At 70.7% G+C, this 56,428-nt stretch carries 54 protein-coding genes (2 of these 54 running past the window's edge); 37 read left to right on the forward strand and 17 right to left on the reverse strand.

What is annotated here, in order from left to right; genetic code table 11:
- Positions 1-117, forward strand: partial view of a serine protease gene (locus ACIQU3_RS02650; protein WP_403725026.1) — the 3' end only. It extends 810 nt beyond the left edge of the window; the window shows 117 of its 927 coding nt (coding positions 811-927); its start codon lies off the left edge, out of view; the stop codon is at positions 115-117.
- A 25-nt stretch (positions 118-142) separates the two neighbouring features.
- Here the strand turns inward: ACIQU3_RS02650 and ACIQU3_RS02655 are convergent, their stop codons facing one another.
- Positions 143-1,756 carry an amidohydrolase family protein gene (locus tag ACIQU3_RS02655; protein ID WP_403923103.1) on the reverse strand — a complete coding sequence of 538 codons (1,614 nt, stop codon included), beginning with the start codon at positions 1,754-1,756 and terminating at the stop codon, positions 143-145.
- Positions 1,757-1,767: 11 nt separating this feature from the next.
- Complete coding sequence (locus ACIQU3_RS02660; RefSeq protein ID WP_403923105.1) at positions 1,768-3,048, reverse strand: amino acid deaminase; 1,281 nt, start codon at positions 3,046-3,048, stop codon at positions 1,768-1,770.
- A gap of 134 nt (positions 3,049-3,182) precedes the next feature.
- Here ACIQU3_RS02660 and ACIQU3_RS02665 point away from each other — a divergent pair, with 134 nt between their 5' ends.
- From ACIQU3_RS02665 to ACIQU3_RS02685, 5 genes are all read left to right on the forward strand, one after another.
- Positions 3,183-4,217, forward strand: coding sequence for a sugar kinase (locus ACIQU3_RS02665; protein WP_403923107.1), 1,035 nt, complete (start codon positions 3,183-3,185; stop codon positions 4,215-4,217).
- The gene (locus tag ACIQU3_RS02670) at positions 4,214-4,975 is read left to right on the forward strand and encodes an IclR family transcriptional regulator (protein ID WP_403725038.1); all 762 of its coding nucleotides are present in this window, start codon (positions 4,214-4,216) and stop codon (positions 4,973-4,975) included. The genes ACIQU3_RS02665 and ACIQU3_RS02670 overlap by 4 nt, the downstream gene beginning before the upstream one ends.
- Positions 4,972-5,382: a RidA family protein gene (locus ACIQU3_RS02675; RefSeq protein WP_403923109.1), complete on the forward strand. Its 411-nt coding sequence runs from the start codon at positions 4,972-4,974 to the stop codon at positions 5,380-5,382. The genes ACIQU3_RS02670 and ACIQU3_RS02675 overlap by 4 nt, the downstream gene beginning before the upstream one ends.
- A gap of 102 nt (positions 5,383-5,484) precedes the next feature.
- Positions 5,485-6,963: a GntP family permease gene (locus ACIQU3_RS02680; protein WP_403923111.1), complete on the forward strand. Its 1,479-nt coding sequence runs from the start codon at positions 5,485-5,487 to the stop codon at positions 6,961-6,963.
- Positions 6,964-7,028: 65 nt separating this feature from the next.
- Positions 7,029-7,544 carry a hypothetical protein gene (locus ACIQU3_RS02685; protein ID WP_403725049.1) on the forward strand — a complete coding sequence of 172 codons (516 nt, stop codon included), beginning with the start codon at positions 7,029-7,031 and terminating at the stop codon, positions 7,542-7,544.
- A 46-nt stretch (positions 7,545-7,590) separates the two neighbouring features.
- On the opposite strand, the gene ACIQU3_RS02690 is transcribed toward ACIQU3_RS02685, so the two are convergent.
- Positions 7,591-8,943 (reverse strand): M14 family metallopeptidase, encoded by a 1,353-nt coding sequence (locus ACIQU3_RS02690; protein ID WP_403725053.1) that lies wholly within the window; start codon positions 8,941-8,943, stop codon positions 7,591-7,593.
- Between the two features lie 275 nt (positions 8,944-9,218).
- Here ACIQU3_RS02690 and ACIQU3_RS02695 point away from each other — a divergent pair, with 275 nt between their 5' ends.
- The 5 genes from ACIQU3_RS02695 (at position 9,219) to ACIQU3_RS02715 (ending at position 15,350) form a co-directional block, all read left to right on the forward strand.
- Entirely contained in the window at positions 9,219-11,954 is a 2,736-nt protein-coding gene (locus ACIQU3_RS02695) for a LuxR C-terminal-related transcriptional regulator (protein ID WP_403923112.1), read from the forward strand.
- On the forward strand, positions 11,951-12,850 hold the full coding sequence (locus ACIQU3_RS02700; RefSeq protein WP_403725060.1) for an anti-sigma factor RsbA family regulatory protein: 900 nt from the start codon (positions 11,951-11,953) through the stop codon (positions 12,848-12,850). Before ACIQU3_RS02695 ends, ACIQU3_RS02700 begins: the two co-directional genes overlap by 4 nt.
- 81 nt (positions 12,851-12,931) lie before the next feature.
- Positions 12,932-13,414, forward strand: a complete 483-nt coding sequence (locus ACIQU3_RS02705; protein WP_403725064.1) for an ATP-binding protein — start codon at positions 12,932-12,934, stop codon at positions 13,412-13,414.
- Between the two features lie 188 nt (positions 13,415-13,602).
- Positions 13,603-14,907 (forward strand): Nramp family divalent metal transporter, encoded by a 1,305-nt coding sequence (locus ACIQU3_RS02710; protein ID WP_403725067.1) that lies wholly within the window; start codon positions 13,603-13,605, stop codon positions 14,905-14,907.
- Positions 14,908-14,924: 17 nt separating this feature from the next.
- Positions 14,925-15,350 carry a hypothetical protein gene (locus ACIQU3_RS02715; RefSeq protein ID WP_403725071.1) on the forward strand — a complete coding sequence of 142 codons (426 nt, stop codon included), beginning with the start codon at positions 14,925-14,927 and terminating at the stop codon, positions 15,348-15,350.
- Positions 15,351-15,386: 36 nt separating this feature from the next.
- On the opposite strand, the gene ACIQU3_RS02720 is transcribed toward ACIQU3_RS02715, so the two are convergent.
- Genes ACIQU3_RS02720 through ACIQU3_RS02740 form a run of 5 tightly spaced genes read right to left on the reverse strand, consistent with a single transcriptional unit; the run spans position 15,387 to position 20,067 of the window.
- Positions 15,387-17,075 (reverse strand): chitinase, encoded by a 1,689-nt coding sequence (locus tag ACIQU3_RS02720; protein WP_403725076.1) that lies wholly within the window; start codon positions 17,073-17,075, stop codon positions 15,387-15,389.
- Positions 17,076-17,106: 31 nt separating this feature from the next.
- Positions 17,107-17,496 (reverse strand): hypothetical protein, encoded by a 390-nt coding sequence (locus ACIQU3_RS02725; RefSeq protein ID WP_403725079.1) that lies wholly within the window; start codon positions 17,494-17,496, stop codon positions 17,107-17,109.
- Entirely contained in the window at positions 17,496-17,927 is a 432-nt protein-coding gene (locus ACIQU3_RS02730) for a DUF3592 domain-containing protein (RefSeq protein WP_403923114.1), read from the reverse strand. Before ACIQU3_RS02730 ends, ACIQU3_RS02725 begins: the two co-directional genes overlap by 1 nt.
- Positions 17,928-17,929: 2 nt before the next feature.
- Positions 17,930-18,490 carry a hypothetical protein gene (locus tag ACIQU3_RS02735; protein ID WP_403725086.1) on the reverse strand — a complete coding sequence of 187 codons (561 nt, stop codon included), beginning with the start codon at positions 18,488-18,490 and terminating at the stop codon, positions 17,930-17,932.
- Positions 18,491-18,510: 20 nt separating this feature from the next.
- Entirely contained in the window at positions 18,511-20,067 is a 1,557-nt protein-coding gene (locus ACIQU3_RS02740) for a hypothetical protein (RefSeq protein ID WP_403923116.1), read from the reverse strand.
- A gap of 460 nt (positions 20,068-20,527) precedes the next feature.
- Here ACIQU3_RS02740 and ACIQU3_RS02745 point away from each other — a divergent pair, with 460 nt between their 5' ends.
- From ACIQU3_RS02745 to ACIQU3_RS02820, 16 genes are all read left to right on the forward strand, one after another.
- Positions 20,528-21,361, forward strand: a complete 834-nt coding sequence (locus tag ACIQU3_RS02745; protein ID WP_403725624.1) for a hypothetical protein — start codon at positions 20,528-20,530, stop codon at positions 21,359-21,361.
- A gap of 68 nt (positions 21,362-21,429) precedes the next feature.
- Positions 21,430-22,137 carry a Flp pilus assembly protein CpaB gene (gene cpaB, locus ACIQU3_RS02750; RefSeq protein WP_403725091.1) on the forward strand — a complete coding sequence of 236 codons (708 nt, stop codon included), beginning with the start codon at positions 21,430-21,432 and terminating at the stop codon, positions 22,135-22,137.
- Between the two features lie 9 nt (positions 22,138-22,146).
- Positions 22,147-23,379: a CpaE family protein gene (locus tag ACIQU3_RS02755; RefSeq protein ID WP_403725098.1), complete on the forward strand. Its 1,233-nt coding sequence runs from the start codon at positions 22,147-22,149 to the stop codon at positions 23,377-23,379.
- Positions 23,380-23,432: 53 nt separating this feature from the next.
- Positions 23,433-23,759, forward strand: a complete 327-nt coding sequence (locus ACIQU3_RS02760; protein WP_403725628.1) for a pilus assembly protein — start codon at positions 23,433-23,435, stop codon at positions 23,757-23,759.
- 1 nt (position 23,760) lies between these two features.
- Positions 23,761-24,117 carry a TadE/TadG family type IV pilus assembly protein gene (locus tag ACIQU3_RS02765; protein ID WP_403725102.1) on the forward strand — a complete coding sequence of 119 codons (357 nt, stop codon included), beginning with the start codon at positions 23,761-23,763 and terminating at the stop codon, positions 24,115-24,117.
- A 25-nt stretch (positions 24,118-24,142) separates the two neighbouring features.
- Positions 24,143-25,480, forward strand: coding sequence for a CpaF family protein (locus tag ACIQU3_RS02770; RefSeq protein WP_403725105.1), 1,338 nt, complete (start codon positions 24,143-24,145; stop codon positions 25,478-25,480).
- A 9-nt stretch (positions 25,481-25,489) separates the two neighbouring features.
- On the forward strand, positions 25,490-26,434 hold the full coding sequence (locus ACIQU3_RS02775; RefSeq protein ID WP_403923118.1) for a type II secretion system F family protein: 945 nt from the start codon (positions 25,490-25,492) through the stop codon (positions 26,432-26,434).
- Between the two features lie 16 nt (positions 26,435-26,450).
- Positions 26,451-27,338: a DUF5936 domain-containing protein gene (locus tag ACIQU3_RS02780; RefSeq protein WP_403923120.1), complete on the forward strand. Its 888-nt coding sequence runs from the start codon at positions 26,451-26,453 to the stop codon at positions 27,336-27,338.
- A 651-nt stretch (positions 27,339-27,989) separates the two neighbouring features.
- Positions 27,990-29,183, forward strand: a complete 1,194-nt coding sequence (locus ACIQU3_RS02785) for a sensor histidine kinase (RefSeq protein WP_403923222.1) — start codon at positions 27,990-27,992, stop codon at positions 29,181-29,183.
- Between the two features lie 26 nt (positions 29,184-29,209).
- Positions 29,210-30,184: a response regulator gene (locus ACIQU3_RS02790; protein WP_403923122.1), complete on the forward strand. Its 975-nt coding sequence runs from the start codon at positions 29,210-29,212 to the stop codon at positions 30,182-30,184.
- 145 nt (positions 30,185-30,329) lie between these two features.
- Complete coding sequence (locus ACIQU3_RS02795) at positions 30,330-30,563, forward strand: Flp family type IVb pilin (protein WP_403923123.1); 234 nt, start codon at positions 30,330-30,332, stop codon at positions 30,561-30,563.
- Positions 30,560-31,162: a pilus assembly protein TadG-related protein gene (locus ACIQU3_RS02800; protein ID WP_403923125.1), complete on the forward strand. Its 603-nt coding sequence runs from the start codon at positions 30,560-30,562 to the stop codon at positions 31,160-31,162. The genes ACIQU3_RS02795 and ACIQU3_RS02800 overlap by 4 nt, the downstream gene beginning before the upstream one ends.
- A 34-nt stretch (positions 31,163-31,196) precedes the next feature.
- Positions 31,197-31,778, forward strand: coding sequence for a hypothetical protein (locus ACIQU3_RS02805; RefSeq protein WP_403923127.1), 582 nt, complete (start codon positions 31,197-31,199; stop codon positions 31,776-31,778).
- Between the two features lie 8 nt (positions 31,779-31,786).
- On the forward strand, positions 31,787-32,437 hold the full coding sequence (locus tag ACIQU3_RS02810) for an OmpA family protein (protein WP_403923129.1): 651 nt from the start codon (positions 31,787-31,789) through the stop codon (positions 32,435-32,437).
- 201 nt (positions 32,438-32,638) lie between these two features.
- Positions 32,639-35,173 (forward strand): hypothetical protein, encoded by a 2,535-nt coding sequence (locus tag ACIQU3_RS02815; protein ID WP_403923131.1) that lies wholly within the window; start codon positions 32,639-32,641, stop codon positions 35,171-35,173.
- 46 nt (positions 35,174-35,219) lie between these two features.
- The gene (locus ACIQU3_RS02820; protein WP_403923133.1) at positions 35,220-36,539 is read left to right on the forward strand and encodes a hypothetical protein; all 1,320 of its coding nucleotides are present in this window, start codon (positions 35,220-35,222) and stop codon (positions 36,537-36,539) included.
- A 32-nt stretch (positions 36,540-36,571) separates the two neighbouring features.
- Here the strand turns inward: ACIQU3_RS02820 and ACIQU3_RS02825 are convergent, their stop codons facing one another.
- A complete protein-coding gene (locus ACIQU3_RS02825; protein WP_403923135.1) occupies positions 36,572-36,970 on the reverse strand; it encodes a DUF192 domain-containing protein in 399 nt (132 codons plus the stop codon).
- Positions 36,971-37,291: 321 nt separating this feature from the next.
- Between ACIQU3_RS02825 and ACIQU3_RS02830 the strand changes: the two genes are divergently transcribed.
- From ACIQU3_RS02830 to ACIQU3_RS02845, 4 genes are all read left to right on the forward strand, one after another.
- Positions 37,292-37,951, forward strand: a complete 660-nt coding sequence (locus ACIQU3_RS02830) for a hypothetical protein (RefSeq protein ID WP_403725139.1) — start codon at positions 37,292-37,294, stop codon at positions 37,949-37,951.
- A gap of 71 nt (positions 37,952-38,022) precedes the next feature.
- Complete coding sequence (locus ACIQU3_RS02835; protein WP_403725633.1) at positions 38,023-38,976, forward strand: hypothetical protein; 954 nt, start codon at positions 38,023-38,025, stop codon at positions 38,974-38,976.
- A gap of 160 nt (positions 38,977-39,136) precedes the next feature.
- Positions 39,137-40,051, forward strand: coding sequence for an LLM class flavin-dependent oxidoreductase (locus tag ACIQU3_RS02840; RefSeq protein WP_403923137.1), 915 nt, complete (start codon positions 39,137-39,139; stop codon positions 40,049-40,051).
- 255 nt (positions 40,052-40,306) lie between these two features.
- A complete protein-coding gene (locus ACIQU3_RS02845; protein WP_403725142.1) occupies positions 40,307-41,179 on the forward strand; it encodes a methyltransferase domain-containing protein in 873 nt (290 codons plus the stop codon).
- Between the two features lie 29 nt (positions 41,180-41,208).
- Here ACIQU3_RS02845 and ACIQU3_RS02850 read toward each other — a convergent pair whose 3' ends face one another.
- The gene (locus ACIQU3_RS02850) at positions 41,209-42,381 is read right to left on the reverse strand and encodes a winged helix DNA-binding domain-containing protein (protein ID WP_403725147.1); all 1,173 of its coding nucleotides are present in this window, start codon (positions 42,379-42,381) and stop codon (positions 41,209-41,211) included.
- Positions 42,382-43,235: 854 nt separating this feature from the next.
- On the opposite strand from ACIQU3_RS02850, the gene ACIQU3_RS02855 reads away from it, so the two are divergent.
- The 4 genes from ACIQU3_RS02855 (at position 43,236) to ACIQU3_RS02870 (ending at position 48,256) form a co-directional block, all read left to right on the forward strand.
- The gene (locus tag ACIQU3_RS02855; protein WP_403725149.1) at positions 43,236-44,009 is read left to right on the forward strand and encodes an isoprenyl transferase; all 774 of its coding nucleotides are present in this window, start codon (positions 43,236-43,238) and stop codon (positions 44,007-44,009) included.
- Positions 44,010-44,364: 355 nt separating this feature from the next.
- On the forward strand, positions 44,365-45,690 hold the full coding sequence (locus ACIQU3_RS02860) for a PhoH family protein (protein ID WP_403725151.1): 1,326 nt from the start codon (positions 44,365-44,367) through the stop codon (positions 45,688-45,690).
- Between the two features lie 402 nt (positions 45,691-46,092).
- Complete coding sequence (locus ACIQU3_RS02865) at positions 46,093-46,812, forward strand: transglycosylase SLT domain-containing protein (protein WP_403725156.1); 720 nt, start codon at positions 46,093-46,095, stop codon at positions 46,810-46,812.
- Between the two features lie 136 nt (positions 46,813-46,948).
- On the forward strand, positions 46,949-48,256 hold the full coding sequence (locus ACIQU3_RS02870) for an AI-2E family transporter (protein WP_403725160.1): 1,308 nt from the start codon (positions 46,949-46,951) through the stop codon (positions 48,254-48,256).
- A gap of 79 nt (positions 48,257-48,335) precedes the next feature.
- Here the strand turns inward: ACIQU3_RS02870 and ACIQU3_RS02875 are convergent, their stop codons facing one another.
- Both ACIQU3_RS02875 and ACIQU3_RS02880 read right to left on the reverse strand, forming a co-directional pair.
- The gene (locus tag ACIQU3_RS02875) at positions 48,336-48,869 is read right to left on the reverse strand and encodes an alkyl hydroperoxide reductase (protein WP_234846701.1); all 534 of its coding nucleotides are present in this window, start codon (positions 48,867-48,869) and stop codon (positions 48,336-48,338) included.
- Between the two features lie 6 nt (positions 48,870-48,875).
- Positions 48,876-49,430 carry a peroxiredoxin gene (locus tag ACIQU3_RS02880; RefSeq protein WP_366712092.1) on the reverse strand — a complete coding sequence of 185 codons (555 nt, stop codon included), beginning with the start codon at positions 49,428-49,430 and terminating at the stop codon, positions 48,876-48,878.
- A gap of 134 nt (positions 49,431-49,564) precedes the next feature.
- On the opposite strand from ACIQU3_RS02880, the gene ACIQU3_RS02885 reads away from it, so the two are divergent.
- Positions 49,565-50,515, forward strand: coding sequence for a LysR substrate-binding domain-containing protein (locus tag ACIQU3_RS02885; RefSeq protein WP_403725166.1), 951 nt, complete (start codon positions 49,565-49,567; stop codon positions 50,513-50,515).
- Between the two features lie 144 nt (positions 50,516-50,659).
- Here the strand turns inward: ACIQU3_RS02885 and ACIQU3_RS02890 are convergent, their stop codons facing one another.
- From ACIQU3_RS02890 to ACIQU3_RS02910, 5 genes are all read right to left on the reverse strand, one after another.
- Positions 50,660-52,996 carry an ABC transporter permease gene (locus ACIQU3_RS02890; RefSeq protein WP_403923139.1) on the reverse strand — a complete coding sequence of 779 codons (2,337 nt, stop codon included), beginning with the start codon at positions 52,994-52,996 and terminating at the stop codon, positions 50,660-50,662.
- Positions 52,993-53,682: an ABC transporter ATP-binding protein gene (locus ACIQU3_RS02895; RefSeq protein WP_403923141.1), complete on the reverse strand. Its 690-nt coding sequence runs from the start codon at positions 53,680-53,682 to the stop codon at positions 52,993-52,995. The genes ACIQU3_RS02890 and ACIQU3_RS02895 overlap by 4 nt, the downstream gene beginning before the upstream one ends.
- Positions 53,679-54,203, reverse strand: a complete 525-nt coding sequence (locus ACIQU3_RS02900) for a PadR family transcriptional regulator (protein ID WP_142160021.1) — start codon at positions 54,201-54,203, stop codon at positions 53,679-53,681. Before ACIQU3_RS02900 ends, ACIQU3_RS02895 begins: the two co-directional genes overlap by 4 nt.
- Positions 54,204-54,355: 152 nt before the next feature.
- Positions 54,356-54,634: a hypothetical protein gene (locus ACIQU3_RS02905; RefSeq protein WP_403923144.1), complete on the reverse strand. Its 279-nt coding sequence runs from the start codon at positions 54,632-54,634 to the stop codon at positions 54,356-54,358.
- A complete protein-coding gene (locus ACIQU3_RS02910) occupies positions 54,631-55,566 on the reverse strand; it encodes an SPFH domain-containing protein (protein ID WP_403923146.1) in 936 nt (311 codons plus the stop codon). Before ACIQU3_RS02910 ends, ACIQU3_RS02905 begins: the two co-directional genes overlap by 4 nt.
- A 262-nt stretch (positions 55,567-55,828) precedes the next feature.
- On the opposite strand from ACIQU3_RS02910, the gene ACIQU3_RS02915 reads away from it, so the two are divergent.
- Positions 55,829-56,428: the beginning of a transglycosylase domain-containing protein gene (locus tag ACIQU3_RS02915; protein ID WP_403725638.1), read on the forward strand. The gene runs 1,689 nt beyond the window's last position; the window shows 600 of its 2,289 coding nt (coding positions 1-600); the start codon lies at positions 55,829-55,831; its stop codon lies off the right edge, out of view.

A 56,428-nucleotide genomic window follows, 5' to 3' on the forward strand; every position in this document is an offset into this window, starting at 1 on the left:
GTGACCGTCCGCAAGGGCATCAACTACGCCCAGGAGACCTACGGGATTCCGGCCTGCTTCGGGATCGACAACAAGCTCGACCTCAGCGCGAGCGGCTGCACCCTGCCCAAGCCGTAAGGCGGACAGGGTGCCGGCCGGGCGGTCACGCGGGAGGAGTTCCGCGGACCGCCCGGCCCGCCAGCACGTCCGTGCGCCGACCGTCCTCGATCACGAACCGGCCGTCGACCAGGACGTACGGGATGCCCGTCGGGAGCGTGCGCGGCTCGGCGAACGTGGAGCCCGCCGCCACCGTCACCGGGTCGAACAGCACCAGGTCGGCCTTGTAGCCCTCGCGGACCAGACCCCGGTCGGGCAGCCGGAGCCGCGCCGCCGGGCGCGAGGTGAGGTGCGCGACGCACTCCTCCAGCGACAGCACCCCCAACTCCCTCACGTAGTGCCCGAGATAGTGCGGGAACGTGCCGTAGGCGCGCGGGTGCGGCTTGGCGCCCTGGAGGATGCCGTCCGAGCCGCCCGTGTGCACCCGATGGCGCATGATCGCCCGGACGTTCTCCTCGTGCCCGACGTGCTGGAGGATCGTCGGGGCCAGCCGGTCGGCCAGCAGCAGCCCGCGTGCGGTCACCCAGGGCGCCTCGCGCCGCCGGTCCGCCGACTCCCGGATCGTCCGGCCGACGAAATCGGCCAGGGCCGGATCGCCCACGCCCGAGATCTCGATCGTGTCCCACTCGACGGGCACGCCGTGGCAGCCGTCCGAGCCGGTGACCTCCAGGTGGTGCCGGATGCGCTGCGCCGTCTCCTCGTCCGCCAGCCGCCTCAGCGTCGCCTCCGGGCCGCCTTCGCTCGCCCAGCTCGGCAGCACCGCCGCCAGCGTCGTACAGCCCGGGGTGTACGGGTAGGTGTCGAGGCTGATGTCGGATCCGGCCGCGAGCGCCTCGTCCAGCAGGTCCAGCAGCTCCGGGGCCCGGCCCTTGTTCACGCCGAAGTTCATGGTGGCGTGGGCGAGGTGCAGGGAGCAGCCCGCCTCCCGGGTCAGCGCCACCATCTCCGCGTAGGCCTGGAGGGCCCCGGCCCCGTAGGAGCGGTGGTGCGGGCAGTAGTAGCCGCCGTAGGAGGCCACCACCCGGCACAGCTCGGTCAGTTCGGCGTCGGGCGCGTACATGCCCGGCGTGTAGGTCAGCCCCGAGGACATGCCGACCGCGCCCTGCTCCATGCCCTCGGCGACCAGTCCGCGCATCCGGTCCAGCTCGTCCGGGGTCGCCTCGCGGTCCTCCCAGCCGACCGCGAGCGCCCGGACCGTGCCCTGCGGGATCAGATACGCCGCGTTCACGGCGATCCCGCGGTCCAGCCGGTCGAGGTACTCGCCGACCGTGCGCCAGTCGAAGTCGATGTCGTCACCCGGGCCGTTCCACCCGGCGATCGCCCGCCGCACCTCGCCCAGCGTGCGGTCGTCGACCGGCGCGTACGACAGCCCGTCCTGACCGATGACCTCCAGGGTGACGCCCTGCGCGGCCTTGGCGCTGTGGTCGGGGTCGCGCAGCAGCGCCAGGTCGCTGTGCGCGTGCATGTCGACGAAGCCGGGGGACAGGACCAGGCCCTCGGCGTCCAGCTCCCGGCGGGCCTTCGGCCGCTGGCAGCCGGCCGCCGCGGCCTCCTTGACGATGCCGACGATCCGGCCGCCGTCGACCACGACATCGGCCCGGTAGGCGTCCGCGCCGGAGCCGTCGACGACGTCGGCGTCCCGGATGACGAGTTCCTCCATCGCCCGGCCTCCTAGAAGAAGGTGCGGACGTAGTCGACGACCGTGCCGTCCGCCTCCGCGACCGGGATCAGCTGCCACTTGTCGAACGACGTGCACGGGTGGGACAGCCCGAGCCCGACCCAGTCGCCGACCTCCAGATCGGCCTCCGAAGTGGTGGCGAGCCAGGCGTGCTGGTCGGACAGGGCCGTCACCGACACGCCCGTGGCCGGGCGCTCGGCGCCGTCCCGTCGGATCACCTGGGCGAAGGGCAGGTCCAGGTCGTGGGCCGCGTCCCGCTTGCCCGCGTTGACGAAGGCCTGCTCGGCCGACGGCCGCGACACCACCTGCGTCCACAGGCGGAACGCGGGCTCCAGGGCGCCCTCCTCGGGGACCCGGTTGAACGGGGTGAGCTTGCGGTAGTGGCCGTCGTCGTGCGAGACATAGGCGCCCGAGCGCAGCAACTTCAGCACGGGACGCGAGAGTTCGGGGATGTCCGCGAAGACCTCGGCGACCGCGTCGAACCAGGCGCTGCCGCCCGCGCTGACCACGATCTCGTCCAGCCCGGCGAACCGCCCGGCCTTGTCGAAGTCGGCGGCCAGCGCGACCAGCCGCCGCAGCCACGCGGTCACCCGCTCGGTGTCGGCCTTCGGCACCTCGCCCTCGTAGCCCGCGACACCGACGAGCCGCAGCGTCCGCGTGCCCGCCACCGCGTCGGCGACCGCCGCGCACTCGGTCTCCGTCCGGACGCCGGTACGGGCGCCCTCCCCGGCGGCGAGCTCGACGACGACGTCCACGGGGCGGGTGGCGGCGGCGTCCCGCAGCGCGGCGTCCATCAGCTCGACGCCGCGCACGGAGTCGACGTAACAGACCAGTTCGAAGTCCGGGTCGGCGTCCAGCTCGGCCGCGATCCAGCGCAGGGCCGCCGCGTCGACCAGCTCGTTCGCCAGGAACACGCGCCGGGTCCCGAACGCCCGCGCCACCCGCACCTGGTGCGGGACGGCCAGCGTGATGCCCCACGCCCCGTGCTCGATCTGACGCCGGAACAGCTGCGGCGCCATGGAGGTCTTGCCGTGCGGCGCGAAAGCCAGGCCGTGGCGTGCCGCGTAGGTCTCCATGAGCTTCAGGTTGTGCTCCAGGCGCTCGGCGGACAGTGCGAGCACGGGCGTGGCGAAGCCGCCGGTGAACAGGTTGCGGCGCTGGCCGGCCAGCTCGGCGACGGTCAGCCCGTCGGCGTCCGGCGGGAGGCCCTTGAAGCGGTGGTCGACGCGCTCGGCGGCGAGCCGGGCGAGGGACTGGGCTGTGTCGGCCGTCATGGAGCCTCCTGATCTGCGGCGTTGCAGTATCTGCAACCTTCATTGCGTATGTCGCTGAACGCTGTCTAACATCTCGGCCACCCCCGGTCAATGAAACCGCCGCCCACCGACCTCGCAGAGGAGCTACGAACATCGTGACCCCCACCGGACCCTGTGACGCCCCCGACGTCGTGGACGTCGTCGCGCTCGGCGAGTCCATGGTCACGTTCCTGCCCTCCCGGCCGGGACGCCTCGCCGACGTGCCGTCCTTCGAGCGGGGAATCGGCGGGGCGGAGTCGAACGTGGCCTGCGTGCTGGCCGCCGCCGGGCACTCCGCGCGGTGGATCAGCAGGGTGGGGGACGACGCCTTCGGCGATCACCTGGTCGAGACGGTCGGCGCCTACGGGGTCGACGTGGCCCACGTCCGGCGCGACCCGGGCCGCCCCACCGGCATCTACTTCCGCACCGCCGGGGACCGGGCCGGCGACGCCCACGAGGTGGCCTACTACCGGGCCGGTTCGGCGGCCTCCGCGATGAGCGCGACCGACCCCGACCCGGCCGCGGTACGCGCCGGGCGCGTGCTGCACCTGTCCGGCATCACCGCCGCGCTGTCCGGGACCTGCCGGGACCTGATGCGCGACCTGACCGCCCGCCGCCCCGGCCGCCCCCTGGTCTCCTTCGACGTCAACCACCGCCCCGGCCTGTGGCGCGACACGGACGCCCCGACGGTCCTGCGCGACCTGGCCCGGGGCGCGGACCTCGTCTTCGTCGGACAGGACGAGGCCTGGGGGCTGCGCAGCGCCGAAGCCGTCCGCGCTGCCCTCCCCGAACCCGAGGTGCTGGTCGTCAAGCAGGGCGCCGCCGGAGCCACCGTCTTCGACCGGAGGGACGTCACCTTCGTGCCCGCACCCCGGGTCGACGTCGTCGCCGCCGTCGGTGCCGGAGACGCCTTCGCCGCCGGGTTCCTCTCCGCCACCCTGCGCGGACTGCCCGCGCGGGACCGGCTGCGGCACGGGCACCTGATGGCCGCCGCCGCGCTCACCGTGCCCGGCGACCTCGCCACACCACCCGCACGGGAGCACGCCGACCGGCTCGCCGCCCTGGACGACGCGGCATGGGGGAGACTGCGACTCGGCCCGGGCTGGACCGAGGAGCCCCAGCGGGCCGACGAGGAGGTACGAACGCCATGAGCCAGACCGTCGACCGCGCGCTGAGCATCCTGCCGCTGCTCGCCGAGGGCCCCGCCGACCTGGGGCAGGTCGCCGACCGCCTCGGCGTCCACAAGTCCACGGCCCTGCGGCTGCTGCGCACCCTGCACGAGCACGGGCTGGTCTACCGCCAGTCCGACCAGCGCTACCGCCTCGGCGCCCGGCTCTTCGCCCTCGCCCAGGAGGCGATGGAGAACCTCGACGTCCGCGAGATCGCCCACCCCCACCTGGTCCGCCTCAACGAGAGCTGCGGACACACCGTGCACCTCGCCGTGTACGAGGAGAACGAGGTCCTCTACATCGACAAGGTCGAGAGCCGCTACCCGGTGCGCATGTACTCCCGCATCGGCAAGCCCGTCGCCCTCACCGTCGCCGCGGTCGCCAAGCTGCTGCTGGCCGACCTGCCCGAACAGGAGCGGCGGGCGGTCGCGGAGAAGCTCGAGTACCCCGGTTACACGTCCCGTTCGACCCCCAACGCCACCGCGTTCCTGCGCGAGCTGGAGAAGGTGCGCGAACAGGGCTGGGCCACCGACCTCGGCGGCCACGAGGAGTCCATCAACTGCGTCGCGGCGCCCATCCGCGGCGCCGACGGCCGGGTCGTCGCCGCGATGTCGGTCTCCGCGCCGAACGTCGTCGTCACCGCCGACGAACTCCTCACCCTCCTGCCGCTGGTGCGCCGTACGGCGGACGCCATCAGCGGGGAGTACTCCGGCAGAACACCAGTGAAGGGCACCGTATGACGGACAAGATCGCACTCACCCCCCAGACCCACACCACCCCGCCGGCGAAGTTCTCCCACGGCGTGAAGAAGGGCAACATCCTCCAGGTCGCCGGGCAGGTCGGCTTCCTGCCCGCCGAGGAGGGCAAGGCGCCCACGCCCGCCGGGCCGACCCTGCGCGAGCAGACGCTCCAGACCGTGGCCAACGTCAAGGCGATCCTGGAGGAGGGCGGCGCCTCCTGGGACGACGTGATGATGATCCGCGTCTACCTGACGGACGTCGACCACTTCGCCGAGATGAACGCGATCTACAACGCGTACTTCGAGGAGCAGGGCCTGACCCAGCCGCCCGCCGCGCGCACGACGGTCTACGTCGGTCTGCCCGCGGGTCTCCTCGTCGAGATCGACGCCCTGGCCGTCCTCGGCTGACCCCACCCCCACCCCGCCTCACCGAGGCGCGGCGCCACCGATGCGCCGCGCCGCGCTCCCCCCTACCCAGAAGCCGCATGCCTTTACGCAGAGGACCCCCGAATGTCCCTTCCGCTCGCCGCGTCCGCCCCTGCCGAGACCCCACCCCACACGGGAGGACTGCTCCTCCTCGTCGACGGCACGGCCGGACTCCTGCTCACCGCAGCGCTCGGCATCGCCCTGCTGCTGTTCCTCATCATCAAGATGAGACTCCAGCCGTTCGTCGCCCTGCTGGCGGTCTCCATAGCCGTCGGCCTCGCCGCCGGTCTGTCGGTCACCGAACTCTTCGGCACGGTCCAGAAGTCGGACGCCGTCTCCACGATCGAGTCCGGCATGGGCGGCATCCTCGGCCATGTCGCCATCATCATCGGCCTGGGCACCATGCTCGGCGCGATCCTCGAAGTCAGCGGCGGCGCCGAGGTGCTGGCGAGCCGTCTGCTCGGACTGTTCGGCGAGAAGCGCGCCCCGCTCGCCATGGGCCTCACGGGCCTGATCTTCGGCATCCCGGTCTTCTTCGACGTCGGCATCTTCGTCCTGGCCCCGATCGTCTACGCCGCCGCCAAGCGATCCGGCAAGTCGATCCTGCTCTACTGTCTGCCGCTGCTCGCGGGCCTGTCGGTCACCCACGCGTTCCTGCCGCCGCACCCCGGCCCGGTCGCCGCCGCCGGTCTCCTGCACGTCGACCTCGGCTGGGTCATCCTCATGGGCATCGTCTGCGGGCTGCCCGCCGTGGTCGCCGCCTGGGGCTACTCGGCGTGGGTCGGCCGCCGCATCTTCGTCCCCGTGCCGCAGGACATGGTCGAGGCGGCCGAGGAGGCCAAGCAATCCGTCGTCGACGAGCAGCGCGCCGCCGGGGTCGCGCCCAGCGAGCAGCCGGTCTCCCTGGGCACGGTCCTGGGCATCATCGGCACCCCGCTGGTCCTCATCCTCGCGGCGACCTTCTCCTCCATCGCCCTGGAGCCCTCGACCCTCCGCTCGGTGATCGAGTTCTTCGGCAACCCGTTCGTGGCGCTGACGATCGCCCTGTTCCTCGCCTACTACCTGCTCGGCATCCGCCGCGGCTGGTCCCGCAAGTCCCTGGAGACGGTGTCGACGGCGTCCCTCAAGCCGGTCGGCAACATCCTGCTGGTGGTCGGCGCGGGCGGCATCTTCGGCGCCGTCCTCAAGGCCAGCGGCGTCGCCCAGGCCCTCTCGGACACCTTCAACGACGTGGGCCTGCCGGTGCTCGTCCTGTCCTACCTGATCTCCGTGGTCCTGCGCGTGGCCCAGGGCTCGGCGACGGTGGCGATCGTGACGACGGCGGGCATCGTGGCCCCGCTCCTGTCCGAGGGCGACCACTCCCAGGCGTTCGTCGCCCTGGTCATCATGGCCATCTCGGCCGGATCCATCTTCGCCTCCCATGTGAACGACGGCGGCTTCTGGATGGTGGCGAAGTACTTCGGCATCAGCGAGCGGGACACCCTCAAGACCTGGACGGTGCTGGAGAGCGTGCTGTCGGTGGCGGGGTTCGCGGTGGCGGCGGTATTGAGCCTGTTCGTGTAGGCGTCTGATAACGAAGTCGGGGCCGACTGTGTGCCGCACAGGTTTCTCGACCATACTTCTGCGCTGTGGAGCAGCGCATAGGTTCGAGCAGCCAGCCCCTGGAAGGCGCCGGATTCGACCCGGCCTTCATCCCCGGGCTCACCTCACCCGCGTCCGAACGGGCAAAGGAGGGCGGGCCGGAGAAGGAACCCGAGGTCGCCGAGGCCGAGGTCGCCGAGGAGGCCGCCCCCGAGCAGGAGGTGTCCTCCTCCGGCCCGGAGGAGGACACCGAGCCGGAGGAGAGCGCCCCGGCCGACGGCCCCGTCTTCGAGGCGTCCGACCGCCGCGCCCGGCTGGTCGCCGACCACAGAGGCGTACGCATGTCCCTGGACGACCAGGAGTGTGAGTTCCGCTGGGACGAGATCGGCGCGGTGGAGACGGAGACGGCCCGCTTCGGCAAGCGGTACACCGTCACCGTCCACACCCCCGACCGGCGCTGGTACCCGATCGAGATCGAGGCGCCGGCCAGGAGCCGCTTCACCGAGTGGGACGAGCAGTTGGACGCCGTCCTCGACGCCTACTTCGAGGAGAGCGCGGAGTAAGGGGCACGAGGCTCTGCCGGAGTGCGGCTCCGCCGCGTGGCCGCACCTAACCGCAGTACTGCGCTTCCTTGCCGATCGACCGGTACATGCAGTCGGCGTTCTCCAGCAGTTGCAGCACCGCGTCCCGGTTGCGGGAGGTCTCCCGCTCGATCACCTCGTCGGGCGGGTAGAACCCTCCCCCACCGGACCGGGGGTACATCTCGAAGGTGTACGCGAAGATCTTGTGCGTGCCCCAGAGGTAGTCGTCGATCGAACCGTCCGTGATGTACAGGTCGCTGGACTGCTCCGCCGTGTACCCGTTGCTCGCGGCCATCTTCCGCCCGACCGCCTTGAACGCCGCGTTGTCGTCCGCGGTCATGCCGGTCGTCGTGTCGGAGTACGTGTAGCCGAACGGCCACAGCACCAGCTCGCTGTAGGTGTGGAAGTCGACACCCGCCTTGATCTGCTGCGTGCCGCCGACGACCCGGCTGCGCACGAAGTCGGAGACGACCTTCACCTCGGGTGCCGACTCCGCGGCCGACCCCCGGTACGTCTCCGAGGACGTCGACCCGGAGGAGCCGCCGCAGCAGCCCCAGCGGTAGTTCCAGTTGCGGTTCAGGTCGGTGCCGACGTACGACGAACCGGAGTTGGGCTGCCGGTTCTTGCGCCAGGAGCGGTAGGAGCCGGTGGCGATGTCGTACTCGCCGCCGTCCGGGTTGATGTCCGGGACGATCCAGATCTCGCGGTTGTTCACCATGCCGGTCACGCGTGAGTCGGAGCCGTAGCCGGAGGTCAGCTCGCGCAGCAGGTAGAGCGCCATCTCGACGGTGAGGTGCTCACGGGCGTGCTGGTGGTGTGTGAACAGCACCTCCGGCTCGGACTCGTCGGTGCCCACGTTGTCGCTGATCTTGATGGCGACGATGTTCCGCCCCTGGTAGGACTTGCCGATCACGCGCTGGCTCGCGATGGAGGGGTTGGCCGAGACGATCGAGTTGATCTCGCTCGTCATCTCCGCGTAGTTGTGGTACTTCGAGTCCGCCGACGGGAAGTCGAGGAGCCGGACGTCGTCCTCACCGGCGGACCGGTCGGGCACCGCGCCCAGCGGGGTGACCTCGTAGCCCTGCGCGCGCAGCTTCCTGATCTGGTCGGCGCGGCCGGAGACCACGACGCCGTGCCCGTGGACCTCGTCCACGGACACGCCTGCGCGCTGAAGTGCCGTACGGTCCGCGGCCGTCGAGCGCAGGTGGATCTCGTACTGCCGGACGTCGTCGGCCGAGGCGGCCGGCTTGCGGGCGCTGTCGGCGGCGGCATCGTCCGTGGTCGCGGACAGGGGGGCCGCGAGGGCGAGGGCGAGGAGCCCGGCGAGGGCGGCGGTGCGTCCACCGGTGCGGGCACCGGGGCCTCGTGTGCGAAGTCGCATGAAATCTCCTTGTGGGAGGTGGGGTTGTTCCGTGCGACGTACGTGTGCGGGTGGCGCATATCGTTCTGCTGATGGCATGAGCAGGTCAAGACTGAAAGCAGCCGCGCAGTGTACGCGCGTGGTGTCGCGGTCGAGGTGTCACAGCCGAAGTGCACCCGCAGGTGTGGCCCCGGCGTGCATATATGTACGCGACTCCGACACAGTGAGGGGCCGCGCACACCGAGCCGGAGTGTCCGGATCCCCGGACTCACACCCGTTCAGAGGACTGGCTGATCATGGGCGGATCAGCGCCACGACAGGACCACCACCTGCCGGCCGAGACGACCAGCTTCGTCGACCGGCGTGGCGAACTGACCCAGGGCCGCGAACTGCTCGCCCGCGCACGTCTGGTGACGTTGACCGGGCCGGGCGGCGTCGGCAAGACCCGGCTCGCCGCGCGGATCGCGGACCGGGTGCGGCGCGCCTTCCCCGACGGCGTGCGCTACGTGCACCTGTCCGGACTGCACGACCCGGCCCTCGTCCCGCTCGCCGCCGCCGACGCGCTCGAGCTCCACGACCGCTCCGCCCAGCCGCCCCTCGAAGCCCTCGTCGAACAGGTACGGGACCGGCGGCTGCTCCTCGTCGTCGACAACTGCGAGCATCTGGCGGGCGCGTGCGCGCAACTGGCCGCGGCCCTGCTGCACGGCACCGAGGGCGTCCGGATCCTCGCCACCAGCCGGCACCGGCTCGGCCTCACCGAGGAGCATCTCCTGGAGGTACGGCCGCTGCCGGTGCCCGACCCGGACGGCGACCTGTCCGCCGCCCAGGGCTACCCGGCCCTGACGCTCTTCGCCGACCGGGCCGCCGCCGTCGTCCCCGGCTTCCGCCTCACCCCCGCCAACCGCGCCTCCGTCGCCCGGCTGTGCCACCGCCTGGACGGGCTGCCCCTCGCCATCGAACTCGCCGCCGTCCGCATGCGCGTCCTCGACGTCGACCAGCTCCTGGACCGCCTCGACGACCGCTACCGCTTCCTCACGACCGGCAGCCCCGCCGCCCTGCCCCGCCACCAGACCCTGCGCGCGGCGGTCGCCTGGAGCCACGACCTGTGCACCCTCCCCGAGCAGACGGTGTGGGCCCGGCTGTCCGTCCTGGCGGGCAGCTTCGACCTGGAGACGGCGGAGGCGGTCTGCGCGGACGACCCCCCGGAGAGCGATACCGGCCCCGCGACGGACAAGGTGAGGCGACTCCCGCACACGACCCCACCCGCCTGGCCGGCCCCTCACACGCAGGCCCCGTCCACACACCCCCGGCCCGCCGCGGCACCCTCCGGGACCGTGGACGCTTCGGTCGCACTCCTCCGGCCCGCCGCAGAACCGTCCGGGACCGTGGAGGCCCCAGCCGTACACCCCCGGCCCGCCGCGGCACTCCCCGGGACCGTGGAGGCCCCAGCCGCACACCCTCCGCCCGCCGCGGCACACCCCGGGACCCTCGACGCTTCGGTCGCACACCCCCGGCCCGGTGCCGCACCCCCCGGGGCCGTCGTCCTGCTCTCCGCCGTCCCGGGCCTGCGCAGGGACGACGTGCTCGAAGCCGTCGCCGGGCTCGTGGACAAGTCCGTGCTCTGCCGGGAGCCCGGGCCCGGCGGAGTGCGCTACCGGCTGCTCGACACCCTGCGGCAGTACGGTCTGGAGCAGTTGAGGCGGGTCCCGGGGCAGGAGGAGACCGCCCGGCGGCGGCAGCGCGACTGGATGGCACGGCGGGCCGAGGCGTGTGAGCGGGGCTGGTTCGGCCCCGGCCAGCCGGAGACGGTCGCCCGGCTGCGCGCCGACCGGGACAACCTCCGCGCCGCCCTCGACTTCAGCCTCTCCGCCCCCGGCGAGGCCCTCGCCGGACTGCGTCTCGCCGGCACGCTCTGGTTCCACTGGCACGCCTGCGGCGCCTCCCGCGAGGGCCTGTACTGGCTCGACCGGGCCCTGACCGCCGCCCCCGGACCGACCCGGGAACGGGCCCGCGGCCTGTGGGTCGCCGGGCTGCTGGCCGCCGCCACCCGGGACTTCCCCCGGGGCCGCCGCCACGCCACCGATGCCCTCGCCCTGGCCCGCACCCTCGGCGACGACGCCGAAGCCGCGCACGCCGAGTACGTCATCGGCGTCATCCGGCTGTTCGGTGACGACCTGCCCGGCGCGCTGCGGCACTTCGAGACCACCGTCGCCCGCGGCCCGGTGCCCGGACAGCACCTCAGCCTCGCCGGCCTCGACCAGGTCGAACTCGCCTGCGCGCTGGCCTACCTGGGCGAGGCCGAGCGGGCCGTCGAGGTCTGCGAGGAGGCCCTCGCGCTGTGCGAACGGCACGGCGAGCAGTGGGTCCGCTCCTACGTGCTGCGCATCCTCGCCCTCGCCCACGCCGTGCGCGCGGACTGGCCCAGGGCCGAACGGCACGCCCTCGAGGCACTGCGGCTCAAACTCGCCGTCCACGACGTCATCGGCATCGCCCTCACCCTCGACCTGCTCGCGTCGATCGCGGCCGCACGCGGCTCCCACGAGCACGCCGCCGTCCTCCTCGGCGGAGCCGACCGCGTCTGGGCCGACATCGACACCGGCCGCTGGGGCTCCCACACCCTCAACGCCGTGCGCCGGGACACCGAGGAGCGGGCGGGCCGGGCCCTCGGCCCGGAGGCGTTCGAGCGGGCCCACCGGCGGGGCAGGGCCCTGACGCTCGCGGAACTCGCCGGCCGGGAGCCGCGGGGGCCGGGCCGCCCGCACCCCGCGGAACCCGCCGCCCCGCCCCCGACCGACGACGGCACGGTCCGTCTGACCCGCCGTGAGACCGAGGTCGCCCAGCTCGTCGCCGAAGGCCTCGCCAACCAGCAGATCGCCGACCGTCTGGTGATCGCCCGCCGCACCGCCGAAGGCCATGTGGAACGCATCCTCGGCAAGCTCGGCTTCAGCAACCGCAGTCAGATCGCGGCCTGGGTGACGGCGCGGCGCTGCTCCACCCCCGCACGCACCCACCCACCCGAGGGGACCACATGACCACCGCCGAACACAGCCCGTTCGACCACCGCATGGCCGTCTTCGACTCCGACGACGGCTTCCTGGCCGCCGCCCTGCCCTTCCTCGGCGAAGGACTCGGCGCCTCCGGCGAGCCGCCGCCGGTGGCCATCGCTGCCCCGCACCACCTCGACCTCCTGCGCGACGCCCTCGGCCCCGGCGCGAAGGACGTCACCTGCATCCCGCACACCGACTGGTACACCGGCTCCGCCGCCAACGCCGTCGCCCGGGCCGCCACCTATCTCGCGGCACACGCCGGACCCGGCGGCCGCCTCCACCTCGTCATGGAACCCGTCTGGAGCGGCCGCGCCGGCCGCTCGGCCCGCGAGACCACCGAGTGGATCCGCTACGAGGCCCTCGCCAACCTCCTCTTCGCCCCCATGTCCACGACCGCCCTGTGCGCGTACGACACCCGCACCGCCGGACCCGCCGTCGTCGCCGCGGCCCGCCGCACCCACCCCGGCACCGAGGTCTACGAGGACCCGCTGCGGCTCGCGGCCGAACTCGACGCCGTACCGCTGCCGTTGCCGCCGTACGGCGCGCACCGCCTCCCGCAGCCGGACACCGCGGCGGTGCAGAGCTGGGCCGTCGGGCGGGGGCTGCCCGCCGCGGACGCCGAGCTGTTCGCCGCCGCCGTCGCGGAGAGCGCGGCGGCCCTCGCGCCCCTCGGCGGTGACGTCCTGCTGTGGGGGGAAGGCCCCGGCTGCGTCTGCGAACTGCGCTCGGCCCGCCGCATCGACGACCCGCTCGCCGGCTTCGTCCCGCCGGCCGCCGACCCGGAACCGGGCCCGGGGCTGTGGTACGCGCGTCAGGTCTGCGCCTACGTGGACATCCGCGACGACGCCGACGGAGCGACGGTCCGCCTCCAGTACGCATAGCCTTCCCACCTGCGCAAGCAGGTAGGGGATCGGGTAGTCCTCCCCCTGCGCCGGACCGCTCGTGGGGACCACCCTGGACCCATGCTGCAACTCTCCGGGCGGCACCTCCCCGACCCAGACGCACGCTACGGCCCGTTCCCGCAACCACCCCTGGGGGCAGGGCACCTGAGTGTCGAGTACGCACCCCTGCCCTCCGCAGTCCGCGAGGCGCGCGCGGAGGTGCGCAGGCAGTTGGAGGGCTGGGGGCTCGGCGAACGCGGTGACGTCGCGGACGTGGCGGAGCTGCTCGTCGGTGAACTGGCCACCAACGCCCTGGTGCACGCCGGGAGCCGCTTCCGGCTCACGCTGTTCGCCGCGCACGGCCTGCTGCGCTGCGAGGTCGCCGACGCCGAACGCCGGGTCCCCCGGGTGCTGGACGCGGGCACCGGGGAGAGCGGCCGTGGGATGTTCCTGGTGGACGCGCTGGCCCGGAGCTGGGGCTGCCACCGGGACGGGCCGGGCAAGACCGTGTGGTTCGAGCTCGGCACGTGCGGGGCGGACGGCTGTGGTCGGCGACAGCCGTGACGCACCGCCGGGTGGGCCCTGGCGGTGCGTTCTGCCCGCCTGGGCCCGTCCTCGGGCTGCGGGCCCGTCGTGGTCGATCCCACCGCGCCGCTGCGGAGAAGCCGCACCTCGACCATGCCCCGCGCCCCTGAGGCCGGTCCGCTCCTGCCCTCTTGTCGGTCCTGGCACATTGCTGTTTCTTGATCTGTATGGCCGACACCACGCAGCACACGGGTACGCAGCAACCGCAACCCCGGAAGGCGAGTTGGAAACACATCGGTCCGGGCATCGTCGTCGCGGCGACCGGAGTCGGCGCCGGTGACCTGGTCGCCACCCTGATCGCGGGCAGCAACTTCGGCTACACCCTGCTGTGGGCCGCCGTCATCGGGTGCCTGGTGAAGATCTCCCTGGCCGAGGCGGCGGGCCGCTGGCACCTGTCCACGGGCCGCACCCTGTTCGACGGCTGGGCGAGCCTCGGCCGCTGGACCACCTGGTTCTTCGCGGTGTACGTCGTGGTCTGGGGCTTCGTCTACGGCGCGGCGGCGATGTCGTCGAGCGCGCTGCCGCTGCAGGCGCTGTTCCCGGAGGTGATGGACCTCAAGTGGTGGGGCATCGCCTGCGGTCTGGTCGGGCTGGTCTTCGTCTGGTTCAACAAGTACGCGGTGTTCGAGAAGGTCATGACGGTCCTGGTGGGCGTCATGTTCGTGGTGACGGTGTACCTGGCGATCCGGGTCACGCCGAACATCCCCGACGCCCTCGCCGGTCTCCTGCCGGTGCTGCCGGACGAGAAGGACTCGATCCTCAACACACTGGGCCTGATCGGCGGTGTGGGCGGCACGATCACGCTCGCGGCCTACGGCTACTGGGTCAACGCCAAGGGCTGGACCGACACGGGCTGGATGAAGATCATGCGGCTGGACAATCGCGTCGCCTACGCCACCACCGGCATCTTCGTCATCGCCATGCTGTTCGTCGGCGCGGAGCTGCTCCACTCGGCGAACGTCGCCATCGCCAGCGGTGACAAGGGCCTGATCCAGCTGGGTGACATCCTGGAGGAGGAGTACGGCTCGGCGACGGCGAAGTTCTTCCTGATCGGCTTCTTCGCCACGTCCTTCACCTCGTTGATCGGCGTCTGGCACGGTGTGAGCCTGATGTTCGCCGACTTCGTGGCCCGGCTGTCGGGCACGGGCCAGGCCAGGGGCGAGGAAGTCGCCTCCGGGACGCGTGAACGCTCCTGGCCGTTCCGCGCCTATCTGCTCTGGCTGACCTTCCCGCCGATGATCCTGCTCTTCGAGGGCCAGCCCTTCCGTCTGATCATCATCTACGGCGTCCTCGGCGCGGCCTTCCTGCCGTTCCTCGCCGGCACCCTGATCTGGCTCCTCAACTCCGGCCGGACCCCGCGGGAGTGGCGCAACGGCCCGCTCAGCAACGTCATGCTCGCCGTCGCCGGCCTGCTGTTCCTGATCCTGTGCGTGAAGCAGATCTGGGACCAGCCGTGGGGGGAGTTCTTCTAGGACGGGAGAATGGCGGGATGACCCAGCAGCCCCCGCCACCCGGGCCCGGCTTCGGCCCGCCACCGCCGCAGTACGCGCCGGCGCCACCCCCGTACGCCGCCGCGCAGCCTCCGTACGCGCCCGCACAGCCTCCGTACGTCCAGGCTCCGCCGCAGCCGGCGGCCGGGCCGGACTTCCTGGCCGTCGACAAGCGCAACGCGGTCGTCGTCGACGCGTCGGGTGTCGCCTTCGAGTCGTCCGGTCTCTCGATCGAGTTCCGCTGGCCCGAGATCCGCAGCGTCCACTACCGGGCGAGTCCCAACGGCAAGGCACTGATGGTCGCCGTGGTCCACAGGGACGGCCGGTTCTTCGAGTGCGTGGTGGAGGCCCGGCCCCGGTCGCGGCTCCAGGAGTGGTTCCCGCAGCTGGCGTGGGTGCTGGGCCACTACAGGCCGGCGGGGTGAGGGACCTCCCCGCCCCGCCGGCGACGTCAGTGGTGGCTACGGCAGCCCGTGCACATGGGGCCCGACCGCGTTGGACCAGGCGTTGCCCGCGGTGGCGTCCCAGTTGGTCGACCACGTCATCGCGCCGCGCAGGTCGGGGTACGTCCGCGGGGGCTTGAAGGTGCCGCAGCCGGTGCCCTTGGCCAGGCAGTCCAGGGCGTTGTTCACCACGGTCGGTGAGACGTAGCCGCTTCCCGCTCCCCGGGTGGAGGCCGGGAGGCCCAGGCCGACCTGGGAGGGGGCGAGGCCGTTCTCCAGCTGGATGCAGGCCAGGGCCGTGAGGAAGTCGACCGAGCCCTGGCTGTAGACCTTGCCGTCGCAGCCGAGCATGGAACCGCTGTTGTAGTACTGCATGTTGACGACCGTGAGGATGTCCTTCACGTTCAGCGCGGTCCGGAAGTACCCGTTGGACGTGGACTGCATGTCGATCGTCTGCGGAGCCATCGTGAGGACGAGCGAGGGGCCCGCCTTCTCCGACAGCGCGCGCAGCGCCTGCGTCATGTACGTCGCGTTCAGGCCGTTCTCCAGGTCGATGTCGACGCCGTCGAAGCCGTAGGTCCGCATCACGGAGTACACGCTGTCCGCGAAGTTGGCCGCCGACGCGGCGTCGTTCACCGACACCGTGCCGCGCTCCCCGCCGACCGAGATGATGACCTTCTTGCCCGCGGCCTGCTTCGCCTTCACGTCCGCCTTGAACTGCTCGGCCGTGTAGCCGTTCAGCCCGGCCGAGTCCAGGGTGAAGGACACCGCCCCGGGCGTGCCCGTCGCGTCGGCGAAGGCCACCGCGATGATGTCGTAGGCGGCGGGCACGTCGGAGATGCGCTGGACCGTCGCCCCGTTGTTGAAGTTCTGCCAGTAGCCGGTCACCGCGTGCCGGGGCAGCGCGGGGCCGGGTCCGTTCGGCTTGTTCGTGGTGCCCGTCACGGCCGCCGACTTCGGCGACTCACCGGCCCCGTTCGTCGCCGCGACCTGGAAGGAGTACGACGTCGAGGCCGCGAGGCCGGTCACCGTCGCCGAGGTGCCGGAGACCGCCGTCACCTTGGTGCCGTCGCGGTAGACCGTGTAACCCGTCGCCCCGGAGACCGTGTTCCAGGCGAGGGAGACCGAGGAGGGCGTCGTGCCGGTGACGTTCAGGCCGCCCGGCGCGGACGGGACCGTGGGGCCGGGGTCCGTCCCCCCGCCGCCGTCGGGACCGAACACCGACACGTCGTCCGCGTAGTACGCCGCCTGCCCGTACCAGCCGTGCGTGTACACCGTCACCGAGGTGGTCGAGGAGCCGGTGGTGAAGGTGGTCGAGAGCTGCTTCCAGGAGGAGGAGTCGGGCGTCCAGGTGGACACGTCCGTCGTGCCCGTGCCCGTCACGCCCAGGTAGGCGTACCCGCCCCGCACCCAGGCGCCCAGCGTGTACGTCGAGCCGGGCTTCACCCGGACCGTCTGGGCGCACCGGGCGTTGTCCTGCCCCGAGGGGGTCGCCCGCAGCGCGGCCGTGCCGGTGCGGACGGGGGAGGAGACCGTCGTGCCGCTGCCCGCCGAGCAGGTCCAGTCGCTCAGGCCCGACTCGAAGCCGGCGTTCCTGGCGTTGTTGACGTCGGCGGCGCTGGCCTGGCCGACGGTCGTGACAGTGAGGGCCAGGGCAGCCGTGACGGCACCCGACCAGAACCGCAGGGATCGTCTGTGTGGGGACATGACAAGAAAATGGTTCAGACCAAAGAGGCTGTCAAGAGGTCCAGACCAACCTGTCGAGCAGCAGTCCCACCGCACACCCCGCCAACAGCACCCCCGTGGACATCCAGAACGCCGCACCCGCCGGGTCCAGCACCCCCGGCCGCAAGGACAGCAGCAGCACCTGCGCCGCCGCCGGAACCGCGCACGCCGCCGCCAGATGCCGCACCGGCACCTCGCGCCACGGCTCCGGATGCACCCGCGCCGCCGCCCAGGTGGCCAGCGCGACACACATCAGGTTCGGCAGGTGCACCAGCGCCAGCGCGGCCCCGAACGACCCGACGCCCTCCGGGCCGACCAGCGGCCCGTACACCAGCGTCATCTGGACGTACTCGGTGAGGACGAGCACCACGATGCCGACGGCCCAGCAGCGGGCGAGCGTCATCAGTCACCCCCGGTGATCTCGAAGAGGAGCAGGATCGCGAAACCCGCCGCGGCCAGGCCGCAGCCCGCGACCAGGGCCAGCGACTGGAGCACCGGGGACCAACTGCCCAGGCCCGCCACCGTCGCCGTGCCCGCGGGGTCGCGGGGGTCGTAGGTGACGGTGACCGGGCTGCCCTCCGTCGTCGACCAGCCCGCCAGGTCCTCGAACTCGACCCGCACGCCGTCGGCCGTGCGGAAGGCGAAGAAGTGCCGCCGTGCGTCGGAACGCTGATACGGCTCCGTCTCCACCCGCACGCACTCACCCCCCGCCCGCACGCCGCGCCGCAGCACCCGCGTCACCGTCACCAGCCGCCGCGCGTACCTCCAGGCCAGCGCGCCGAACAGCGCCACCAGCGCCGCGAGGACGACGTATCCCGCGCCCGGCACCGCCACGGTTAGTGCACCTCGACCGAGTCGATGATCCGGTCCAGGTCCCCTTCCGGCAGGGACCCCCGCTGCGCGTCGATCCGGATCGCGAAGGCCGTGTCCTGCGAGTCCAGCCCGGCCAGGATCACTCCCTCGACCGGAGTGCCCGCGGCCGGCCCGCCGTCCTCGCCGGTGGCCTTGAAGGAGAAGTCGATCCGCCTGGCCTCGTCCGTGCCGGCCAGCTCCACGTCCTTCTGGCCCTTGACGGCAGCGCCCATCTGGATGCCCGCCTCGGCGGCGATCGCGGCCTGCTCCGCGGAGTTCGCCTCGGTGAATCCCAGCTGCACGGTGACGACCGAGACCTTCCTGGCGCCCTGCGTCCGCGCCGCCGCCGCGGCATTGTGCTCGCCCCGCTCGGCCGCGCTCTGCTCCTCGTAGCCCTTCGGGTACGACACGTCGACCCCCTTCGTCTTCAGCGTCCCCCAGCCCTCGGGCACGCTGCCCGCGCCGGAGTCGGAACTCCCGCAGCCGGTCAGGGCGACGGCGGTCGTCAGCAGGGCGGCGGCCAGGCCGGCACGGCGGGTCTTCATCGGCAGGGACTCCCGTCTCGTCAGTTCGCACAGTAGCTGTAGGGAAGATAGGAGCGGCCCTGTCCGTGCGGCGCCCCCAGGAAGCGGGCGTCGGTCAGGGTCTCCGCCTTCTTCTCCGTGCTGATCGTCATGCCCAGGCTGAGCCCCAGATTCAACTCGAAGCCGTACTCGGCCGCGTTCACCTCACCCGTGTACGTCATCCGGCTCGACTTGCCCTGGTCGAACATCAGTTGCCCGAAGGGGTCGTCGGCGCCCGGCCGGGCCGTCGGGGCGTGGTCGGCGAACATGTACTGGAAAGGCGTCGCGACCTGCTCGTTGTTGCTGTCCAGCCAGCGTTCGGCGACCGCCCGGTCCCGGTCGCCCGCCGGGCCGGGGTCGAAGGTGAGCGTGTTCGTGACGATCTCGATGCCGGTCCGCGAGTCGGTGCCCTTCACCCCGGCGTTCCCGCCCCGCTTGTCCCCGTCCTTCTTGCCGTTGTCGCCGCCCGCCTTCGCGCCGTCCTTCTGACCGCCCTCCTCGACCGTGCGGGTCATGTCGACACGGACCAGCTTGCCGGTCTTCTTGTCGTAGGTGACGGTGATGGTGCCGGTCTGTGTCGTGTTCGCCGCGTACTCGCCGCTGAGCGGGCCCGCCTCGTACCCCACCTTGGAGCCGTACTCGATGGACGAGGAGTAGGTGTACGACTTGGTGTTCTTGTAGGAGTTGTCGGTCCAGGTGACCTCGGGCGCGTACTTGAAGGTGCCGCCGAGCGCGGCGCTCAGCTTCTTCTCGTCGCCCGCGGAGATCTTCAGGCCGGCCGACGCCGAGGCCTCCAGGCCCACCTTGCCGTAGGTGATCTTCCGGTTGTCGCCGAGGTGCTCCTTGATGCGGTTCTGCGTGTCCTCCTCGTCCTTCAGGGGCCCCTTCCCGAAGAGGTAGAGGATGCTGTCGCCGACGCTCGCCTCCGCGCCGCCCGGCATGGTCCGGCGCATCTCGTACATCTGGAGCTTCTCCACGTCGACCCGGAACCGCTGGGCCTCCTCGGGGCTCTGGAACACCCACGTGTCGCCGTTGGTCACCTTGATGCCGAGGCCCAGCTCCACCTTGTCCGCGCCGAACCGGCCCACCTTCATGCCCGGCTTGAAGTCCTTCTTGGCGGCCACCGACGCCGCGTCCGTGAACGTCAGATAGACCAGCTGGTCGCTGTCGTCGACCTTGCCGTCCCCGTTGACGTCCGTCTTCGCCTTCAGACGCTGCTCCTGGAAGCCGTACTCCTTGCCGATCTCCCAGAAGAGGATCTTCGCCTTGGATCCCGCCTTGTCGGTGACGGACGAGATTTGGCACAGCGCCGGCTCGAAGTCGGCGTCGGTGAGCGGCTTGTCCGGCCCGGGCCCGGCCGTCCCGCAGTCGCCGCCGGCGACCCGGCAGACCTGCGTGGCGATCCTGTCGTAGATCAACTGGCCGACACCGGTGGCCGACAGGGCCAGAACGATCGCCGCGCTGACGACGACCATCCCGAGGTACTCGGTGCCGGTCGCCCCCCGGTCGTCGAAGACCGCTCTGCGGCCGTACGCCCGTATGCCGCCCCCGTCCGCCATACGGCCCCCTCCTCGCCGATCCGCGTGCCATCCGGCCGTGTGCCTTCCGGCTGTGTGCCATCAGGCTGTGTGCCTTCCGGTCATGTGCCTTCCGGCCGTGTGTGCTTTCCGGACGGCGAGCGTAGGTACGCGACGCTGCGTCAGGCGTGGGCCTCAGGGCCCAAACGAAGGCCCACCGTCACCACTGGGCCCGCTGGGCCCACCGCACGGGGCCGCCCCGGACGCGCCTCGGCGACCGGCAAGATGCTCAACCTGCCCCGTTTTGACGCCTCTTGTGCAACGGCAGTTGCTCTCCAGCTACACAAACGCTGTTCTCCGGTCACAGAGGCGTGGATACAGTGCTGAGGTAGTCACGCAGTGAAGTCGACACGGTGCGCCGGAGTGACACCCGGCGTTCCGACCGGCATGGGGAAACGGGGAGCTGCGCGTGCCAACTGCCATTGCCGTGACCGGCGCCGACATGGCGCTGCCGCCACAGGACGAACGCACCCTGCCCGCCGTCGTGCTCCGGGACGTCGACCGACGCCCCCTGGAGCAGGCGCTGGCCGAGATGCAGGCCCTGGTGGAACACCACGGGCACGTGATCGTGGTCTGCTCACCGGCCGCGCCCACCGCGGTGCAGCGACGGCTGCACACCCTGCGCTCGCTCATGGAGAGCGACCGCATCGCCCTGTTCCGGCCGGACCTGCCGCCCCTCGGACTGGCCGTCCTGGCCCGCCAGTTACGTCAGCTCGCCTCCTGCGACATCAGCCCCGGCGTGCTCGCCTCGGCCGGCCGGCTGCTCGTCCACTACATCCACGCCGGCGCGCTGCTCAACTCCGTCGCCCGCCTCGACCGCGTCCCCGTGGGCCTGAAGTCGCATGCCAAGTCCTGGGTGCCCGGCAGCCAGTTCGGCGTCCTCGCCCACCCCGAGCCGCAGCTCGTCAGGATCACCCCCGAAGCCGCCCTGCCCGGGCCCGAGTTCGGCACCTGGATGCTGATCGCCAAGGGACAGCTCCAGTCCGACTGGGTCACCGGCACCCTCGCCCCCTCCTGGAAGGTGCAGGGGCTGCGCGAGACCCCGCTCCCGGCCGAATCGCCCGGCTGGTGGGGCACCGGCAGGCTCATCGAGTTCTGCAGCTACCTGCCCGACCTGTCCGTCCTCTACCAGCTGGTCACCTCCGTCCGGCGCAGCCGGTGCCACTGGTGCGGCATCGACGTCATCGGGGACCGCTGCGTGTTCTGTTCGGCGATGCCACCCGCCCACGACAGCCCACCCCACCAGCAGCCAGAGAACCGAACGGCCGTCGGCTGACGCTGACACCGCTCATCAGCACGTTCCGATCCCGCTCGACCGATATCCACAACGAGGTTGTACGGTTCATGAACTCCCGTCAGCGCCGCGGCGTGATTCTCCTGCTCCTGTCGGTCGTCTGCGCCCTCGGCGCCTTCGCCGGCGTGCTCTCCGTCATCAGCGACGTGAAGTCGAAGGTCGGCCCCGAGGTCACCGCCTACCGGCTCAAGTCCGACGTGCCGCCCTACACCACCCTCAGCACGGGCCAGTTCCAGAAGATCGAGATGCCCGAACGGTGGCTGTCCGACAACGCGGTCACCGATCTGCGGGAGATACAGGGCAAGATCGCCGTGACCACGCTGCGCGCGGGCTCCCTGCTCCAGTCCGACATGATCGTCCGCCAGCCGGCCCTCCAGCCCGGCCAGCAGGAGGTCGCCATCATGATCGACGCGGCGACCGGCGTGGCCGGCAAGATCACTCCCGGCGCCTCGGTCAACGTCTACGCCACCTTCGAGGGCGCCCGCGAGGGCGACCCCGACCAGTCGAAGATCATCGTCACCAACGCCAAGGTCCTCGACGTCGGCGAACTCACCGCGCTCAAGCCCGACGAGGGCAACCGCACTCAGCAGCCCACCGACGCCGTCCCCATCACCTTCGCACTGTCCGCCCTCGACGCGCAGCGCATCACCTACGCCGAGTCGTTCGCCAAGCGCGTCCGCCTCGCCCTCGTCGCGCCCGGCAGCGACACCACCGTCCCCGAGCGGGACCGGACGTACGAACTCGCGAAGGACAAGTGAGAGGCTGCCATGCCCACGAGGATCCTCCCGGCAGTCGGTGACACGGACGCGGTCCGGTCCGTCACGACACTGCTCAGCCAGCTCCCGGACGCCGAGCCCGTCGCGCCCGTGGTCGACTCCACCCAGCTCGTCGACACCCTCGCGCGGCTGGCCGCGGAGTCCGTCGACGAGCTGCCCGAGGTCGTGATCGTCCACGAACGGATCGGCCCCGTCCCCGCGCTGGAACTGATCCGCGAAGTGGCCCTGCGCTTCCCGGCCGTCGGCGTCATCCTCGTCACCTCCGACGCGAGCCCCGGCCTCTTCCAGGCCGCCATGGACTACGGCGCCCGCGGCCTGGTCGCCCTGCCGCTGAGCTACGAGGAACTCGCCAGCCGCGTCCAGGCGGTCGCCCAGTGGTCCGTCGGCGTACGGCGGCACCTGGGCGCCGGCGGCGACGTGTTCACCGGCGTCGGCGGCACCGTCGTCACGGTCAGCGGCGCGAAGGGCGGCACCGGCACCACCCTGACCGCGATCCAGCTCGCCCTGGCCGCCCAGGCCTCCGGCCGCAGCACCGCCCTGGTCGACATGGACCTCCAGACCGGCGACATCGCCTCCTACCTGGACGTCCAGTTCCGCCGCTCGGTCGTCGACCTCGCCGCGATCAACGACATCTCCCCGCGCGTCCTCGCCGACGCGGTCTTCCGCCACGACACCGGCGTGGCCCTGCTGCTCGCCCCCGCCGAGGGGGAACGCGGCGAGGACGTCACCGACCGCGCCGCCCGGCAGATCGTCAGCGCCCTGCGCTCCCGCTACGAGGTCGTCGTCATCGACTGCGGCGCCCAGCTCGGCGGCGCCGGCGCGGCCGCCGTGGAGATGGCCGACCGGGCCCTGCTGATCACCACGCCGGACGTGGTGGCCGTACGGGGCGCGAAACGGGCCGTGCGGATGTGGGACCGGCTGCAGATCCGCAAGGCCGAGGAGACGACCGTCGTCGTCAACCGGCACTCGCGCGGTACGGAGATCCAGCCGCCCCTGATCCAGAAGATCACCGGCACGGAGGTCGCGGCCACCGTGGTCCCCGCCAACTTCAAGGAACTGCAGAGCGTCGTGGACGCGGGCCGCATCCACGAACTGGAGAACAAGAGCGCGGTGAAGCAGGCCCTGTGGGGCCTGGCCGGAGAGCTCGGCCTGGTCAAGACCGCGGACGGCGCCCAGAAGGGGGGCCGGGGAGCGGGGGGCTTTCGGCGGAGGAAGGAGGGGTGAGGGTGCCTTTGAGGGAGCGGGACAAGGGTCAGGTGACGATCGAGTTCCTCGGGATGACGCCGACGATCATCGTGACCCTGATCGCGCTGTGGCAGGCCGTCCTCGTGGGCTACACGTTCGTCCTCGCGGGGAACGCGGCGGACGAGGCGGTGCGTGCGGGGACGGCGGCGCCGCGGGGAACGCGGCAGGCCGCGTGCGAGGAGGCCGGGCTCAGGCACCTGTCGGACGCATGGCGGTCGGGCGCAAGTGTGGCGTGCGACGGCACCGGCTACGTCACCGCGGACGTGGACCTGGAGGTCCCGGTCCTCTTCCCCGGCACGCTGTCCTTCGGGTTCACGGTCCACGGCCACGCCGGTGCGGTCGAGGAAGAGGAGGACTGAGATGTTCCACAGCCGTCAGCGCCGCGACCGCGGCCAAGTCGCCATCGAGTACATCGGCTTCCTGCCGATCCTGCTCCTCGTCGCCCTGGCGGCCGTACAGCTGGGGCTGATCGCGTACACGGCACAACAGGCCGGTACGGCGGCCCGGGCGGGGGCGCGCAGTGCGTCGCTGGGAGGGCCGGCCGAGGCGGATTGCAAGGCCGCGGTGAGCAGTTGGCTGGCCGGCAGAACGAGCTGCCCCCCGTCGATCGGCGGGGAGGAAGTGACGGTCACGGCCACCGTGCAGATCCCGTCCCTCGTGCCGGGCTGGGAGTTCGACCCGGCCGTCAAGACCGCCACGATGCCGCGCGACCACTGAAAGAAGAGCTAGGAGCACCGCACTCATGAGCCTGCGAGCACGCATCAACACCCCCGAGGAGAAAGGCAACCGGGGCGAGGACGGCCACATGGTCGCCTCCTACCGGGCCAAGCTCCTGGAGGAGATCGACCTCGCGGAGATGAGTTCGCTGGCCGCCGCCGAACGCAGGGCCCGGCTGGAGCGGGTGCTGGGACACATCATCAGCCGCGAGGGACCGGTCCTGTCGACGGTCGAACGCGCACAGCTGATCCGCAGGGTGGTCGACGAGGCACTCGGCCTCGGCATCCTGGAGCCGCTCCTGGAGGACGCCTCCATCACCGAGATCATGGTGAACGGCCCGGACGCGATCTTCGTGGAGCGCGGCGGCAGGGTCGAGCAACTGCCGCTGCGCTTCGCCTCGAACGACCAGCTCATGCAGACCATCGAGCGCATCGTCTCGACGGTCAACCGCCGGGTCGACGAATCGAACCCGATGGTCGACGCCCGCCTGCCCTCCGGTGAGCGCGTCAACGTCATCATCCCGCCGCTGTCCCTGACCGGCGCCACCCTCACCATCCGCCGCTTCCCGCGCTCCTTCACCCTCCAGGAGCTGATCGGCCTCGGCTCGCTCGACGAGCACATGCTGTACCTGCTGGCGGGGCTGGTGCAGGCGAAGTTCAACATCATCGTCTCGGGCGCGACGGGCACCGGCAAGACGACCCTGCTGAACGCCCTGTCGGGGCTCATCCCCGAAGGCGAACGCATCATCACCATCGAGGACTCCGCCGAACTCCAGCTCCAGCAGCCGCACGTGATCCGCCTGGAGTCCCGCCCGCCCAACGTCGAGGGCAAGGGCCAGGTGACGATCCGCGACCTCGTCCGCAACTCCCTGCGCATGCGCCCCGACCGGATCGTCGTCGGTGAGGTCCGCGGCGGCGAGTCCCTCGACATGCTCCAGGCGATGTCCACCGGCCACGACGGATCCCTCGCCACCGTCCACGCCAACAGCGCCGAGGACGCGCTGATGCGGCTGCAGACCCTGGCGTCCATGTCGGACGTGGAGATCCCCTTCGTGGCGCTGCACGACCAGATCAACAGCGCGGTCGACGTCATCGTGCAGCTGACCCGGTTCGCGGACGGCGCCCGCCGCATCACCGAGATCGCGCTGATGGACAGCCACGGCAGCGACCCGTACCGGCTGGTCACGGTCGCCCGCTTCCACGCGCAGCCCATGACCTCCGACGGCCGTATCCACGGCGTCTTCGAGTACTTCCCGCTACCGCGCCGCACAGCCGACCGCCTCTACATGGCGAGCCAGCCCCTTCCCCAGGCGTTCGGCATCGCCCGGACGGCGGACCAGCTAGCCACCCGAGAAGCCAGGTAGGACCGACCGATGGAACTGCAACCGCTCATCACGCTCACCACCGGCATCACCCTGCTGACCTGCGTCCTCGTGGTCGCCGGCCTGCACTCCTACGCCATGGGCAAGGCACAGCGGCAGGCCCTGGTGGACCGCCTGTCCGCCACCGGCCAGGTCCCGGCGGGCGGCCGGCGCCGCAACTTCCGCGGCATCGACCGCAGGCTGCGGCGCACCAGGCTCGGCAAGAAGCTCGAACTGCGCCTGGCGGCGACCGGCCTGGACATCACCCCCGGCGAGTTCTTCGTCTACATGCTCGCCACGGTCGCGGGCCTGTGGCTGATCGGCCAGGCCGCCCTGGCACCGTTCTTCGGACCGCTGGCGGGGCTGCTCGGCATCGGTGTCGCCGTGCAGTTCCTCAACTGGCAGCGCCAGAAACGCATCGAGAAGTTCATCAACCAGCTTCCCGAGATGGCCCGGATCCTCGCCAACGCCACGCAGGCGGGACTCGCCCTGCGCACGGCGATCGGCATGGCCGCCGAGGAGATGGAGGCCCCGGCGGGTGAGGAACTGGGCAAGGTGGCGGCACAGCTGGCCGTCGGCGCCTCGATGGACGACGCCCTGGGCGAGCTGGCGGACCGTCTGCCGTCCCGTGAACTGGTCGTCCTCGTCACCACACTGGTCCTGTCCAACCGGGCGGGCGGCCAGGTCGTCAGCGCCCTGCGCAACCTGACGGAGACGCTGGAGGAACGCAAGGAGACCCGGCGCGAGGTCCGCACCCAGCTCTCCCAGGTCAACATGACGTCGTACGCGGTGCCAGTGCTCGGCGTCGGCTCCCTGTTCCTGATGAACGGGGTGAAGGACGGCGCCCTGGACCGCATGACCGGCTCCTCCTTCGGCCAGGCGGCGGTCATCATCGCCTTCTCGCTCTACGCCGTCGGCTTCGTCCTCATCCGCCGTCTGTCCCGCATCGACGTCTGAGAGCCAGGAGACAACCATGGGACTGCTCCTCGCCCTGCTGATGGGCCTCAGCGTCTGGGGCGTCTTCGCCGGCGTCCGCATGTACCGTGCGGAGGCCAAACTGCCCGGCGACCTCGCCCTCGCCCTGGAGGTCGGCTCCACGCGCACCGGCGCGGTCGACTCGCTCATCGACCGCCTCGGCATGCGCTACGCACCCGCGGTCCTGCGCCTGATGGGCCCGAAGCAGGTGGCCAAGTACCGCCGCAAGATCGACCTCGCGGGCAACCCCGGCGGCCTGACGATCGACCGGTACGCGGCACGGCGCGCGGTCTACGGCTGCCTGGGCGCCGTCGGTTTCCTGGTCTTCCTCATGCGGGGCCAGCTGCTGGTCGCCCTGCTCCTGCTGGCCTTCGGCGCGTTCTGGACGGAGGTCGGCATCTGGTCGGCGATCCGCATCCGCAAGGACGTCATCGAACGGACCCTGCCGGACTTCCTGGACGTCCTGGCGGTCGTGGTCAGCGCCGGACTCGGCTTCCGCCAGGCGCTGGACCGGGTCGCCTCCCGCTACGAGGGCCCCTGGGCGGACGAACTGCGCATCACCCTGCGCCAGATGGACCTCGGCATGAGCCGCCGCCAGGCCTTCGCGGAACTGCGCCGCCGCAACGACTCCGAGCAGGTGGCGATGTTCGTGACGGCGCTGCAGCAGGGCGAGGAACTGGGCGCGCCGATCGTCGACACGCTGGTGTCCCTCGCCAAGGACATGCGCCGTACGGATGCGCAGAACGCCCGCCGCAAGGCGGCCCGGGCCGTCCCGAAGGCCACGATGATGATCACGACCTTCATGGTCCCGGCCACGATGCTCCTGCTCGGAGCGGGCCTGATCCTCGGCTCGGGCACGGACTTCGGCTCGGTGACGGGCAAGTAGGGGAGGGGGACGGCCATGTCGATGACAGGGGAGCGGACGGGCCTGCTGGGGCGGCGGCGCCGCCGGGCCGAACGGACACCGGAGATCACTACGCCCCCCGCGGGTACGGTCCTGCCGGCGCATGTCCGCACGGGCGCGCCGGACGTACCCGTGACGTCGGTGACGCCTGCGCTGCCGCCGGGCTGGGAGGCGGCGGGAGGGCTCGTCGGCGGTGAGCCGACCCTGCGGATCAAGGGCGGCGGGCGACGACAGCCGACGGTGCATTCCACGAACGCGGCGGTCGCTCCGGACCCGGCGCTGACTCCGTCCCCGGCGCTGACTCCGTCCCCGGCGCTGACTCCGTCCCCGGCGGTGACTCCGTCGCAGAGCCCGGTGCCGACGGCCGGGGAGGTGGCGCGCGGGTCGGCGGGGGGATCGGCCGGCGGTCGGCCGCGGAAGGCCGGCGCAGGGTCGGAGCACCCTGAGACCGGACGTCCGGACGCCGTGGGCGCAGTGTCCCCGGAGGGGCCGCCCGCAGCCGGCGACGGGGATCGCCCGGGCGCTGCCGTCGGGAACCGAGCCGACCAAGCCGACCGGGGCCGGGCCGAGGCCCCGGGGGCCACCGGCACCACCGGCCCCGCGATCGACATCCAGGTCAACGCCCTGCAGGCCATGTGCCGTCAGGTCTTCGGCTTCCGGCTGGCCATGATCGCGCTGGCGACGCCCACCGCCCTCGTCAACGCCAACGACGGCCTTCCCACCCGCCTCGTCGGCGCGGCCGTGGTCATCACCTTCATGACCTCCTACGTCCTCTTCAGGGACTGGGAACGCTTCGGCCCCCTCCTCCTGCGCCACCCCTCCCTCCTCGCCGTGGACACCCTCCTCGGCGCCCTGCTCCTCATCGCCGCAGGCCCCGACAGCACCCTCGCCTACGTCAGCGTCTGCACCCCCCTCCTGGCCGGCCTGGTCTACGGCTGGCGCGGCGCGGCCGTCTTCGCCTCCCTCCAGGCCCTCCTGCTGCTGCTCATCCACGCGGCACAGGAGAACCCGGCGCCCGGCATCACCGAGTCCGCACTCCTGCCCGGCCTGTGTGTCGTCGCCGGTGCCGTCGGCTCCAGCCTCCGCAACCTCATGCTCCGCTTCGGCGCCGCCACCCAGGCCCTCACCACCGTCCAGGCCCGTCTCGCCGTGACGGAGGCCGTCAGCGCCGAACGGGCCCGTCTGGCCCGCGAGATGCACGACTCGGTCGCGAAGACCCTGCACGGCGTGGCCCTGGCCGCCGACGGCCTGACCACCTCGGCGAACTCCGACCGCATGGACCCGGCCGTGGTGAGACAGCAGGCGGCACTGGTCGCCCGTTCGGCCCGCCGGGCCGCCGCGGAGTCCCGGGAACTCCTGGCCGACCTGCGCCGCGAGTCGGACCCCTCCCAAGCCACGGACGTCCTGGTCGAACTGGCGGCCCGTACCCGCGACTTCAGCGCCCGCACCGGCCTGACGGCGGTCTACCGCCCCACCGGCGCGCACGCCGTGCCCCCCGTCCCCCCGGCCGTGGCCCGCCAACTGCTGACCATCGCCTCGGAGGCCATGGAGAACGCCCACCGGCACGCCCATCCGACCCGAGTCGACGTCAGTGCGGGTGTCCACGGCGACCTGCTCCGCATCAGCGTCCACGACGACGGCCGCGGCCTCCCGCCCGGCACCACCCTCGTACAACTGCGCCGGGCCGGTCACTTCGGCCTGGTCGGCATGGTGGAGCGGGCCGCCTCGGTGGGCGCCCGCATCCGCATAGGCCGCGGCGGCCACTCCCAGGGCACGGAGGTCCGTCTGGAGCTCCCCCTGGCCGCCCTGACCACCCCCACCGCATGACCCAACGACCTGAGAGGAGGCCCCCGATGCCGGACCAGACGCCCCACCCCACCGGCGCCCCGCAGCCGCCACCGCCCCACCCGTTCGCCGACCTGCCGCTCCCGCGGCAGCCCGGCCCGGCCCGTCGCCTCCGCGTCGTCGTGGCGGACGACAACCCCGTGGTCCGCGCGGGTCTCACCGCACTGCTCTCCGGCCGCGCCGACATCGAGGTCGTGGCGGAGGCCGCCGACGGCCGCCAGGCCTACGAGGCAGCTCGTCAGCACCGCCCGGACGTCGTCCTCCTGGACGTCCGCATGCCCGGCGTGGACGGCATCTCGGCCCTGCCCTACCTCGTACAGATCGCGCCGGTGGTGATGCTGACCTACAGCAGGGAGTCGGAGATCGTCCAGGAGGCCCTGCGCCGGGGAGCGGGCGGCTACCTGGTCCACGGCGAGTTCACGGCCGACCAGCTGGTCGACGCCGTACGGGACATCAAGGAGGGCCGGGCCCACTTCACCCCCACGGCGGCGGGCGCCCTGCTGGCCCAGCTCCGCAGGGATCCGGCCCCGGCCCCGACGGGGCCCCTTCCGGACGGCCTGGGCCAGTCATCGAGTGCGACTGCATACGGAATTTCCACCTCCGCAAAACCGTATACGCAACCTCAACTAGGCATGCCAGCAGTACCTTTGCAGCCGTCCGCGGCCCCTCCCGTACCCATTTCTCCAGAAAACCTTTCGCAAGTGCAACCGCATGTGGGACAGTCTTCGTCTGAGTGGACGAGTGGCCGCCCGGCTGCTCCCGACAGGTCGCGGTTCCAACTGAGCACGAGGGAGGCGGAGATCATGGACCTCATCGCGTCCGGCATGAACAACCAGCAGATCGCCGCCACGTGCTTCATCAGTGAGAAGACCGTCAAGAACCACATCAACCGCATCTTCGCCAAGCTCCACAGCACCAGCCGCGCCGAGGCCGCAGCGAAGTGGATCGGCACGGCGCCGGATTCACACCGGGGACTGGGGTGACCTCCGATGACGCGATGGGGCAACAACCCGTTGGGCCCGAGCGATTGGGCCCGGAATTGGGCCCAGGGGCCCTCTGGCGGACAGGGCCTTGCGCCGTACGTTCCTCGTGTCGAAAGCGACACAGCCGAAACCGGAGGGGAACACCATGAGCGACCTGATGCTGAAGACCGCCGTCGCGACCAAGGTCCGTGTGAACGGCTGGAAGAACACGACGGTCGAGGCGATGCACCGCCGCACCGCCGACAAGGGCCAGACGGCGGTCGAGTACCTGGGCATCATCGCTGTGGTGGTGGCGATCGTGCTGGCGATCACGGGTACCAGCATCGGGACGACGATCCTCAACAAGATCACGACCTTGATCGACCGGGTCGGGAATTGACGCGACCTCGCAGGTACGGCGACGCAGGGCAGGCCTTCCCCATCTACATCACGGTGGTGGGGGGCCTGCTCTTTCTCGCGCTCGCGTACTTCGCGGTCGGCCAGGCCACGGTGAACCGGGGTGGCGCTCAGACGGCTGCTGACGCCGCGGCACTCGCAGCGGCCCAGGACGCCCGGGAGCAGCTCGCAGGCAAGTGGGTCGAGGCCGTTCTCGACCCCGACAAGTGGTGGGACATCTTCAACGGCGACGTACAGCTGGCAGGCGACCCGTGCTCACGCGCGCATCAGCTCGCGGATCGGAACGATGCCGATGTCCAGGGGTGCTCGGGCGCAGGAGTGCCCTTGGGTTACGAAGTGCTCGTGCAGACCCGTAAGCCCATGGGGGAGTCCATAGTCCCCGCCACGGCGCAGAAGAAGTCGCGTGCGACCGCCACGGCCGTCATCGAACCTCGCTGTGAGTTCAAGCCTCTCGCCGAGGATGCAGGGGATGACGTGCTCCCTCGCCTTACGTGCGACGGCAAGAACTGGGACCTGAAGCCGGACGATCTCACCGAGCTTCCGGAGCCTGAGGATCTTTTCGACGTCCACCTGGCCGACTGAGAAGCAAACGACGAGTGATGAAGGAAGCGGAGAGATGAGCATGCGGTTCACTGAGAGGGCCCGCAGGAGGATGGTCGCGTTGACCATGGCGGCCGGACTGGCCCTGGGCGCGGCCGGCTGCGGCGGTGGTAGTGGCGACGACAAGAAGCCGGATACCTCGGCCTCTTCCTCCAAGGACCGCGGCTCCGCACCCAGCGCTCAGGAGGGCAAGACCGAGGCGCCGCTGGCGGAACTCAAGGGCAAGGACGGGCTACTTCTTCAGATCATGTCGGCCCAGCGGGACACGGGCGGCTTCCTCACCGTGAACGGCCAGTTCAAGAACGACGGTTCAGGTTCCGTGACCATCCCTGCCGAACTGCGTGGTGATGAGACGGAGATCCTCAAGCACGGCACGTCACTAGGTGGCGCGACGCTCGTGGACTCCAAGGGAAAGAAGCGCTACTACGTACTGCGCGATACTGATGGACGGCCATTGACCACGACGGGTCTCACCACGATCCAGTCCGGGCAGACCATCCCTGTCTTCATCCAGTTCCCCACACCACCCGCGAGCGCGACCGACGTCACCCTCCAGGTCCCGACGTTCTCCAGCGGCACCATCAAGATCTCCGGGTGAGGCCGGTCATGAAATCCCGCACTCGAACCCGGACGGCGACTCCACGCCTCACTCTGGTCCTCACCGCCGCTTCCCTCATGGTCGCCACGAACATCTACGGCGCCCTCTCGGCGCACGCCGACGAAACCCCCGGCGTGCCCCCCGGCACCGAGGCCTCCGCTTCCGCCCCCGTCGAGGTCGACCCCAACGACCCCGACCTGAAGCTCCCCGAGGGCGCCACCCTCGCCGAACCCAAAGTCCTCGACATCAAGCAGGTCGTAGAAGACCAAAGCGGCGACGAACGACGCGAGGACACCAACGCCGACGTCAAGTTCGCCCTCCAGGCCGAGGTCCTCTTCGGCAAGGACAGCGCGAAGCTCGGTGCCCAGGCCAAGGCACGCATCTCCGCGATCGCCGAGGAGATCAAGACGCAGAACGCCACGAAGATCCGCGTCTTCGGCTTCACGGACAACCTCGGCTCCTCCGCTCACGGCGACGTCCTCTCCAGGAAACGAGCCGACGCCGTACAGAACGTCCTCGACCAGGAACTGACCGCCTCCAACGTCACCTACGAGGTCCGCGGCTACGGCGAGCAGTACCCCATCGCCGACAACTCCACGGAGACCGGCCGCAAGAAGAACCGCCGGGTAGAGGTCTCCTTCCCCCGCGAGGAGAGCTGAGCCGGGGAAAGTGGGCCCGGGGTTGGGGCCACGGGCCCATGCGTGAGTGATCGACGTTCCTTAGCCTCGGCTCGATGTCCGTCCTGAACGGCCGTATATCGAGCTGAGCTGAGGTCGCGCATGTCCCCTGCCGCTAACCGGATACCCCCGTTCGGGTCGGGGGGTGCACAGAACAGCCCGTCCTGGGAACGGCGTTCGCCGTTGCCGAGGGAGCTGGGCTGGGCGCAGGTACTGCTGTGGGCGCAGTTCGCGCTGACGGTGCTGTACGTGGTCACCGTGCTGTCGGTGGTGACGTACCACTCCGGGGAGATCTTCGGAATCCTGGCGTACGACTCACTGCCCAGCGTGGCCGGTGTCTATTTGGCCCGGCGCCTGTGGCGGGGCGGGGTGTGGACCAGCCGCGCACTCATCGCCGTACAGGCGTGGATCGTATGGCTGTCGTTCGGCACGCTGCTGCAGGGTGACCCGCGGGGCATCACGCAGGCGGCGATGCCGGTGGCGGTCATCGTGTTGTTGCGCCGGGCTCGCTCGCGTGAGTGGTTCGAGACCGCTCCCCAGGACAGGGAGGAGCGGCGGCCGTTCAGCCTGGAAAGAATGATCCGCTGGCGACGGGACGAGGGCCAGACCGCGGTGGAGTACGCGGGCCTCATCGCGGTGGTCGCGGCGATCATCCTGGCGCTCTCGGTGGGCGGCCTCGGCGGCCGCATCGCCGACGGCATCCAGTCGGCCGTCTGCTCCGTCACGGGCACGGCCTGCCCCGCCGCTCCGCAGGGCGACGGTACGGAGACGGGTGCGGCCGGGGAGAGCGATGGTGAGCGGCCCGACGGTTCGGCCACCGGCGCCGACGGCGGCAACGACACGGACCCGGACGGCGCCGCGAACGCGGACGGTGGTTCACGCGCGGATGGTGAGACGGGTGCCGAAGGCGACGACCCGGCCACCCCGGGTGATCCGGGTGGCCGGACGGACACGGGTGCCGGCCGCGGTACGGGCGGCGACGACAGCGGCGGCGGTCCGGCCTGGTCGACCCGGATCATCACCTACGACGGCGCGGGCTCGAACGACACGGTCCCCCTCGCTCCGGGCTCGTTCGAGGACAAGTCCCTCTGGGGCGACGTACATGACCAGGAACGCCACGACAGGACCTTCATGGACCATGTCCGGGGCTTCTTCGTGGCCCCGACCAAAAGCTTCCTGGCCGACACCATGGACGTCGTCAGCGACCCGGTCGGCTCGGTCAAGGACACCTGGAACGGCCTGAAGGGCTACACCACGGACTGGTGGGGTGGAAAGGCCGACGAACTGGGCGAGGAGTGGGACAAGGGGAACTACCTCTCCTCCGTATGGGGCTGGGTCAATTCGCCCGAGGACTTCGTGTCCGACCTGGCGACCGACACGCTCGTCGACAAGGAGAACTGGGAGAAGGGCAACTACGGGGCCTCCATCGGCAACACGGTGGTCAACGTCGTCGGCATCTTCAGCCCGAAGACCATCACGAAGTTCACCAAGTTCAAGAAGCTGGCCGATGTCGGTGAAGCCCTCGACAAGGCGACGGACGCGGCGGACAAGGCCCGCAAGGCCGCCGAGGCGGGCGATGCCGACGGCGCTCGGAAGGCGGCGAAGGATGCCGACGAGGCCGCGGACGCGGCCGAGGACAAGGCCCGAGAGTCGGGCTGCACCATCGCTGCGCCGGCTCGCCGGATCCCGTACGGCGGCAACCCGCCCGGGATCACCACCGGCCTCCTCACCGGCTCCTCCGGCGCAGGCACCACGGTCCTCGCCGCCGGCCCGTCCGACTCCCCGTACGTCATCCTCGCCGAGGGTGGCTGCGACGAGGAGGCCAAGGAGGGGGCCCAGGATGCCCGGGAAAAGGCGGACGAGGCGGGCAGGGTCGCGGACGGGGCCGAGTTGGCGGACCGCCAGGAGGCCGCCAGGAAGACACTTGAGGACGAGGGCGTCCCGCACGCACCGCGGAAGATCGACGAGTTCGTTCAGCGGGCAAAGGACGACCCGGACCCGGACAAGAAGGAGATCGGCAAGGAGGAGGCCGCCCGGGCGCTGGACGAGATCTCCAAACTGGCCGGGACGAAGAGCATCTCCAAGGAGGCACGTTCGTCGCTGACCAGCAAGGTCACGAACGCCAAGAACACAGACGAACTCAGCCAGGCACGTGCCGAGCTCAACGCTGTCCAGCGGGCCGCAGACAACGACGCAGCACCCGGCACGACCGTGCACACTGCTGTCGGCAAGGACTTCGGTAAGGAGAACGTCGACCTCGGCAACGGCGAAACGGTGAACATCTCCGAGATCAACGACGCCGATGTTCTCTACCGGGGCAAGGACAGCAAGGTTCACGCCGTGGAGGTCAAGAACACGGGTAATGCCACCATCAAGGCCGACTTCGAACGGCAGGTCGAAGATCTGGCCGCATGGGCGGGGAAGGGCGGCCCGGGCAGGGCCACTCGAGTCGAGATCGAGACCACCGAGAAATGGACCAATATCTTCAGCGGCTACAAGAGCGGAAAGCGGGACGGCGTCAAGTACAAGCCCGAAGGGACACCGGCCGGAACAATGGCGAAGAACGGGGTGCCCGTACGGATCGCGGGGACGGACATTTCCCCGAGTCAGCTCAAGCGGATGGAGGCGGAGATCCAGGCCCGGAAGCAGACTGGGACGATGGATTGGTCCAGGATGAAGGATCCGAAGGAAGCGATGGATTACCTGGGTATCTCATGACGTCAGCGTCTCGGGAAGCTGCAGGGGCACGGACGGAGAGCGACTTGTGGACACTTACCTGCTGCCCGCCGCCATGCGCGAGCTGCCACCGCCTTGGCACGATCTGACATACCGCAGGTCTCAAGCTCTGGAGGCACTTGCCCCCAGGGGGGAGACACTCGAGCAGGCACGGCAGGTGCTGCGCGCGTGCCTGCCCGACCGACGGCAGAGTGTGCACGACTGGGACGAGGAACTACGGGACTTCTACGACGACCGCGACGACCACATCCTGGACGAGGCGGACGCCTGGCTGACCGGAATCATGCCGACCACGTCCCAGGTCACCCGGGAGCGGGTGGCGCAGGTGGTCGGGGTGTGGGCTGACATGGGGATCCCCACGGTGCCTGAGCCGCCGACCGAAGAGTGGATCGACAGGACGGCGGCGGAATGGGCCGCCTCGGTGCGGCAGGCGCTGGCGCACGACGCCTTTGCTTTCCTCGAGCGCGCGACGACCGCCGGATCGCTGGACCACGAGGAGCGTCACGACGTCGCGCTGCTCGCGGCCGCGTTCGTGCGGGTTGGCATGGCGGTCGAGGCAGCGGTGCGCCTGCTCGTCTCGCTCGGTCGTCCGCGCGGCGAACAGGCCCTGCGGGAGCTCGTGACCGCCGACGAGGTCCGGGACTTCCGCCCGTATGTGCGTTCCCGGCTTCTCGGGATGCGCCGTCCGGTGTACGACGCGCGTGCCCAGGAGGCGACCCGCGACGAGGAGCCGTTGCTGCCCGCAGGGCTGCAGGATCTCCCGTGTTCTTGGCAGGACGACTTCGGCTGGGGCGACACCGAGCCGGATTCCCGGAGCCTCGCCCAGGCGCGTTCAGCACTGGAGGCGTGTCTGACTGTCGAGCGGGTGTCGGACGACGCGCGGATGTGCGCTGATGCTCCGGCGGACCGCAATGCCGTCGCTGAGGTGGTGCGCGCTCTGATGCCCTACCCACGGCTGGTCACGCGCGAGCGCATGAACGAGGCGTGGCGCGAGTGCGAGTCGCTGGGGTTCGAACTTCGAGGCATCGACGCCGCGTGCTTCGCCAAGGTCTGGTGCGAGAGGATCGCTGACCGGGTCACCGCAGCCGTCTTCCGCTGGCTCGCCGACCTCCCCCAAGGCACAGGAGCTGTGGGCGACAAGGAACCGGCGGTTCCTTCGGCAGCGGCCCTCTGGGCTGCGGAACTCGCCGAGCGGTGCGCCCGGCACGGCAGCGCGGTACAGGAGGCCATCTGGTTCCTCCACCGCACGGACGACGTGCCGGGTAGCCGAGAAGCCCTGGCGCGACTGGCCCACGACCCGAGCCTGCCGACCACGACGAGGGATACCGTGCAGCAATGGGCGCCATAGCCGCCTCCCCGTCGTACGCCTTCCGCGGTCAGTCACGGGGGAAGTGACCATCCGTTCGCCGCCGGTACGACGATCTCCACCCGCACCCCTGCGCGCATCCCCCACTCACCCATCTCCCCGGCCATCGCCTCGACCACATGGCGGGCCCGCAGGCGAGGCATCCCCAGCCGCCCCGGACGCATGGTGCGGACGGTGATGACGCGCAGGCTGCGATCGAGATAGGCGACATCGATGGGCATGCGCATGCGGAAGGTGTGCACGCTGTTGGCGGGGGAGAGCAGGAGCGCCCCGTCGAGGGCGTCCCGCCCCAACAGTCCCTTGGTCCGCGCCCGGTAGGAGGTGGCGACCTCCAGCGGGACCCGCACGGGCGGCTCTCCGTCACCTCCGTGCACGACCAGTTCCCCACGCCCGTCCCGCCAACGCCGGCCCATCCGGACCCCCTCCGACCGTGCCACCCGTCCGTGGCTCCACGGCCCCGAACGTATCCGGATCCGACAGCCCCTCACATGGGCCCACGGGCCCAACGGGGGCAGGCTCTTTGCTGGTTCCTGACTGAAACGCCCTGCGCGGGAGCACCGTTGGCACTGCCCTTGAGCGCGTTACGCAACCGTTACTGCTCACGGACGACGACGAACCGCCGATTCCTCCCCATACAACCCGGCAGTTGACAACCTTCACCCTGGTGCGGCCGCACCCCGCTGTATAGCTTTGGTTCGCTCAAGAGAAGCCTCGCCACCTCCCGGGAGCCGAACGTGACCCGCCGCCCCACCCTCCTCGCAGCGCTCACGCTGACCGCCGCTGCGGCCCTGACGCTGTCCGCGTGCGGGAGCGATGACAGCTCCAAGAACAAGGACAACGACAAGATCGCGGGAGCGGATACGGGAGGGAAGGCGTCTCCCTCGACCGCCCCGAGCGAGCCGGACACGACCGGCCGCCCGAAGATCGAACTGCCGTCGGACCTCTCCTACACGTTCGACTGGCCCAAGACCGGAGACAAGGACAAGGACGCGGTCCTGGCCGACGGAGAGCAGTCCATCAAGGCCGTCGACCTGGCGATCGTCAACCAGAACGCCCTCGACAAGCCGTACCTCTACTACTACGAGGGCGAAGCAGCAGCCAGTACGCAGAAGTTCATCCAGAACTACGTCGACCACAAGGCGGCCATCACTGGCGCGTACCGCTTCTACGCTCCGCAGGTGGCGGTCGACAAGGACGGCTCGGCGTCCCTCAGCTACTGCGAGGACCAGGGCAAGGCGTACGTGAAGGACCTCAAGACCGACAAGCCCAGGAAGACCGAGGTCACGGCGAAGAGTTACGTCATCTACCACACGTCGCTCAAGAAGAACGACAAGGGCGTCTGGGTGATCCAGAAGATGGTCTCGCAGAGTGGGAGCTCCAAGTGCCAGCCGTGAGACAGCCGTTGGAGAAGCTCACCGCCGTGGTCCTGGCCGGCGCCTGCTGGTCGCTCCTGGCCCTTCCAGGAGTGGCCACCGCGGACGACACCTTGGGCGGTGACACACAGGGCACCCGTCAGGAGGCCAACGCGGGCGGGGACGGCACCGTCTCCGTCACCGTCGGTGGCGTCGTCTTCGACCGTTCGAAGAACGGCAGCGGCAAGTCCGCCGGTGCGCTCAGGGCGGCGACGTCCTGGACCCCGCCCCCCTGCTGGTACGCCCCGAAGTACACCCCGGACCAGTTGAAGAAGTACCTGGAGCCGACCTGGGAGGCCGGTTCGACGGGCTACGAGTGGGATGCCGCGCAGCGGGACCGCTACGTCAACGGGCACCCCTACAAGGACTTCAACAAGGACAAGACCGGCAAGGGCTACTTCTGGGACTCCTTCGTCAACAAGGACTTCCCCCCGGGCTGGGACTCCTGCGAGGAACCCATCTTCTGGGTGGACCAGGGCGATCCCCCGCCCGCGAACATCAAGAACGCCGTCACTCCGAAGGTGCTCGCCGAACTCGCCTACGCCGAGATCCGCGTGCCCGGCACCGAGGTGACGCTCGCCCCCGCCGCCCAGACCAAGGTCAACCTCCCGACCTGGGCCTGGCTGGACGCCGCCGACTTCAAGCCGGTGTCCGTCACCGCGTCCGTACCCGTGATCGGCGTCACCGCGACAGCGACCGCGACACCCCAGTCGCTCCGCATCGAGCCGGGCACGAAGGACGCCGTCACCTATCCGGCCTCCGGAGTCTGCGACATCGGCGACGGCCGCATCGGCGAGCCCTACGCCAAGGGCAAGGCGAACCGCACGCCCCCCTGTGGAGTGAGGTACCTCCGCTCCTCGGGCGACGGCACGTACCCCCTCCAGGCCACCGTCACCTGGAAGATCACCTGGACCGGCAGCGGCGGCGCAAGCGGTGACCTCCCGGACGGCTCCTTCGGTGCCACCCAGGACGTGGTCGTACAGGAGATCCAGGCCGTCAACCGCTGATCCGGGCCACGGCCCCCGACCGATGAGCGGCCACCCGCGCGGGTGGCCGCTCCGCCGTTCACGAACGGACGGGTCGTCTCCCTCCGGCCCGCTGACGAAGGTGTTGCCCGGCCTCATAAATGTGTTGCCCGGCGCTTTCGACCGCGGGTAGGAAACCCTCATGACCCCCACGGCCCGTAAGGCCCCCGAGACCCCCACGACTTCCCTGGGCGCAGTCTTCCGCCCCCAGTTGCCCCCTGAGCGACTCCGTTCCGTATGCGAGGCCGCGGAGAGAGCCGGGCTCAATGAGCTGTGGCTGTGGGAGGACTGCTTCAGGGAAGGCGGGATGACGACCGCCGCGGCCGCTCTCGCGTGGACCGAGCGTGTCCGGGTGGGGGTCGGGCTGTTGCCCGTGCCCTTGCGGAACGTCGCCATCACCGCCATGGAAGCCGCATCCCTGCACCGGATGTTCCCGGGGCGGGCGATCCTCGGTGTGGGGCACGGCGTGCAGGACTGGATGGGGCAGGTCGGCGCCCGCGTGGAGTCGCCCCTCAGCCTGCTGCGCGAGCATCTCCTCGCCCTCCGGGCCCTGTTGAGCGGGGAGCGCGTCACCGTCGACGGCCGGTACGTCAAGCTGGACGACGTCGCCCTCGACTGGCCGCCGCTCACCCCGAAGACCGGTGTGCTGGCCGGTGCCACCGGGCCGCGGTCGCTGCGGCTCAGCGGAGAGGCCGCCGACGGCACCATCCTCACCGCCGCCACCAACGCCGCGGGCGTCCGCCGAGCACGGCAGCTCGTCGAGGAGGGGCGCGCTGCGGCCGGGCGCGAGGCCGGGCCTCACCCCTTCGTCGTCTATCTGCTCACCGCCACCGGGCAGGACGCCGACGCCCGCCTGCGCGCGGAACTCGACGCCGAAGGGCTCGCAGCCGTTCCGGACCTCGGGGTCGCCGGAGATGCCGGGGCCGTCGCCGAGGCCGTCGAGCGGCTGGTCGAGGCCGGCGCCGACAGCGTCGTACTGCAGCCGACGGCGGACGAACCCGATCCGGAGGGTTTCGTGCGGTTCGCGGCCGAGGACGTCCGCCCCCTCGTCCCCTGAATCCCCACGTCCCCTGAATCCCCACGTCCCCCGCAAATCCCTACGTCCCCTGCAATCCTCACGTCCGTCGAAGCCCACTCGTCTCCTGGTATCCAGTAGCGGCCGGGCGAGGGGTGCGACCTGCCCGCACCAAGCTGGTCCGATGAGGGGCCAGGTGCCGGCACCGCGCCTGCCGGCACAACCGTGGTCGTGAGGGCCCGGGTGCCGGCAAGAAAACAGTGGGCGTCCCCGCTCGTCCGATGCCACCATCTCCCCATGGCACAACCCCTGGAACCGCAACCGCACCCCCCACGCCCCACCGCCTACGAAGACCTGGTCGCCGAAGGCGCCTCCGTTCCCACGGAAGGCTGGGACTTCTCCTGGTTCGAGGGGCGGGCGACGGAGGAACGCCCCTCCTGGGGGTACGCCGTGTCCATGGCCGAGCGGCTGGGCCGGGCGAGTGCGGTGCTCGACGTGCAGACCGGGGGAGGAGAGGTGCTGGACTTCGCCCTCGCCAGAGCCGCGGGCGGGGACAGCGGTGAGCCGGCCGGGGCGGCCGCCTCCCCCACCACCGAAGCCCCCGTCCCGAAGCCACCCCTCCTCACCATCGCCACCGAGGGCTGGCCGCCCAACGTCGCCAAGGCCACCGCCCTGCTCCGTCCGCGCGGCGTCGGGGTCGTCGCCGCCGCCGAGGACGCCCCGCTGCCCTTCGCCGACGGTGCCTTCGACCTGGTCGTCAGCCGCCATCCCGTCCGCCCCCAGTGGGACGAGATCGCCCGCGTCCTCCGGCCCGGCGGGACGTACTTCGCCCAGCATGTCGGCCCGAGCAGCGTCTTCGAACTCGTCGAGTACTTCCTCGGGCCCCAGCCGGACGATGTGCGCAGCGCCCGCCACCCCGACCGTGAGCGCGCCGACGCGGAAGCCGCCGGGCTGGAGGTCGTCGGCCTGCGGGCGGAGCGTCTGCGCATGGAGTTCCACGACATCGGCGCCGTCGTGCACTTCCTGCGCAAGGTGGTCTGGATGGTCCCCGGCTTCACCGTCGAGGCGTACGAGCCGCGGCTCCGGGACCTGCACGAGCGCATCCAGGCCGAGGGGCCCTTCGTGGCCCACAGCGCCCGCCACCTCTTCGACGTACGCAAGCCCGGCTGAGCACGCACCCACACGAGCCGGGCGGCGCGTCACGCGTGCGGACCCACCGTCACCTCTCCCACCACCAGCTCGGGCGTCGCCTCCAGCACCTCGCCCACCCGCTCCACCTGCTCGCCCAGCTCCCGGTGCTGCCGCGCGGTCAGCCGCACCAGCGGTTCGACCGTCACGGTCGTACGACGGCCCCGGCGCCGTTGGTGCCACACCCCCGCCACCACACCGTCGACGAGCAGCACCGGGTAGTTGCCCGCCTGGCCGCCGCCGAGGGCGCGCCGGTACGCCTTTCCGGGGAAGAGCCGCTCGCGGGGCTGCCCCGCGATGACGTACGCGTCGAAGTAGGGGAGCAGCCGTACACCGCGTGCCGGTCCGGACGAGAAGTCGGTGTCACCCGCCGCGACCCACGCCGGTGTCCCCTCGAAGTCGATCTCCTCGATACGGCCGTCGGCGGCCAGCTCGCCGAACAGGGCCGTCGCCCAGCCGGTGGGCGCCGCCAGCCAGCGCGCGAAATGCCGCGGCGTCGCCGGACCGTACGCATACAGAAAGCGCTGGACGAAAACAGCGGGCAGGCCCCCCGCCCGCACCGCGGAGCCCGCCCCACCGCCAGGCAGCGCCGGCCGCGTGTACGTCACCTTGCGACCGCGGTTCGGGCCGAAGCACAGCGTGCCCGCCCAGCCGGCCCGGTGCATCACCTGTCGCCAGCGCGGCCACAGGTCCTGGAACGCCGGCATCACACGGTCGCCGGCCCACGGTCCGGTGCGGGCGACGACCTCCTCGGACAGTTCGTCGACGGTCAGGCATCTGCCGTCGAGCGCCTCTCCGATCGCCGTGACGACCTGGTCGGTCTGCTCCTCGGTGAGCCGTACACCAGGGGGGAGCGGGCTCGGTCCACTGGGCACCGCGGTCAGCGCCGCCGAGAAAAGGGGCAGTTCACTGGCCGGGAGGAGATGGACCGTGCCGCGTGGGCCGTACGTCTTGACCAGGGACCGGTCGTCCCAGAGCGCGGCCCTTACGTCAGCCCGCGTCACCCCGTCCGTCCGCATCCCGACCGACAGCTCCGCCGCGGAGAGCACCTGCGCGTGCGCGCCCAGCATCGCGTCGACCACCTCGGCGACCGGCGTGCCGGCCGCCGCCGGCCTGGCCAGGAGCTGCCGCTCCGCCCTGCGTGCGCTCGCCGCGTCCCACGTGATCTTCAGGGTCGTCGTCATGAGGCGAGGCTAGAACGCAATGAGGACAGAAACAGTCCTAAATGCCGCCCTGGCTGTCAGGCCCGGCGCCCGCCCGGCCGTGAGGCCCGCCGCTCGCTCCTTTCACACACCGCACTTCCGCATCATCCGACGAGGGTTTTCACATCGTTATCGCCGGCGGCTCGCTTCTGAGCGGCCGCTCACATAGATTCGAGGCGGGGAACTTCGCGTAAGCAAAGCTGCGCGGGCGGTGCCGCGCAGTGGAGGGGACTGCGCGGTGCCTGGGGGTCCGACGTCGAGCCGTACGGCGGCGATACCGGTCGGCAAAGCATCCGTGCACAGGCGGTCCGGACTGCCGCAACCCGCGTCCGGCGGTGGTTCCGGGTCAAGTGGGCGTTCACAACCGGTTCACCCATCGGGGGGATGTCGGGACAAGTCGCCCGAGCGGGCCCCAAGGTGCGGCAAATCCTCCGACCTCCGGCCCCCGGACGTCTGATTCCCCAGCGTATGCGCCTTGTTCCGGCCAGAAGCCGGTCCTGAGCGAGGGGCTCCGCGGGCATCGCCGCGTCGCCGTGTGGCTCCGGAGAGTAGTTGTGGCACGCCGATGCGCGCGCCATCACTCACGAAGGGTTATGGTGGAAACCCCCCCTCGGGCCGGTCCGTCTCCCCCCCACGGACCGGCCCGTTTTTCATGGTCCGCCGGGCGGCTCGAACCACCGGCCGGAACCGTTCGTTCCGCCCCCGTTGGAGGCCCAGGGCCCCGGCGAGGGTAGGCTTCGCCTCCGGGGACTGCCACACGGGCGGGGACCGCCCGCGGCCACGACCGGGCCGCACGCCGCGGCCTGTCCGATCCGTACGGAGGGGCTGACAATCACGTGAACCTGCGCGACAAGCTGCGCGGCCTGCTGGTCAGGCTGTACGCACGCCGGGTGGAAGGTCACCTGGACCACGCTCAGGTGCCCAAGCACATCGGCGTCATCATGGACGGCAACCGGCGCTGGGCGAAGGCCGCCGGTTCCAGCACCGTCGACGGCCACCGGGCCGGTGCCGGGAAGATCGAGGAGTTCCTCGGCTGGTGCACCGAGACCGACGTCGAGGTCGTCACCCTCTGGCTCCTGTCCACGGACAACTTCGACCGCCCGCAGGAGGAACTCGTCCCCCTGCTCGGCATCATCGAGGACGTCGTCCGCACCCTGGCCGCCGACGGCCGCTGGCGCGTGCACCACGTCGGCACGCCCGACCTGCTGCCCTCGGGGCTGCAGACCATCCTCAAGGAAGCCGAGGAGACCACCGCGCACGTCGACGGCATAGTGGTCAACGTCGCCATCGGCTACGGCGGCCGCCAGGAGATCGCCGACGCCGTACGGTCCATGCTGCTCGACGCCCAGGACAAGGGCACCTCGATGGAGGCCCTCGCGGAGGCCGTCGACACCGACATGATCGGGCGTCACCTCTACACGAGCGACCAGCCGGACCCCGACCTGGTCATCCGCACCAGCGGCGAGCAGCGGCTGTCCGGTTTCATGCTCTGGCAGACCGCCCACTCGGAGTACTACTTCTGTGACGTGTTCTGGCCGGCGTTCCGCAAGGTGGACTTCCTGCGGGCCATGCGCGACTACGCCGCCCGCCACCGGCGCTACGGCGGCTGACGTACCCGCCGCGGGGCGCCCGGATACGGGACGTCCCACGTCACACCACCTCCCGGTGCCCGGTCGAGGGTGCGCGGTAACGCCGAGTTCACCGGCCCGCCGTCATATGCCGTGGCATGGCTACGCTCGTTCGAGGGCATAACCCAGACAGGTCGACGCCCGAACCACGGGTGTCGGATCTCAGCGGACGGCACGGGGCCGTCCGCCCGGGAGGCCCTTTGCACCAGCCCGATCGTGCGGTCACAGCACGGACGAAGAGGCGGAGGGCCGGTTCTCGGCCCGCGCAGGGCGGCCGACGACCGGTCCAGCTCCATACCGTCGCTCCCCGACCTCATCCGAGGGGGTACGTCCTTCCGTGGTGACCAGCACAAAGCGCCACAAGCCCGACCGGCGCACCTATGTTCTCGACACCAGCGTCCTGCTGGCCGACCCGAACGCCCTGAACCGCTTCGACGAGCACGAGGTCGTGCTCCCCATCGTCGTGGTCACGGAGCTGGAGGCCAAGCGGCACCATCCCGAGCTCGGCTACTTCGCCCGGCAGGCCCTCCGCCTGCTCGACGAGTTGCGGGTCCGGCACGGTCGCCTCGACGCCCCCATCCCCACGGGGGACCTGGGCGGGACCGTCCGTGTCGAGCTCAATCACTCGGACCCCAGCGTGCTGCCCAGCGGCTACCGCCTGGGGGACAACGACTCCCGCATCCTCGCGGTCGCCCGCAACCTGCAGGCCGAGGGACTCGACGTCACCGTCGTGTCGAAGGACCTCCCGCTCAGGATCAAGGCGTCCTCCGTCGGACTCCTCGCCGAGGAGTACCGCGCGGAACTCGCCATCACGGACTCCTCCGGCTGGACCGGAATGTCCGAACTGACCCTGCCGGGCGAGCAGGTGGACATCCTCTTCGAGGAAGGGCACGTCCACGTCCCCGAGGCCGCCGAACTCCCGGTGCACACGGGCCTGACCATCCAGTCGGAGCGCGGCAAGGCGCTCGGGCGGGTCACCCCCGAGGGCAACATCCGGGTCGTGCGCGGGGACCGGGAGGCGTTCGGCATCAAGGGCCGCAGCGCCGAGCAGCGGATCGCGCTCGACCTGCTGCTCGACCCGGACGTCGGGATCGTGTCCATGGGCGGCCGGGCCGGCACCGGCAAGTCGGCGCTGGCGCTGTGCGCCGGTCTGGAGGCGGTGCTGGAGCGCCGTCAGCACCAGAAGGTGATGGTCTTCCGTCCGCTGTACGCGGTGGGCGGGCAGGAGCTGGGCTATCTGCCGGGCTCCGAGGCCGAGAAGATGAGCCCCTGGGCGCAGGCCGTGTTCGACACGCTGTCGGCGGTCACGTCCCGGGAGGTCATCGAGGAGGTCACCGCGCGCGGGATGCTGGAGGTCCTGCCGCTCACCCACATCCGCGGACGCTCGCTGCACGACGCGTTCGTGATCGTGGACGAGGCCCAGTCGCTGGAGCGGAACGTTCTTCTGACCGTTCTCTCCCGGATCGGGGCCAATTCACGGGTGGTTCTCACCCATGACGTGGCCCAGCGGGACAACCTCAGGGTCGGCCGGTACGACGGTGTCGTCGCCGTCGTCGAGAAGCTGAAGGGGCATCCGCTCTTCGCCCATGTGACCCTGACGCGGTCCGAGAGGTCCCAGATCGCCGCCCTTGTGACCGAAATGCTCGAAGACGGGCAGATCTGACCGCCCAGCAGTAAGTAATGGCGGTTATGCGATAGTTGGCGCCGTCCGGAAAAGGCCAAGAGCCTAGCCGGGCGGCGCCTTCGCGTGTGGCCGTTCCGTGGAATTTCCTGCGTCAAACGGGATGTGAGCTTTCACACGCAACTCGGAATTGCCTTGCCCCGTCGTGTTACGGCAGAGTCTCACTCCTGTCAGGCCCCGCATACGACACAGCTGTACCCCCAGCGGTACGGCACCACAAAAGCAACAGCACCAACTGCATAGCGATGTCGTATGCCGCCCGAGCAACACGCGGCGCTTCCCTCGGGGGAGTTGCCCACCGGGCCCGCGCCTCCCGTGACCCCGCAGTTGGGGAGGCCAGTGCCAGGGGCACGATTGCGTCCGCGAGGGTCACCGAAGCGGGCGATGCTGGAAGGAAACCGTGTGAGCCGGATCTCGGTCCGGGGATTCGCAGTGGCTTCGGCCACGGCGGTCACCGCTGTCGGAAGCGTCGTCGGCGTTGCCTCGGGCAGCACCGCGCAGAACAACGACGCGGAAGCGACGGCAACCGGCGCCACGCTGCTCGCGGACATCCCCGCGGGCCAGCAGGCCCAGGTACAGACCGCGTCGCTGACGCAGCAGGCCGACGCACAGGCCATTCAGGCGGACGCGAGCGCGAAGAAGGACGCCGAGGAGGCCGCCCGCAAGGCCGCCGCCGAGACGGCCATCGCCAAGAAGGAAGCCGCCGAGAAGGCGGAGAAGGCCGCCGAGGCCGCGGCCAAGGAGCGCGCGGAGGCCAAGTCCGCCGCCAGCCGCTCCAAGGACATCTCCGACTTCCCCGTCGCGAGCTCGTACAGCATCGCCCAGATCCAGGCGATGGCGCGGCAACTGGTGCCGTCGGGCCAGTTCCAGTGCTTCAGCAACATCGTGGACCACGAGTCCGACTGGAACTACAAGGCCGTCAACCCCTCCTCCGGGGCCTACGGCATGTTCCAGGCGCTGCCCGGCTCCAAGATGTCGTCCGTCGGCGCCGACTGGCGGACCAACCCGGCCACCCAGATCAAGTGGGGCCTCAACTACATGAACGACCGCTACGGCAGCCCGTGTGACGCCTGGTCGTTCTGGCAGGCCAACCACTGGTACTGAGCCGACCGGCCCCCGGCCGATCCGTTCCTCCGCTCGAGCCCCGCACCGTCGTCCGGTGCGGGGCTCGAGCCATGTACGGTCGGACGGACGGCTCCCCGGGGGAGTGGTGCGCCAAGACGGGGGAAGAGGACGGATCATGTCGCGAGTGCCAGGGTGGCTCGGCCGGCTCGGTGCCGGGCTGACCGAGATGAGCGAGCGGTACAACGAACGCCGCGCCGAGGCCGAACGGGAGCAGGACGACGCCGAGTCACGGACGTTCGTCGACGGTTCGGTTCCGCCGCCCCCGGACTACGCGCCCGAGGTCGCCGCCCGTCCCGATCCCGCGCTGGCCGTGCCCTGGGGGGTGCGGGTCGCGGCCGAGGCCGGCTGGCGGCTCCTCGTCCTCGCGGGCACCCTCTGGGTGCTGATGCGGGTCATCAGCGCCGTCCAGCTCGTGGTGCTCTCCTTCGTCATCGCCCTGCTCATCACGGCGATGCTGCAGCCGACGGTGGCGCGGCTGCGGCGCCACGGCGTGCCGCGCGGGCCGGCCACCGCACTGACGGCCGTCCTCGGCTTCGTCGTCATCGGCCTCATCGGCTGGTTCGTGACCTGGCAGGTCATGGAGAACATCGACGACCTCTCGGGCCAGATCCAGGACGGCATCGACGAGTTGCGGAACTGGCTGCTGAACAGCCCCTTCCACGTCACCGACAAGCAGATCAACGAGATCGCCACCAACCTGCGCGAGGCCGTCGGGGCGAACACCGACCAGATCACCTCCGCCGGGCTCGAGGGCGTCACGGTCGTCGTCGAGGCGCTCACCGGGATCCTGCTGTCCGTCTTCTGCACGCTGTTCCTGCTCTACGACGGCAAGCGGATCTGGGAGTGGACGCTGAAGCTGGTGCCGGCGGCGGCACGGCCGGGGGTGGCCGGGGCCGGTCCCGCGGCGTGGCGGACGCTCACGGCGTACGTGCGGGGCACGGTCATCGTCGCGTTGATCGACGCCATCTTCATCGGGCTCGGGATCTACTTCCTCGATGTGCCGATGGCCGTGCCGCTGGCGGTGTTCATCTTCCTGTTCGCGTTCATCCCGCTGGTGGGTGCGGTGGTGTCCGGTGCGCTGGCGGTGGTCGTCGCGCTGGTCACCCAGGGGGTGTTCACGGCCGTCATGACGCTGGTGGTGGTGCTGGCGGTGCAGCAGATCGAGGGGCACATCCTGCAACCGTTCATCCTCGGCCGGGCCGTGCGGGTGCACCCGCTGGCGGTGGTGCTGTCGGTCGCGGCCGGCGGGATGGTGGCCGGGATCGGCGGTGCGGTGGTCGCCGTGCCGCTGGTGGCGGTGACGAACACGGTCGCCGGGTATCTGCGGTCGTACTCGCAGAAGTCGGCGCTGCGGCACTCGGTACGGCCGCGCGGGGCCACGGCGGTCAGCGCGGAGCCCGCTCCTGAGACGCCGTCGCAGTAGCGGGACCCCCGACACACCACAGGGCCCCGCCCACCGGTCAGGTGGGCGGGGCCCTGTGGTGCGGGGCGGACGGCCGGGGTTACTCGGCCAGGACCGCCTCGGCGTCCAGCGTGACGCCGACCGCCTGGATCACGGAAGCGATCTTGAACGCCTCCTGGATGACATCGCGGTCCAGGCCCGCCTTGCGCAGCACCTGCTCGTGCGAGTCGAGGCACATGCCGCAGCCGTTGATCGCGGACACCGCGAAGGACCACAGCTCGAAGTCGACCTTGTCGACGCCCGGGTTGCCGATGACGTTCATCCGCAGACCCGCGCGCAGGGTGCCGTACTCGTGGTCCGACAGCAGGTGGCGCGTGCGGTAGAAGACGTTGTTCATCGCCATCACCGCGGCGGCGGCCTTGGCCGCCGTGTAGGCCTCAGGCGACAGGTTCGCCTTGGCCTCCGGCTCCAGCTCGCGCAGCACGATCGGGGAGCGCGAGGCGATCGCCGTCGACAGGACCGTGCCCCACAGCTGCTGCGCCGGCAGGTCGGAGTTGCCGATGACCGAGCCGAGGTTCAGCTTCAGGTCCTTGGCGTAGTCCGGTATCGCGGACTTCAGTGCGTCGAGGGACATGTCAGATCACTCTCCGGCGAGCAGCGCGACCGGGTCGAGGGTCTCCTCGCCCTTGGACCAGTTGCAGGGGCAGAGCTCGTCCGTCTGGAGCGCGTCCAGGACCCGGAGGACCTCCTTGGGGTTACGGCCGACCGAACCCGCGGTCACCATCGAGAACTGGATCTCGTTGTTCTGGTCCACGATGAACACCGCGCGCTTGGCGAAGCCGTCCTCGCCCTCGATGCCCAGCTCGCGCATCAGCTCGTGCTTGGAGTCGGCCATCATCGGGAAGGGCAGGTCACGCAGGTCGTCGTGGTCCTTGCGCCAGGCGTGGTGGACGAACTCGGAGTCACCGGAGAAGCCGAGGACCTGCGCGTCGCGGTCAGCGAACTCCTCGTTCAGCTTGCCGAAGGCGGCGATCTCGGTCGGGCACACGAAGGTGAAGTCCTTGGGCCAGGCAAAGATGACCTTCCACTGACCCTCGTAGGTCTTGTGGTCGATCTGCTGGAACTCCTTGCCCTTCTCCAGCGAGACACAGGCGGTCAGGTCGAACTCGGGGAACTTGTCACCGACAGTGAGCACACGCTCTCCTTGCAGCGAAAGAAACACCCGGATCGCGGGTGTTTCCCATGGGTTGGACTGTGTTGATGTTGGCACAGGCTCGATTGATTACGGAAATAGCTACACTCGGTCGGGTTGATCGGAGGTAGTTATCAGTGACTGTCGGTGGCAAGCGCAGGCAGCCCAGTCTCGCCCAGCTCCGTGCCTTCGCGGCGGTGGCCGAGCACCTTCATTTCCGGGACGCGGCCGCGGCGATCGGCATGAGCCAGCCCGCCCTCTCGGGCGCCGTGTCGGCCCTGGAGGAGACACTCGGAGTGACGCTCCTCGAGCGTACGACGCGCAAGGTGCTGCTCTCGCCCGAGGGGGAGCGGATCGCGGTACGGGCCAAGGCGGTTCTGGGGGAGATGGGAGCGCTCATGGAGGAGGCCGAGGCCGTCCGGGCCCCCTTCACCGGGGCGCTGCGCCTCGGGGTCATCCCTACGGTCGCGCCCTATCTGCTGCCGACGGTGCTGCGGCTCGTCCACGACCGGTATCCGCACCTCGACCTCCAGGTGCACGAGGAGCAGACCGCCAGCCTCCTCGACGGTCTCACCAGCGGGCGCCTCGACCTGCTGCTGCTCGCGGTGCCGCTGGGCGTACCCGGAGTGGCCGAACTTCCCCTGTTCGACGAGGACTTCGTGCTCGTCACGCCGCTCAACCACTGGCTCGGCGGATGGGAGGGCATTCCGCGCGACGCGCTGCGCGAACTGAACCTGCTGCTGCTGGACGAGGGGCACTGCCTGCGCGACCAGGCCCTCGACATCTGCCGGGAGGCCGGCCGCGACGACGTACCGGTCACCACCACCGCCGCCGGGCTGTCCACTCTGGTGCAGCTCGTCGCGGGCGGACTCGGTGTGACACTGCTGCCGCGCACCGCGCTGAAGGTGGAGACCTCCCGCAGCAACCAGCTCCTCACCGGGTATTTCGCCGACCCGGCCCCCACGCGCCGTATCGCACTGGCGATGCGGACGGGCGCCGCGCGCGGCGCGGAGTACGAGGAACTGGCGGCGGCCCTGCGCCAGGCCCTGCGACCGCTGCCGGTACGGGTCCTGGACCACGACACCTGACGCCCGCGGGTCACGACGTCTGACTGCTGCGGGTCAGGGCGTCTGACACCCGCGGACCACGACGTTCGACGCCCGCGCCCGGCCGGGCCCCGGTTGATACGAGGCCCGGGCCGGAGCGCGCGACGGTCCGTGCGGGGCCCGGTCCTACTCGGTGCGCAGCCCGTCCGGCCGCATCAGCTTCAGCAGCGGCGGCAGGCTCAGCAGGGTCACCACCAGGACGACGCCCGCGCCGATGCCGGTCATCGACAGCACGCTCGGCCAGTCCACCCGGACCGACGTGTTGGTCATCCGCAGCAGCACCGCGCCCAGCGCCATGCCCACCGTCGCGGCGAGCAGCAGGCCAAGCCCGATGGGGATCGCCGTCTGCCACAGGACCGACAGGCCGAGGGTGCGGCGCCTGGTGCCGAAGGCCACCAGGGCCGACAGCAGCTTGCGGCGTTCACGCAGCTGCTCCAGCTGTGAGACCAGCAGACTCGCCCCGATCAGCGCCAGCACACAGGCGGCGCCCACGGACAGGCCGGTGCGGATGGTGGCGTAGCGTTCGTTGCTCTCGATGCTGTGCCAGGTCATCGGCTGGACGGCCGGCTCCAGGCGCGCGGCCGTGTTGCGCACGTGGTCGTACGCGTCCGGCTCCGAGGGGTCCAGGCTCAGGAACAGCCGGGTGGAGAGCTGCGCACCGAGGGACGCGGGAAGCGCGCCCGGGGTGATCAGCATGCCGCCGCGCTCGTACCCGGTGGGGTCCTCACGGGGCCGGGCCTGCCGGATGTCCTGCGGCACGGTCCAGGAGACCGGCCGGTCGCCGGAACGGCCGGTGTCCTCCGGCTGGGTCCGCAGGGTCGTGCCGGGCTCGGACAAGTGGTCGTACGCGCTGTCGTACTCCGAGCCCTTGACGGCGAAGACGTCGCCGTCACGGCAGGAGGGGAGCGTGGCCACCTCGCGCAGCGACGCGCAGTCGGCCACGGTGACCTGCGTGAAGGAGTCCTCGTCGCCGCGCGCCCCCATATAGACGTCGGACAGCGCGCTGACCTTGCGCACGCCCTCGGTGTCGCGGTACTTCCCGACGACGGCCGCGGTATCGGCGCCGTCCGGCACGTCCACGCTCATCTGGGCCCGGGACACGTCGTACTGCGACGCCTTGGTGTAGTTGCCCTCCACCCCGGCGAACAGCATCTGCAGCGCGATCGCCCCGGCCACCGCCACCGCGATGCCGTTGACCATCCGGGCCGCCGCCCCACTGCTCAACTGCAGCCTGCGCACGGCCAGTTGCCACGACACCGCACCCGGCCCGAGCCGAGTCACGACCGTCTCCACCACCCAGGGCAGCAGGGCCGTGACGCCGACCAGCAGCAGCATCACGCCGCCGACGACGAGGTACTGGTTGAAGTTCCCGCTGTCGTCGCCCTTCCCGATCATCGGGAAGAGCAGGGCGAGCCCACCGAGCGGCAGCAGCAATCGCCACCACAGTCTGCGCCGCGCGGGTTTGGCGGTGCGCACCACGCCGAGCGGCTCGATGACCACACCGCGCAGGGCGAGGATCGTCACCACGACCGCGGCCGCCGGCACCGCCAGCGCGACCAGGACGGCCAGCACGGGCGAGGGATTCAGATAGCTCGGGAACACACTGACGCGGAACACCTCCGCGGAGGCCGCCAGTTGGCGTCCGAGCAGAAAGAAGCCGAAGCCGAGGACGAGCCCGAGCACCGAACCGGCGAGTGCCTCACCGGCCGCGATCCGCCGCGTCATCCTGCTGTCGGACCCGACCAGCCGCAGGGCCGCCAGCCGGCGGTCACGCCGCTCCCCGCCGAAACGCACGGCAGCGGCGATGAACACGGCGACCGGCATCAGCAGCACGACGAAGACGACCAGGACCAGCAGGAGCAGCACCGGGTCCCAGGGGTCGGACGACCCCAGATCGTCGTTGCCGAAGTGGTCGATCCGGGCGCCGCTCGCGGGGCCCTCCAGCAGCTTCGCCAGCCCCTTGCCACCCGCGAAGTAGACGAGTTCCTGCGAGCCGACCAGCCCCTGCTCGCCGATGGTCCCGGCGATCCGGTAGTCCAGCCGCTCCCGCAGCAGCTTGCCGTCGTCGGAGGCGAGCAGCTCCTTCAACGCGGGGGAGACGACCATCTCACCCGTCGCCGGGAACGCCGGCACGCCGGGCGGCAGCGGAGCCCGCGGGCCCTCCGCCTCCAGCAGCCGGCCGCGTACGTCCATGTCGCGGAACGTGGTGTCCGCGTCGACGACGACCAGGGTGTCGTCGGCCTTCGGTATCTTCTGCTGGCTGAAGGTGTGGTCGCTGCGCGCCTCCTCACGCCGGTCGCGTTCCGCCAGCGCGTTGGGGATGGCGGTGGTGAGCAGCAGCAGCGCCACCCCGAGTCCGACACCGACGGCCGTGAGCAGCGCCCGGGTCCACCCCTCGCGTCCGCCGGCGAGGGCGAACCGGGCCCCCATGGCGAGGTCCCGGCTCCACTGCCTGACGCTCATACGACGCGCTCCATGTCACGGGACTTGCCGTCCCGGACGACGATCTCGCGGTCGGAGTACGCGGCCACCCGCGCCTCGTGCGTGACGAGCACCACGGCCGCGTTGGCGGACCGGGCGGCGTCCGTGAGCAGCTCCATCACCCGCTCGCCGTTGAACGAGTCGAGGGCGCCGGTCGGTTCGTCGGCGAACACCACCCGCGGGTTCGTCACCAGCGAGCGGGCCACGGCGACCCGCTGCCCCTGACCGCCGGACACCTCGCCGGGCCGTTTCTTGCGCAGGTCGTCGACCTCCAGGCGTTCCATCCACGCCAGCGCGGTCCGCTCGGCCTCCTTGCGGGACGAGCCGTTCAGCCGCAGCGGCAGGGCGACGTTCTCCACGCAGGTGAGTTCGGGCACGAGCTGCCCGAACTGGAACACGAACCCGAACTCCGAGCGCCGCAGCGCACTGCGCTCTGCGTCACTCATCGCGGTCACCTCACGCCCGGCGTACGTGATCGAGCCCGAGTCGGGCATGACGATCCCGGCGAGGCAGTGCAGCAGTGTCGACTTGCCCGACCCGGACGGGCCCATCACGGCCACGACCTCGCCGGGGTGGATGGAGAACCCGGCGCCGTCGAGCGCGGTCGTCGGGCCGTAGGCCTTGCGCAGGTCCTGGGCGATGAGGAGGGAACCGGCGGGAACCGTCATCGGGTCACCGCCTCACGGAGCTTGTCCAGACGCGCCGCGGTCAGCTCCAGCCAGCGCAGGTCCGCCTCCAGGTGGAACAGCGCGTGGTCGCAGATGAGCTGGTCGGCCAGATCGCCCTTGCGCTTGCGGTCGGTGAGGATTCGCATGCTGCGCAGGTGCTCGGAGCGCTGGGTGTCGAGGATGTCACCGGCGTCGCGGTGGGTGAGCAGGGCCAGGACGACCTTGGTGTACAGGGTCGACTGGAGATAAGGCTCCGGCTTCTCGGGTGTGGCGAGCCAGCGCGCCACGTCGGTGATGCCGGCCTCGGTGATCGCGTACCGCTTGCGCTCGGGACCGCCGCCCGCCTCGATGCCGTCGACCTCGACGAGCCCGTTCTTCAGCAGGCGGGACATCGTCGAATAGACCTGGCCGTAGTGGAGCGGCCGGTCGTGACCGAACTTCTCGTCAAAGGCCCGCTTGAGGTCGTAACCGTGGCGCGGGCCGGACTCCAGGAGTCCCAGGAGTGTGTGACCGATGGACATGGCAAGGACTGTACACGGTGTGTATACGCGCCATGTATACGTCGAGTGTGCAGTCCATGGCGGGGTGTGCGGGAGCGCAGGTGGGGGGTCGTTGTCACGGTTCCGCAACAGCCCATCGCCGTCGCGCCGGAGAACGACCCCCCCGAGGCGGTTCAGGCCCTCGGCGATCCGCCGGTGCCGCCGGGTGATCCGCCCGAGCTGCCGGGTGGCCGGCCCCGCCGGGGCAGTGGTCCGGTCTCCCGGGGCAGCCGTCCGGCCTCCGCCAGCGCCTTGCGCAGCAGGAACTCGATCTGCGCGTTGGCCGACCTGAGCTCGTCCCCGGCCCACCGGGCGAGCGCCTCGTACACCGCCGGGTCCAGCCGCAGCAGCACCTGCTTGCGCTGCTGCTGCGGCCGGCGCTGCGGGCCTTGGCCCTCGGGCGGGACCGTCACTGGTAGAGGGACCCGGTGTTGAGGACGGGCTGCGCGGCCCGGTCACCGCACAGCACCACCATCAGGTTGGAGACCATCGCCGCCTTCCGCTCGGAGTCCAGCTCCACGATGTCCCGCTCGGTGATCCGGGCGATGGCGGCCTCGACCATGCCCACCGCGCCGTCCACGATCTGCCGCCGCGCCGCGACCACCGCTCCGGCCTGCTGCCGCTGGAGCATCGCCGAGGCGATCTCGGGGGCGTAGGCGAGGTGCGTGAAACGCGACTCGATGATCTGCACGCCGGCCGCCTCCACGCGCGCGTGCAGCTCCACCGCGAGCTTCTCGGTGATCTCCTCGGCGTTGCCGCGGAGCGAGAGGCCGTCCTCCTCGTGGGCGTCGTAGGGGTACTCGATGGCGATGTGCCGCACGGCCGCCTCGGTCTGGGTGGAGACGAACTCGATGTAGTCGTCCACCTCGAAGGTGGCCTGGGCGGTGTCCTCGACGCGCCAGACCACGACCGCGGCGAGCTCGATCGGGTTGCCGTAGGCGTCGTTGACCTTGAGCACGGCGGTCTCGTGGTTGCGGACGCGGGTGGAGATCTTCGTGCGGGAGGTGAAGGGGTTCACCCAGCGCAGGCCGTCCTGCCGGATCGTGCCGCGGTAGCGGCCGAAGAGCTGGACGACCCGGGCCTCGCCCGGCGCCACCATGTTCAGCCCGCACATGGCGAGGAACGCCGCGAGCGCGACCAGGATGCCGCCGATGATCAGCGCGGCCTGTGCGCCGCCGGCGTGCACCGAGGTGGCGGACGCGATCAGCCCGGCGCCGGCCAGCAGTCCGAGCAGGCCCAGCAGCAGGGCGAGCCCGCCGCCGATGCTGTGCGCGGCGAACTCCCGTACCCGGGGTGTCGGCATCTCGGGCACGTCTGCCGTGACCTGCGGTTCCGTTGTGGACATGGGTGGTCCCCCGTTTCTCCTGGGAAGCCGCTCCTGCTTAGCTTCCGTCTATCTAAGTGATATCACTTTATCGCAGGCTGGCAACCCTGCGGGTGTCTCGAACGTCGGTTCCGATGGGAATGGGTGCTGATTGTCACGTCCGCAAAGGGCCGGATCGGCTGCCCTATCTCTTATCTCCCGGTGTTAGCTTTCTGAGCTGACCTGAGCGGCGAACCTGTGTGACATGTGAGCACACATGAACGAAGCGGAGCAGATCGGACTCATGGGACGAGCGGAAGAAAGACGCGCCCGACAGCGCGGTGGGCGCCGGGCGGCACCCAAGAGCCACCGTTCGTCGGCTGCGGCCGGGAAGAGCGGCATACGCAGGCTCTTCACCTGGAAGAAGCTCCTCGGCACCTTCCTCGGCGTGTGCCTGCTGGGCATGGGCGCCTTCATCGTGCTGTACATGGTGATCGACATTCCCGAGGGCAACGCCGACGCCAAGCGGCAGAGCAACATCTACAAGTACAGCGACGGCTCGATCATGGCCCGCGACGGCAAGGTCAACCGCGAGAACGTCGATCTGGCCCGGGTCCCCAAGGGCGTCCGGATGAGCTTCGTCGCCGCCGAGAACAAGACCTTCTTCAAGGACTCCGGCGTCGACTTCAAGGGCACCGCCCGCGGCCTGTTCAACACCCTGTCGGGCCGCGGCGCGCAGGGCGGTTCGACGATCACCCAGCAGTACGTCAAGAACTACTACCTGACGCAGGAGCAGACCGTCTCGCGCAAGCTGAAGGAGATGGTCATCTCGTTGAAGCTGGACCGGGAGAAGTCCAAGGACTACATCCTCGCCGGCTACATCAACACCAGCTACTACGGCCGC

It is taken from the genome of Streptomyces sp. NPDC101110, assembly GCF_044759525.1.
Classification (GTDB): domain Bacteria; phylum Actinomycetota; class Actinomycetes; order Streptomycetales; family Streptomycetaceae; genus Streptomyces.

What these genes read in the sequence shown, in the direction of transcription:
- ACIQU3_RS02655 (WP_403923103.1), bottom strand. Translation starts at nt 1,756, where the DNA reads ATGGAGGAACTCGTCATCCGGGACGCCGACGTCGTCGACGGCTCCGGC.
- ACIQU3_RS02660 (WP_403923105.1), bottom strand. Translation starts at nt 3,048, where the DNA reads ATGACGGCCGACACAGCCCAGTCCCTCGCCCGGCTCGCCGCCGAGCGC.
- ACIQU3_RS02670 (WP_403725038.1), top strand. Translation starts at nt 4,214, where the DNA reads ATGAGCCAGACCGTCGACCGCGCGCTGAGCATCCTGCCGCTGCTCGCC.
- ACIQU3_RS02675 (WP_403923109.1), top strand. Translation starts at nt 4,972, where the DNA reads ATGACGGACAAGATCGCACTCACCCCCCAGACCCACACCACCCCGCCG.
- ACIQU3_RS02680 (WP_403923111.1), top strand. Translation starts at nt 5,485, where the DNA reads ATGTCCCTTCCGCTCGCCGCGTCCGCCCCTGCCGAGACCCCACCCCAC.
- ACIQU3_RS02690 (WP_403725053.1), bottom strand. Translation starts at nt 8,943, where the DNA reads ATGCGACTTCGCACACGAGGCCCCGGTGCCCGCACCGGTGGACGCACC.
- ACIQU3_RS02695 (WP_403923112.1), top strand. Translation starts at nt 9,219, where the DNA reads ATGGGCGGATCAGCGCCACGACAGGACCACCACCTGCCGGCCGAGACG.
- ACIQU3_RS02700 (WP_403725060.1), top strand. Translation starts at nt 11,951, where the DNA reads ATGACCACCGCCGAACACAGCCCGTTCGACCACCGCATGGCCGTCTTC.
- ACIQU3_RS02705 (WP_403725064.1), top strand. Translation starts at nt 12,932, where the DNA reads ATGCTGCAACTCTCCGGGCGGCACCTCCCCGACCCAGACGCACGCTAC.
- ACIQU3_RS02710 (WP_403725067.1), top strand. Translation starts at nt 13,603, where the DNA reads ATGGCCGACACCACGCAGCACACGGGTACGCAGCAACCGCAACCCCGG.
- ACIQU3_RS02715 (WP_403725071.1), top strand. Translation starts at nt 14,925, where the DNA reads ATGACCCAGCAGCCCCCGCCACCCGGGCCCGGCTTCGGCCCGCCACCG.
- ACIQU3_RS02720 (WP_403725076.1), bottom strand. Translation starts at nt 17,075, where the DNA reads ATGTCCCCACACAGACGATCCCTGCGGTTCTGGTCGGGTGCCGTCACG.
- ACIQU3_RS02725 (WP_403725079.1), bottom strand. Translation starts at nt 17,496, where the DNA reads ATGACGCTCGCCCGCTGCTGGGCCGTCGGCATCGTGGTGCTCGTCCTC.
- ACIQU3_RS02735 (WP_403725086.1), bottom strand. Translation starts at nt 18,490, where the DNA reads ATGAAGACCCGCCGTGCCGGCCTGGCCGCCGCCCTGCTGACGACCGCC.
- ACIQU3_RS02740 (WP_403923116.1), bottom strand. Translation starts at nt 20,067, where the DNA reads ATGGCGGACGGGGGCGGCATACGGGCGTACGGCCGCAGAGCGGTCTTC.
- ACIQU3_RS02745 (WP_403725624.1), top strand. Translation starts at nt 20,528, where the DNA reads ATGGCGCTGCCGCCACAGGACGAACGCACCCTGCCCGCCGTCGTGCTC.
- cpaB (WP_403725091.1), top strand. Translation starts at nt 21,430, where the DNA reads ATGAACTCCCGTCAGCGCCGCGGCGTGATTCTCCTGCTCCTGTCGGTC.
- ACIQU3_RS02755 (WP_403725098.1), top strand. Translation starts at nt 22,147, where the DNA reads ATGCCCACGAGGATCCTCCCGGCAGTCGGTGACACGGACGCGGTCCGG.
- ACIQU3_RS02760 (WP_403725628.1), top strand. Translation starts at nt 23,433, where the DNA reads ATGACGCCGACGATCATCGTGACCCTGATCGCGCTGTGGCAGGCCGTC.
- ACIQU3_RS02765 (WP_403725102.1), top strand. Translation starts at nt 23,761, where the DNA reads ATGTTCCACAGCCGTCAGCGCCGCGACCGCGGCCAAGTCGCCATCGAG.
- ACIQU3_RS02770 (WP_403725105.1), top strand. Translation starts at nt 24,143, where the DNA reads ATGAGCCTGCGAGCACGCATCAACACCCCCGAGGAGAAAGGCAACCGG.
- ACIQU3_RS02775 (WP_403923118.1), top strand. Translation starts at nt 25,490, where the DNA reads ATGGAACTGCAACCGCTCATCACGCTCACCACCGGCATCACCCTGCTG.
- ACIQU3_RS02780 (WP_403923120.1), top strand. Translation starts at nt 26,451, where the DNA reads ATGGGACTGCTCCTCGCCCTGCTGATGGGCCTCAGCGTCTGGGGCGTC.
- ACIQU3_RS02785 (WP_403923222.1), top strand. Translation starts at nt 27,990, where the DNA reads ATGTGCCGTCAGGTCTTCGGCTTCCGGCTGGCCATGATCGCGCTGGCG.
- ACIQU3_RS02790 (WP_403923122.1), top strand. Translation starts at nt 29,210, where the DNA reads ATGCCGGACCAGACGCCCCACCCCACCGGCGCCCCGCAGCCGCCACCG.
- ACIQU3_RS02795 (WP_403923123.1), top strand. Translation starts at nt 30,330, where the DNA reads ATGAGCGACCTGATGCTGAAGACCGCCGTCGCGACCAAGGTCCGTGTG.
- ACIQU3_RS02805 (WP_403923127.1), top strand. Translation starts at nt 31,197, where the DNA reads ATGAGCATGCGGTTCACTGAGAGGGCCCGCAGGAGGATGGTCGCGTTG.
- ACIQU3_RS02810 (WP_403923129.1), top strand. Translation starts at nt 31,787, where the DNA reads ATGAAATCCCGCACTCGAACCCGGACGGCGACTCCACGCCTCACTCTG.
- ACIQU3_RS02825 (WP_403923135.1), bottom strand. Translation starts at nt 36,970, where the DNA reads ATGGGCCGGCGTTGGCGGGACGGGCGTGGGGAACTGGTCGTGCACGGA.
- ACIQU3_RS02840 (WP_403923137.1), top strand. Translation starts at nt 39,137, where the DNA reads ATGACCCCCACGGCCCGTAAGGCCCCCGAGACCCCCACGACTTCCCTG.
- ACIQU3_RS02845 (WP_403725142.1), top strand. Translation starts at nt 40,307, where the DNA reads ATGGCACAACCCCTGGAACCGCAACCGCACCCCCCACGCCCCACCGCC.
- ACIQU3_RS02850 (WP_403725147.1), bottom strand. Translation starts at nt 42,381, where the DNA reads ATGACGACGACCCTGAAGATCACGTGGGACGCGGCGAGCGCACGCAGG.
- ACIQU3_RS02865 (WP_403725156.1), top strand. Translation starts at nt 46,093, where the DNA reads ATGCTGGAAGGAAACCGTGTGAGCCGGATCTCGGTCCGGGGATTCGCA.
- ACIQU3_RS02870 (WP_403725160.1), top strand. Translation starts at nt 46,949, where the DNA reads ATGTCGCGAGTGCCAGGGTGGCTCGGCCGGCTCGGTGCCGGGCTGACC.
- ACIQU3_RS02875 (WP_234846701.1), bottom strand. Translation starts at nt 48,869, where the DNA reads ATGTCCCTCGACGCACTGAAGTCCGCGATACCGGACTACGCCAAGGAC.
- ACIQU3_RS02890 (WP_403923139.1), bottom strand. Translation starts at nt 52,996, where the DNA reads ATGAGCGTCAGGCAGTGGAGCCGGGACCTCGCCATGGGGGCCCGGTTC.
- ACIQU3_RS02895 (WP_403923141.1), bottom strand. Translation starts at nt 53,682, where the DNA reads ATGACGGTTCCCGCCGGTTCCCTCCTCATCGCCCAGGACCTGCGCAAG.
- ACIQU3_RS02900 (WP_142160021.1), bottom strand. Translation starts at nt 54,203, where the DNA reads ATGTCCATCGGTCACACACTCCTGGGACTCCTGGAGTCCGGCCCGCGC.
- ACIQU3_RS02910 (WP_403923146.1), bottom strand. Translation starts at nt 55,566, where the DNA reads ATGTCCACAACGGAACCGCAGGTCACGGCAGACGTGCCCGAGATGCCG.